The organism is Pseudomonas sp. GW821-FHT04D07 (genome assembly GCF_059420225.1).
On sequence record NZ_JBWKTH010000006.1, the window covers coordinates 1 to 57,671 of the forward strand.

Below are 57,671 nucleotides of genomic sequence, written 5' to 3' on the forward strand. Positions count from 1 at the left end.
GAGCTTGCCCGCGAAGAGGCCCTTAAGAGCGCTAAAAGCTTCGCGGGCAAGCTCCGCTCCCACACAAACAGTGCACCCACAAGAAATGCGGTCACCTTGAGCCCTTCGTCCGGCACGAAACAACAACAAGAGAGTGAAACGACAGAACGCAGTAGCTCTAACCCATAGATTGTTTAAAGGAGTAACACCATGATTCCAGTCATCCTCTCAGGTGGTAGCGGCTCACGTCTTTGGCCGCTTTCGCGCAAGCAGTTTCCCAAGCAATTCCTCGCCCTCACCGGCAAGGAAACGCTGTTCCAGCAAACCCTCGAACGCCTGGTGTTCGAGGGCATGGAAAGCCCGATCGTGGTCTGCAACCTGGACCACCGCTTTATCGTCAACGAGCAACTGAGCAACCGCCAGCTCAGCGCCCAGCGCATCCTGATGGAGCCCTTCGGCCGCAACACCGCCCCGGCCGTGGCCCTGACCGCGATGTTGCTGGTCAACGAAGGCCGCGACGAACTGATGCTGGTACTCCCCGCCGATCACGTGCTCGACGACCAGAAAGCCCTGCAACGCGCCCTGGCCCTGGCTACCGTGGCCGCCGAGCGCGGTGAAATGGTCCTGTTCGGCGTCCCGGCAAGTAAACCGGAAACCGGCTACGGCTACATCAAGTCGAGCAACGATGCGCTGCTACCGGAAGGCGTCAGCCGGGTCTCGCAGTTCGTCGAGAAACCCGATGAAAAACGCGCCATCGAGTTCGTCGAAGCCGGCGGTTACTTCTGGAACAGCGGCATGTTCCTGTTCCGCGCCAGCCGCTTCCTCGAAGAGCTGAAAAAACACGACCCGGATATCTACGACACCTGCCTGCTGACCCTGGAACGCAGCACCCGGGACGGCGACAGCGTGATCCTCGACGAAGCCACCTTCGCCCAGTGCCCGGACAACTCCATCGACTACGCGGTGATGGAAAAAACCCAGCTCGCCTGCGTGGTGCCACTGAGCGCCGGCTGGAGCGACGTCGGTTGCTGGTCATCGTTGTGGGACGTGCATGAAAAGGACGAAAACGGCAATGTCAGCAAAGGCGACGTAGTGATCCAGGACAGCCACAACTGCATGATCCACGGCAACGGCAAGCTGGTCTCGGTGATCGGCCTGGATGACATCGTCGTGGTCGAAACCAAGGACGCCATGATGATCGCCCACAAGGACAAGGTTCAGGGCGTGAAACAGATGGTCAACACCCTTAACGCCCAGGGCCGCAGCGAAACCCAGAACCACTGCGAGGTCTACCGGCCCTGGGGTTCCTACGACTCGGTGGACATGGGCGGACGCTTCCAGGTCAAGCACATCTCGGTCAAGCCGGGGGCTTGCCTGTCATTGCAGATGCACCACCACCGCGCCGAACACTGGATCGTGGTCAGTGGCACCGCCGAAGTGACCTGCGACGACAACGTGTTCCTGCTCTGCGAGAACCAGTCCACCTACATCCCGATTGCCTCGGTACACCGCCTGCGCAACCCGGGCAAGATCCCGTTGGAGATTATCGAAGTGCAGTCCGGCAGCTACCTGGGCGAAGACGATATCGAGCGCTTTGAAGATGTCTACGGGCGCTCGACCGCGCCTGAACAGGAGGTGAAAACCATCGCCCAGTAAACTACAGTGTTCCACTCACCCCCGCCCCGCTGGCTGCGTACCCCCTATCCGCAGTCGGTGGGAACGGGGGTGTTTTTTGCCGGGGATACCTTTCCTGAGCTCAGCTTTCGGACTAAGACCCCCCTTGAAACCAGCTTTTTAAGCGCCCTAAAAAAGTTGGCGGCGGAGCGTTCAAACGCTCATATTCATGGTTTAGCGTGTAAACAAGGTAGGCAATATTGTCGGCATTATCGGTCATGGCTAGCTGCCGCACTACGGGATCACTATTAAAGGTACTCACAAATGCCTGTTTGTTCAAAAAACCGAGCGGGTGATTTTTTACCTGATTCTCAGAGAGGCCATTTTGCATCATGCGATATCCTTGCATCTTGAGATTAAGAGCGGCCCAGTCACTTCCATGCTTATATAAATCCTCATTATCCATGTACCAATAATCCTTCGTTTTAAGATATTGATGTGACCACTCATGAATAAGAAGCACCGCCAATTCTTCGGAGTCCTTGAGCACATTGGACGACATCTTAATATACATTGATTTTTCTTTATCACTTCCATAAACATAGGCAGCTCTCGGAGTCCCGGCTTCCTCAAAACCGATTATTCGAGCAGGATTGACCGTGTACGCTTGATCTCTCAAGCGTTCAAGCCAGGCGTTACCAAAGCCGGCTACCGGCCGCTGCTCACTCCCCGTGAAGCTCCACAAAATTTCCCTGCCAGGGTATTCGTAAAACTCCTGATTTTCTGCCGAAAGCGCCGCGACTGCATTGTCCAGCATCGTATGGGCACGCATGATGGCTGTTGCAATTGTCTTGCCCGCCTGAGGATTGGACTTGTTGATAGAAAGCAGGCCCCGGTTCGTGATGGTCTGATTCTTAGAGAAAAAATAAGCGGTGGCGGGCTTATTTTTATCGAAAAAACTGAAGTTCGAGTCATGGGCAAGATTGAGCCGTGCCCCTTCCATGGCCTTGTTCCAGCGCTGCCCGACCAGCCCCGCAGCATCACTCAGGACAACAGGACTGTTTTGCACGAACTGGTAGCGGTTAAATCCATCGATATCGCCGGCTGGGTCAGGGTTGAGCCAACGTTGCTGCCACGGCAGGTAATATCTGAGCCCATAATAATACAGCCCCGTCGCATCCCGCTCCTTACCCGAGTAACGGACAGTTTTATAGCTGGCTTCGACTTCACTTCGCCCAGCAAACCAGGCTGTACCGCCGTAGGGATGATAGGTCTCCTGGCTGATCACCTCGGCGTCACCATCCAGCTCCAGACTGCTGGAGCCCAGATGGTCGGTCAGGTTGTAGCGGTATTGATCATTGGCGACTCCAGACGGCGGTGTCGTTTCCCAGTGCAGCACCTGCATGGCGCTGCGTCCAGCCTGCATGCCGATCACTTGCAACACTTCGCCGGTGCCTTGATGGGTGCGGATTTCCAGGCCAGGCAGGTAGCGGACTTCCGATATCAGCGAACGGGCGTTGGTTTGGATGGAGCGGACTTTGCGTCGCCGCAAGCCATCGCCGCCGTACACATACAACTCCAGATCATCGTCAACATCGTCACGTTCGACTGGTCGCACCTCACGCAATTGATTACGCACATCCCAGCTCATCGCCTGCCCCGGTTGCAGCTCCAGCAGGTTGCCGTTGCCGTCAAAAGCGGCAGCAATTTCCTCTTCGGTGGGGGGCCGATCATTTTGCTCAGGCAAACAGCGATTGCTGTAGCATGCCGCCGTCAGCTTGCGGCTATGGCTTTGCGGGCCGACATGGATCAACTCCAGCAAATTCCCACCCGCGTCGTAGTGGTAAGTTTGACGATAGTTGGCGACTGCACCCGGATCGTCGAAACGATTGAAGTCAGGCCCTCGACTGGCAGTGCCCGCCTCCCAGCCCGTTGCCTCGATCAACTGGTAGAGACTGTCGTAGCCATGATGTTTGATTGGCTCAACCCGCTGATTGGCGAAATAACGAGTCGGCAAGGCCGCGTCTTCAATGCTCAGCACATTGCCCACTGGATCGTAGTCGTAATGCAGGTCTTGCAACGCCGCTTCAGTTCCATGTCGAGCCTGAAGTCGAATCAGGCGGCCGTCTTCAGGGCGGTAGGTCAGCGTACTGACCACACCGTTACCGGCGGTTTCCTGTTCGACCTGACCAAAGGCACTGTAGGCAATGCCATTGACCAGCGTTTGTGGGGCTGTCTGACCGCTGAGTTGCAGATGGCTGGCAAACAATTGACCGTCAACGGTGTAATCGAACAGTTGTCGATTGCCCTTGGCATCGGTCTGTTCCAGCACGTCGCCCAGCGGGTTGAAGCGTGACGAGGTGGACGCTGCTTGCGCCACGGGCTCCAGCAGCGCATCTCGCTCCGGCAACCCAGGCGGCCAATCGGGTATGTCCAGCGCGCTCAGGAATCGCTGGGTCTGCTCAAGTACTCCGCCCGTCAAGGCGTAGTTATCCACAGTCAACGTACCCGCCGGATCATCGTGTCGAATCAACTGTCCACATTGGTTGTGAGCGGCGAAATCCGCACTGGCATCGGCGTATTCAAAACGTTCGGGGTAGCGCGGAGTTTCACCTTCGCCCTGCTCGATAATCGCCAGCGGGCGCAGCAGATCGTCGTACTCGACCTGCCGCGCAGTGCCCCGGCTGTCCCAGCTTTGTACCAACTGATCCCCATCGCCAAACAAGCTGATCCGCTCACCGGCATCGACGCTGACTGAATTCAGCACCTTCCCTGACAGTGAATAGCGATTGACCAGGTTGGCAGGTGTTGCCGTATCTTCCGCGCTCAGCGCCCACAGCCGGGGATCCCACTGTTGAACCAAGCGCCCCATGGCGTCATAGGCGCTGCGGTTGACCCGCTCTTCGGCTTGCGCCGTCTCGACGGAACGGCAGTAAGCGACCGAGCGCACCGTGAGCCCGCGAGGATCAATAACCGTCAGCGTCGGTGTGTGAGTGTGAATCCCGCCCGTCAACCTCGACATGGCTCAGGCTCTGCGTAGGAGGCGTCAATCTAGTAATCACCCAATTCGCAGCGTTGACTACTGTCAGAAATGACAGGGCCGATAAATGGTATGTGAAAACACCACGCAACTTGTGGGAGCCGGCTTGCCGGCGATGGCGTACGGATAAATACCGCAAGGCTCAAGGGCCTCATCGCCAGCGAGCCGACGCCTACAGGAACCGTGTTCGGCCTTGGCTAACGGGCATTGTGCCCGGCGTCGGAACTTGCCGGTACACTCATCGCCTTTGATGGTCAGTTCCCACAGGCTGGCCGCGCCGAAATACGAGGTATTGGCCTGATCATCGATCAACTGGGCTGCAGCCTTGGGCAACTTGATGTTATCGGTGGCGGCCCAGATCAGGATATGAGTATCGAGCAATAACCTCATGCCTTACCCTCGAACAGGTCCGCGATCTCAGCATCCAGGGCATCCGAAGCCTCAGCGTTGAAGGTGACCCCCGTTAGCGTCCCACGCCGCTTGGGGGCTGTGATGGGGACCAGTTTGGCGACGGGTATACCGGCCTTGGCGATGATGATGGTTTCCCCGCCTGCGGCTGCATCGACAAGCTGCGAGAAATGCGTTTTGGTCGCATGGATATTGTGGGGCGACATGGTATTACCCCCCTGCATGGATCGAAGCCCAGGCTTAGTCCATTGCATGGACTAAAGATAGAGCTCCCCCATTATCCACCCTGATCGAAGATCGTCCGCAGGGCGCCTGCGAAGACTATTCCCTTTCACTTGAATGAAATTTCCTAGAAAATCCCAACCCGTTGCTTCTGCCCATTTCGATGACTAGTCTGCATCCTATCACCGCAAACTCGGTGATACGGACGTGCAAGTCCGGCCTGGTTAACGAAACAACGACGCCTGATCAAAATTTCAGAGGATGTGTCTCTGAGATTCAATGTCATGGTGGCTGTGCGTGGGAGATCTTCGGGATCTGCCGGGTTTTTGTTTCCTTAACCACCGGTCTTGCACACCTGCGTACAGCTGCCACCCTACTTCGCGTGCAAGCGAAGCGTGGTAGCTCCCAATGACGGTTAAGGAATCTCACCATGTTCAAGATCACCCCCAATCCGCCTGTCGCGGAAGACCTCACCTCCCCAGCATTCCGCCTCGCCGCCGAGCGCGCCTTCGCTCACTACGAGCTACCAGTGACCCACATGCGGCCTCGAAAAAATCAAACACGCAGCACCGAAGAAACCCTGCTCCATATCTACGAAATCCTCCAGAGTGCCTCGGCGACCGCCTATGAATCAGCGGACAATCTCCAGGGCTCGCAGCGCAAACTCGCCTTGGGCGCCGTGCATCTGATCGATATGGCTCAACAAGAAATGGATGGGCTGCTCGACGCCTGATGGACTGAGCGCGTGACCCGCTCCCGCACAACTGTGCGGGAGCGGTCCCCTCACCTACCTGCGTCAACAGTGCGGCGCCGGAATCAGCGTATTCACCCCCATCACCGTCCTCCAAGACGATTACGGATAAAATCAATCCGCCCCAGAAACGCCGACTTTATTTCCGATCTATTCTCTAACAACGCTGGCGATATATTTTCTTCAAAGAAACTGCCCCAGTCGCTATTAAGCAGACGTTCAGCGGTCAGAAGGTTGCCGAAAAACGCATCCAGGCTTTCTTGCGCTATGTCTTCTGGCCTGATATCGATATACCCCAGCTCCAAGATCGACTGGTGATCAATCGCAAACGCCTTACCCGCCTGGTCAAATATGACATTTCCTCCCGCATTCATTCGATCCCGAGTATTCAGCAAAAAGTCAAACACATACAGACTGGACTGCCGTCGATCAAATGCCGGGGTTTCTCCAACATTGACATAACGAGAGACGACCTCTCGCTCAGCACCGGGTCTCAAAGCTGTTGCCGGAACGATATTCAAGCTCAGACGCTGACTGAACTTATAAGCAAACACCTCGTTACCCGCGCCCACTTTCTGCCTGACCACTTCAGAAGTATCCAGGGCGAGCATACTTGAATAGTCCTTGATGACGATCCACTCGTTATCAGTGTAACCATAAACAATACTTTCATAGCTGGAAGAAACGTCTTTTATTTTCTTGCCGGGAATAAACCCAGCGTCCAGCACAAGTTCCATATGGGGTTCAGGTAATCCCGGTGGAACCTCTGTACCCGATTTATCTGCGAGACTTAGAGCCTCCAAAGCTGTAGCGGTTGCGGAAACACTCGGCGCTACGGGAGAGGGCCGAGGGGGAACAGCTGGGGCACGAAGCGTTGACGAGGGGCGGGAACCAACGACCGGCGGTGGCCGATCCATCAGCCCCTCAATATCCACGCGCGAGAGTGGATTGTTAGACACCATTCGATAGAGGTTCAGCCCCCCCATGCATCCGATCGGATCCGGGTTCACCCACCTCTGCAACCAGGGCGCGTAATACCTGAACCCATAATAATAAAGCCCCGTCGCATCCCGCTCCTTACCCGAGTAACGCACGGTCTTGTAACTGGCCTCCACTTCACTGCGCCCGGCAAACCAGGCCGTAGTGCCAAAGGGGTGATACGTTTCCTGGCTGATCACTTCGGCCTCACTATCCAACTCCAGGCTGCTGGAGCCCAGATGGTCGCTCAGGTTGTAGCGGTATTGATCGTTGCTGATGCCGGAAGGCGGTGCGGTTTCCCAGTGCAGCACCTGCATGGCACTGCGTCCGGCCTGCATGCCGATCACTTGCAAGACTTCGCCCGTGCCGGTATGGGTGCGGATTTCCAAGCCCGGCAAGTAGCGGACTTCCGATATCAGCGAACGGGTGTTGGGCTGGATGGAGCGGATCTTGCGTCGCCGCAAACCGTCGCCGCCGTACAGATACAGCTCGCGATCATCGTCGGCCCCTTCACGCACAACCGGTCGTACCTCGTGTAACTGATTGCGCAAATCCCAGCTCATCGCCTGCCCCGGTTGGAGGTCCAGCAGATTACCGTTGCCATCGAAAGCGGCGGCAATATCGTCTTCGGTAGGGGGCCGATCATTTTGTTCAGACAGGCAGCGATTGCTGTAGCGCGCTGCCGTCAGCTTGCGGCTATGGCTTTGCGGGCCGACATGCACCAGCTCCAGCAAGTTGCCACCGGCGTCATAACGATAGGTTTGCTGGTAGTTGGCGACGGCGCCCGGATTGTCGAAGCGATTGAATGCCGGTCCCCGACTGGCGCTGCCCGCCTCCCAGCCAGTTGCCTCGTTCAGTTGGTAGAGGCTGTCATAACCATAACGCTTGATCGGCTCAACCCGCTGGTTGGCGAAATAACGAATCGGCAAGGCGGAGTCTTCAATACTCAGCACATTGCCCACCGGGTCATAGTCGTAATGCAGGTCTTGTAGCGCCGCTTCAGTTCCACGCCGAGCCTGAAGCCGGATCAAACGGCCATCTTCAGGACGATATGTCAGCGTACTGAGCACACCGTTGCCGGCGGTTTCCTGTTCAACCTGAGCGTAGGCGCTGTAGGCAATGGCACTGACCAGAGCTTGAGGGTTTGGCTGGCCACTGAGTTGCAGATGGCTGGCGAGCAATTGACCGCCAACGGTGTAGTCGAACAACTGTCGATTGCCCTTGGCATCGGTCTGTTCCAGCACATCGCCCAACGGGTTGAAACGTGAAGAGCTGGTCGCCGCTTGCGCCACGGGCTCCAGGAGTGCATCTCGCTCCGGCAACCCTGACGGCCAATCGGGTATTTCCAGCGCACTCAGGAATCGCTGGGTCTGTTCAAGCACTCCGCCCGTCAAGGCGTAGTTATCCACAGTCAACGTACCCGCCGCATCATCGTGTCGAATCAACTGCCCGCACTGATTGTGAGCGGCGAAATCGATGCTGCCATCGGCGTATTCATAACGTTCGGTACAGCGCGAGGCCTCACCTTCGCCCTGTTCGAAGATCGCCAACGGTCGCAGCAGATCGTCGTACTCGATCTGCCGCTCACTGCCCCGACTGTCCCAGGCTTGGACCAATTGATCCCCATCGCCAAACAAGCTGATTCGCTCTCCGGCATCGACACTGATCGAACCCAACACCTTGCCCGACAGTGAATAACGATTGAGCAGGTTGGCAGGCGTGGCCGTATCTTCCGCACTCAACGCCCACAGCCGGGGATCCCACTGTTGAATCAAGCGTCCCATCGCGTCATAGGCACTGCGATCGACCCGCTCTTCTGCCTCCGTCAGCTCAACAGAACGGCAATAACCGACCGAACGCACCGTGAGCCCGCGTGGGTCAATCACCGTCAGCGTCGGTGTATGAGTGTGAATCCCTTGCGCAGCAGACATCGCCTAGTCCCTCGCTTGAAACCTACCCTGATGCGGATCTGCCGCGTTCAGACGCCAGCGTGCCACCCTCCAATTTTCAGGATGAGGTAGGCCAGTAAAAAGTAGCCTGAACGAGCCCCTCCATCAGCAAGGCTTCCTGCGCACCGCGAGCGCGCATGATCATATTGCACAGCTGGGGGAGCAGACTCTCCGCTGGCAGCCTGAGATCCCCCAGGATTCCAGTCACTTTGCTCCTCAAAGCCTCTTCAAAATCCTCTTCGGTTTCGCCCCGCAGATATTTGACCAGGCCCTTGGCCGCCGGTGAAGTTTCACCCGTCTCGATAAAATCGCGCAATTGCTCGAACCAATTGATGCCAACAGTGGAAAACACCTCCCGGTTGTTATCGTCGAGTTCAACCGACACACGGCTTTCAGGCGCGCCGGCTTCGACAAAACTGCTGTCACTGATCAGCGCCGCCGCCAGGCGCGAGTGCATCTGGTTCAGCAGATTGAGCTCGGCCTCGCTGGCCACCGGTTTGGTCAGGGCCGGCAGCACCAGCCGGCACACCTGGCCGACGGTCCATTTATGTTCGAGCATCCAGGCCCGGGCCTCGACCAGGGCATGGATCGTACTCAGGGTGTCGGTGTTACCGGAAGTCTGATAAGAGGCGATATGGGTCGGCCCGGCCAGCTTTGATACCAACTGGCTGCCACCGTTATCCAACAGTTCGAGCAGCGCCAGCGCCTCGATGGTGGTCAACCCCAGGTAATGGGGCAACCGAACCAGACGGTAGAACGCCGATACCACCCCGGCATTCCAGCGCAAGGGCTCACCGGCGTATGACAGCTCGATAACCTTCGCGGCAAAACGATACATCTCGAAGGTCATGCCCAACGCGGCGCATAGATGATCGATTTTCTGCCGCTCGGTCTCGTTCCGTGGCGTGATGCTGAACGCCTCCCCATCCAGGATCAAGGGGCTGGGAAACAGCGCCTGGCTGTTGAATATCTGGTCGAACTGAGTAGGCTGCTTGCCCCTGCCATGCACGGCCAGCCCCTGGAGCAAGGCGGCAAAATCGTCGACGCTGACCTTGTAGTGCGTGCGCAGGTTCTGGAACAACCCAAGGGCGCGCAGGGTGTCGGTGGTGATCCGGTAGTCCGGGCTTTTCCGCTCGGCGCGAATCGAGGCCACCAACAGACGGTCGACCTGGTCGAACGGCAGCTTGAGCCACTGCGCCAGGCGGATCATGCGGTTAAGCCGGTCAAAGCGGTCCAGGGACCCATTGACGATCTGATGGCTGGGACCGTTTTCATCGTCGCTCGTCGTTTCAATGGCCATGGCCGGGCTGGTACCGGCATTGACGTACACCGAACCGAACATCGCACCATCCACCTTGCCCGAGGCGATGAGATTGGCCGACGAATAAGGCGCGTAAGCCCCCACGGAGAGTAGCGATTCGAGCTCTTCGGTCTTCAACCCGGTGTGCAAGCAGAAGGTCTGGGTATCGAGCAACTTGAAAAAGTCGCCCTCGCCAAAGTTGTCCTTGAAAAAATTATCGGGATCAGTGTCGGTGGTTTCGAACAGATGAGTTCTGGGGTTGATACGCGCCAAGGTGAAGGCTGCCCCGGGTTCGGACTCTGGATCGACTTCGTCGACCTCCGGAAAAAATGGGGCCTCCAGCAAAATCCCCTGTTGCACCGGCCCCAAGCCGGTGTCCTGCACCAGCGCAATGTCCGAAAGCTGCGAATGCGCCCCGACTTCCTTGAAATAGGGATAGGCCGGATCGGTGCAGCGGATAACGTCTCCGGGCAGGCGCTCCTTGCGCTGCAAGCAATAGTTGATCTGCTGCTGATAACGCTCGTAGGGCAAGGTCATGGGGTAACGCACATCCAGCATGACATCATCCAGGGAGCGCTCGTCGCCAAAGCCGTCCAGATAACGGCGCGCCGAGGTTTCCAGGATTTCATTGACCAGCACCAGGGTCGGCTCGACCCGCTCAAGGGCGGTGTGATCAAGCAGCATTTCCGCCAGGTCCGGACGGCGATCGGCCAACAATATGCGATTGCCCTGCCCTTCCCCGGGGGGACCGCTCTGCTCGATTTTCTGCACTTCGCGGTACAGGTCCGCCAGGTAGGCTATGGGCGAGGTCGTGGCTTCGATGGCATCCGTTGGGCAATGGTTGGCCCAGTCCGGCCGGAAGAGGTCGTTATAGGTCGGCGCATCCACCAGCCCCCGGATTCCGGAACCGGGTTCGAAGGCCCGACGGATTGCCGTGGTCAGGCGCTGTTCGCGAAACTGCCGGACCGTAATGGCGCTGATGGCCCTGGCCTGTTCATGGATGGCCCGCGCTTCGCTGATATGCAAGGTTCGGTCGGTGTCCATCAACTGTTGCAGCGAACCGTTGGCGATCTCGAAGACCGAGTCGTAATGCTCCGCCAGTGTGTTGCTCCTGCGGAGTTCGGCCTGGCCCAACAACTGCAACAGTGAACTGGGTTTATCGTTCATTGCCCGTCTCCCGTCGAAGGCGACTGACCCGTTGAGGGTTGTTTGTTTGCCAAGGACTCTTCCAACGTATCGTTTTCATCCTCAGCAATCCCGTACCAGCCCAGGTAACGCTGGCGACGCCAATAGCCCATGGCGGTCACGGTCAGGGTCGGCCGGCCCAGGGGGTCGTAGAACTGCTGGTCGCAATAACCGAAGCGCCGAAACGATTCATCGTTGATATAGCGATAGCCATCGGCGAAGTACGGCCGGTAGACGCGCACCGCCAGGCCCTTGTTGTTGTATTCGACCCGTTCGCTGACCCGCCAGCGCTCGGCGGCCGGCGCGCTCACCGGTCGGTCGCCGTCGAGCACCAGGCTGCCGTCGTCGGCGATCTGGTAGGCCGGGCCCGGCTCGACCTTCTGCTTGCTCTGCAGGGCCCGGCCAAAGCCGTCCCAGCACTGCACGGCGATGCGGATCTTGCGTCCGGGATTGTCCGGCGGCCGCGGGTAGCGGTCGGCTTGCAGGACCGCCGCATGCACCGGCTCCCGGCGCTGCATCCAGCTGAACGCATCGCGAAAACAGGCGCTGGCCGCGCCCTGCAATGCCGCCTCCGGATCGGCGATAGCTTCGGCGGGCAAACGGGCAACCGGCTGGTACTCCTCTATCGGATCGAAACCGACCTCGCTGCCGCCTTCGCTGCCATGGAAGCTGCTGACCGACAGTTCGCCAAAACCATCAAAGCGGGCCTCCTGGATGTTCTGGTTCGGATCGACGATTCGACGCGGCAACAAGAACCGATAGTCCACCTCGGCCACGCGAGTACTGCATCCGTCGGCCGTGGTGACCCGGATCGGCAGGCAGTAATACGGATCGAACTCGATGCTCGTCGGCCCCTGGCTTTCAGTGGGCCGGGCACTGAGCAGCCGATAGAAACCCTCCAGCCCGGCATAGGTCATAAAGCCCTTGCGAGTCGAACACAGCACTCTTTCCGGTTCCGCCGGCAACAGGGCATCCATGGGCCGATAACCGAGCCCAGGCAGTTTCCTCCACAGTTCCTCGGGACTGAGCACCGACTCATACGCCCTCAGCGCCGCCTCATCCAGTTCGGCGGAGTCCAGGTAGTCAGCCAAGGCCTCAAAGCTCGCCTGCCCCGCCGGCAGGGTCTGGCCGTCATGCTGATAACGCTGCTCGGACAGCTGTGTCAGCATTCGCCTGTATTCAGCCGTGGGTCGCGCATTGAGACGGTCGAACATCACCTCATGGGAAATATCTTCCGGTCGTAATGCCACCTTCGACAGCACCAGCGCGTTGCTCCGCGACCGGTAGGGCAAGCCCAGACGGCAAGCCTGCGGGTCATCCAGGTGAATGAATTGCGCGCGGTGTTCGTTCAGGTAGTAAAAACGCTGCGCGTCATCGTGGGCGGCGCGCCACCAGGTCTGTTCATGGGCTTCGCTGAACGGCGGTTCATCGCCGATCTCCTTGCGCCGGGCATAGTCGACCGTCACCTCATGGGTCAGTCCACCATAACGGTCCCACCTCAGGCTGATGTGGTGTTGGCACAAAGGATCGTCCGGCTGGCGCTCGTAGGTGTAGGCGATGGACTCCAACTCCAGCGGCTGCATCCGGCAGTAAGGCTGGTACTCGTCGCGCACCTGCCACAGGCGCACGGCATAACGGTATTGCTGCACCGAGTAGGGCTTGGCATGCAGCGGGTCGGCGCCATCCAGACCGAAGACTTCGACCCGCAACGGCAAGCCGGCCATGGCGTAGGCCATGTCATGCCAGGTCGCGTCATCGGCGTGGCTGATGATCTCGTCGGGATCGTCGCCTTGCGGCGCCAGCAGCAACGCCGTCCCCAGGACCTGGGCCGCGCCGTCCGAATGGTCATAGTCCAGGCCCGGCAGGTCCGCCGCGCGCCCGCTGTGGAACCAACTCTTGCGCAGCACCGGTGCGGTAAAACCGGTGCGCCACTGTTCGTCGCCGGTGACTTCGCTGTCGCCTTGCAGCACCAGGCCAAAACCACGGAACTCACGCTCCTGGCCATCGTAAAAGCCCTGTCGATACTGAAAGCGCTGGGTCAGCCGATTGCCGGTGATTTCATCGAACTGGTGCTGCTCGACAGCCACCGGCAGCGGAAATGGCACGTAACTGGCGACCTCCAGGCCCGCCGCCAGCAACGCCTGTTTCTCATCCAGCCATTCCTGCGCCGAGCTGCGATAGATCACCTCGCCCGCCGCGCCCATATTGTTATGGGTGCTATGCAGCAGATAGGGTTTGGCCTGGACGAAATCGCAGCGCCAGTGCTGGGGTTGCATATGTGGGCGGGTGATCACCAGGCTGGAGCAGCCGAGCCCTTGCAGATCAGCCGTGCTGACCTGGCACAGCCGGTCATATCGCACGCCCGGCGGCCACGGCTGGATCCGCGGGGTGCTTTCAAAGCCCATGCCGGCGCGGTTCATAAAAATCTCGGCATGTTCGCTGGTGAGGTAGATCAGGTCCGCCGCGCCGGAGCCATCGAGGTCGGCCAGCAACACCCGCGAGGCGTCGAAGGACTCATAGGTATAGGGCAAACTGCCAAGGCGAAAGCCCGGGTCGAAACGGCCATGACCGCGGTTGGGCCAGCAGACGATTTCGTTATGGCGTATGCGCACCAGATGCTGCTGGCCGCTGCCCAATACATCGCTGAACGCCACCAGTTCGGTCTGTGCCTGACTCAACAACGGCAGACGATCGTCGGGAGCGGTTTCGACGAAATGCGCGACATCCTTGCCCGGGGCAAAACCTTCCTGTCGGCGGTTGGCATACAAGCGCACGCTGCGCGGGCCGATCAGGGCCAAGTCCGAAAGGCCGCCGCCCATCAGGTCGGCCAGTTGGCTTTGCGGGTGGAAGAACTCCAGGGGGAACGCGGCAAAGGTGACGAACCTCGACCAGCTGCGATCCGGGTTGAGGGTGAAAAATCCGCTCACCCCGGGTTGCGCCATCACCCAGTCCAGCCGGCCATCGCCGGTCAGGTCCATCAGCGCCTGGCGCACCGGCTTGCGGCTGTCCATCAGCGGGATGGCATCCAAGCGTTTCCACGAGTCGTAGCTCACCTCGTCGGGACTTTCCGCCGACTGCGCGCGCAGCGGCTCACGGTAGTACCAGGCCTTGTCACTGCGGTAGAGCACGCCCGGCAGGCCCTCGCCATACAGGTCAACCAGCTGGTATTGCTGGCCGTCGTTGAGGCCGGGCATGGCATCGAATGCTTGATAGTCACTGTGCTCGGGTTCAAACGCCGAGTAGCTGAACGCCACCGGCGGGCGCGACTCGATGCGCCCTTGCTCGTCGTAACCTTGCTGGTGTGCGGCGGACAGCAGGTTGTAGCCCAGTTCGGTGGTCCGGTATTCAAACAGCAAGCGTTGCACCAGCAGCGGTTCGCTACCCAGCTCGGCGAACTGGTGGAACATCAGCACCTGCCGGCACAGCCGCAGGTTGCCCAGCAGGAAGCCATAGCCGTAGGTCGCGAACGGGTCGCTGCGCACTGGCCACTCGCCTGTCGGCTCGTAGGCGGGGATATCCTCCACCCCGCTGTCGCGCTCGCCGTAATCGAAGACCAGATCGAAGTGCCAGCGCACTTGATCCAGCTGTTCCGGCATCCAGTGGTAGAGGTGCGCGCAGGCCTCGAAATTGCCGTAACGCACCCGGCTCAGATAACACTGGGCACGAAAATCGCGCGGCGTATCTTCGGGCATGCCGGCATGGTCTTCGCCGGCGTATTCATAAAGGATATGTTCGCCGAGGGCGTTCAGGCTTTCTTCCAGCAGCCACTCGCCGACACGCAGGTGATCCTCCAGATCGGTACTGCGTGACGAGCTGTTGAAACCGTACAGGTGCAAGGTGCCGTCGGCGCCGTGCACCAGCCAGAACCCCGGGTAGTCATCCGCCGAACGCCAATGTTCGATGCGCTCGAACGCGCCTTCGATACGCGGAAAATAACGCGCCACCTGGTAGTCGGTGCCCAGCTCCAGGCCCTGATAGCTGCGCACCGGGGTACGGATGATCACCCCGGCGGCGGTGCGCTCCGGCATCCAGACCATGCCGTCGGGCCCGAGCATGACATCGTCATCGGTGTAGTCCGGCACGCCCTTGCTGGTCCGCCGCGCGACGCAGCCCAGGGACAGCACCCAGCCGATCCCGAACAGGCTGTTGCCCACGCTGCTGCCATAACCCAGTGTCAGGGCTGGGGCAAAACCGCGTCCGGGAGAGATCGGTAACGGCAGGTCGAAGGAGGCCTTGCCACTGGCACCGACCTCGCCCCAGCCTTTGCCGATGCTCTGGATGGCACCGCCGCCCTTGGGCAGTGAAGGAGGCGTGATGCTGAAGCTTTCTTGTGGGTCCATCGCCGGGCTCCAAGCGGGTCTGCTGGGAGCTAATGTGGGCGCAATAGGGGGGAGCGATCTACTGTCAGAACTGACAGTTTTTTAGTGATTAACGAAATAAGAAACAGCCGAACCGGGCATATCCCCGCCACTACGAACGATAACGCGAAACAATAACGATCCTATTACCGACAAAGACCAAGAGAAAAACGACCAGTCCACGTCACCGTCGCCCCTCGAATCAAGAACACAATCCATTGATTTTATTGTAAAAAAGTCGAAATCTCGGCATTCAGGCCGGTCCTGACCTACAGTGATATCACTTTGACACCCGTCATTTCTGACAGGTTACATTGGATCACATTTGGCGTTGAATACCCCCCAACACCGAAACATAGGGCGGCAGGGTAACGAGCATGAAAGGGACGAGCACGGTCATCGAGATAAAAACTCGACAAGCGTTCAGAGCGGAGTTGGGCAGCCTCGAGGTTCCATTGATCCGCCCTCGACCGGCCGTGGTGCTGGTCTACAAACGCGACTGTCCACCGTGCGAACGACTCAAACCGTTGCTTGAAGCCCTGGCCGCGGGCCCATACCAGGAGCGGGTGGCGTTCTATCAGATCAGTTATCCGCTCTTCAAACTGTTCCAGCCGGAGATCAGGATCGAGTATGTCCCGGCCCTGTTTTTCCTCGATGCCCACGGCACCCAGAGCCTGACGTACGGCACGCAAAAGGATGAGATAAAGACCGGCCTCGATACACTCATTTTTGTTTCGAACGGGGTATTCTCGGAGGTCTTCGACTCCCAACCCCACTAAGGATGTGCCATGCCCGTTGCCCTGATCACCGGATGTTCCAGCGGCATAGGCCGCGCGTTGGCGGATGTGTTCCAGCAGGCGGGCTACGAGGTCTGGGCTTCGGCGCGGCGGGCCGAAGATGTGGCGGCGCTGGCCAGTGCCGGCTTCACCGCCGTAAAGCTGGACGTCAATGATGGCGAGGCCCTGCAGGCATTGGGCGAACGCATCAATCAGCAGTGCGGCGGCCTTGATGTGTTGATCAACAACGCCGGTTATGGCGCCATGGGGCCACTGCTCGACGGCGGGGTCGAGGCCATGCGCCGGCAATTCGAAACCAATGTGTTTTCCATTGTCGGGGTGACCCGGGCGATGCTCCCGGTATTGCGCCGCAGCCGGGGTTTGGTGGTGAATATCGGCAGTGTCTCCGGGGTGCTGGTGACGCCGTTCGCCGGGGCCTATTGCGCCTCCAAGGCGGCGGTGCATGCCTTGAGCGATGCCCTGCGCATGGAGCTGACGCCATTCGGGATCCGGGTGATGGAAGTGCAGCCCGGGGCCATCGACACAAGCTTTGCCAAGAACGCCGGGCATGAAGCCGAGCAGTTGATTGGTGAACAATCGCCGTGGTGGCCGCTGCGCGAAGGCATTCGGGCGCGGGCCAATGCTTCGCAGAACAATCCGACGCCAGCCGCCAGCGTGGCCGCCGATTTGCTCAAGGCCGTGCGGCAAACCCGGCCGCCGCGCCTGTTGCGCCTGGGCAATGGCAGTCGGGCGCTGCCATTGATGGCCGGGTTGCTGCCCAAGGGCTTGCTGGAAAAAGTGCTGATGAAGCGGTTTGGCTTGAACGCACACCTGTAATGCCCATTCAACACCGAATCCATCCAGCGCTGGGCCAACTCGATCAGGTGCACAACCCCCATCGCCACCTGGCGGTTGGAACCGGTCTGGTTGTCGGCGTGTTCATAGGCCGTGGCCGCTGCCGATTGCAGGACGGAGTAGGCGTTGACGAGGGCGTCTTCGCGGCTTCTGCTCTCGGGGAGACGGTAAGTCGATGAGTTGACGGCAGAAGATTTCGGACGCGGATACGGCCCCAGGTCGTAGTGCGCGAAAGCACGGTCGGCGGCTTGGGGGTCGATGGTTTCGGCGCTGGTTGAAAGCGGCGGGTTGGGGGTGATCTTGAACATAGCGAAAAGCTCCAAGTGCATGTTTGGGAGCCGTCACCATCGCTGCTAAACGAGAGGGTGGCAGCCGTACGCAGGTTAGCAGACCGGTGCACTAGGAACCCGGCGCGCCGCGAGGCGCCCTGCGCACGACCACCATAAAACAGGGCCGAAAAAAAGCGCCTTGCTGAAGGTGGCGCTGTGCGCCTAGTTACACGACGAGCTGCTAAACCCGGCCACTGAATTGGCAGTGACGAAATCAAGCCTAGTCGCGCAATCAGGCACAAACAAGCGCCCGGGATTTTCTAGGAAATTTCACTCAATGGAAAGCGAGTTGTCTTGCTGGCCGAAGTTAACCCCAAAGCTTTAGCGCTCTGGAGGGCCTCTTCGCGGGCAAGCACCGCTCCCACGGGTTCTCAGTCGTACGCAATATTCAGGTACGACTCAAGACTGTGGGAGCGGTGCTTGCCCGCGAAGCTTTTAGCGATTTTCAGGCCCCCACCGGCTTGACGATCACCGTACACGTAATCCCCGCCGCCAACAGCACCCCGTCTGGCACCTGATCGATATGAATCCGCACCGGTACCCGCTGCGCCAGGCGCACCCAGTTGAACGTCGGGTTCACATCGGCGATCAGCTCGCGGCTCTCGGGGTTGTCACGGTCGTAGATCCCCCGCGAGATACTCTCCACATGCCCCTTGAGCACCTCGCCGCTCATCAGTTGCATATCTGCCGGATCACCCACCTTCAAATGCGGCAACTTGGTCTCTTCAAAGAACCCATAAACCCAGAACGAATTCATATCGACCACCGCCAGCTTCGCCTCGCCGATCCGCGCATAGTCACCGCGATGCACATTGAGGTTGGTGACATAACCGTCCACCGCCGCCCGCACTTCGGTGCGCGCCAGGTTCAACTGCGCCGCCTCCAACTGCGCCTGGGCCTGCTGGTAATCAGCCAGCGCCGCATCGGCGGTGTTGCTGGCGTCGTCGCGGCTTTCCTTGGAGATCACCAGGTTGTCCAGGTCGGCGCGGCGATGGGCATTGAGCTTGCGCATCTCCCAAGTGGCCTTGCGCGAGTCCACCAGCGACTGCGCCTGCTTGACCGCAAGGCGGTAGTGCTCGGGGTCGATGCGCATCAGCAGGTCGCCCTTCTTCACCTCCTGGTTATCACGCACCGGCACGTCCACCACTTCACCGGTGACGTCGGCGGCGACGTTGATGATGTCGGCGCGCACCCGGCCGTCGCGGGTCCAGGGGGTTTCCATGTACTGCACCCAGAGGAATCGGCCGATACAGATCGCAAGGGCCAGGACCAGCAAGGTGGCGATCAGGCTGAAGAGCTTTTTCATCAGGTCGTTCTCAACGGTAGACAGTGAGCGCCAAAGCGCCGAACAAGCAACAGAACAGGCTCAGGCGCAGTAGCGCCGGGTGCCAGAAGAAGCGGTACAGGTCATGGCTGGCGATAAACCGGTCCAGCGCCCAGCCCAACCCCGCCGCGATCAGGAACATCAGGGTCATGGTCGGCATATAGACGCCGTGGAAGGCGATTTCACGGGGCATGGGGATTTCCTTGGGCACGGCCCAGCTCGGCCAGCGGGGATTGCGGGTCCAGCAACGAGGTGCGGATAAAGTGCAGGTAGCTCTGTACCCGACGCAGGGCCGAGGTGTCGAAGTGCCGGGCAAAGGGTTCGTCGGTGGCCTGAACCCGGCTGATGGCATGGTCCACCGCCACCAGCCCACGCTCCAGATTGCTCGCGTTAGGCTGGATAAACAGACGCACCAGCGCCCGGCCCATGACCCGGATCGACTGGCGCCACGGCTGCGATTCGGCATACGCCGGGTGCACCGGCAGGATCGCCTGTTCCTTGCGCAGCTCGATAATCGCGTGGCCGACTTCCAGCACCACGAACATCCAGCGCAACAACTGGCTCTGCACTTTCGGCTGCCCGGCGGCCAGGCCGTAGGCTTGGTGCAGCAGGTCGCGGGTGCCGCTTTCAAAGGTTGAACCGAGGCCCTTGAGCTTGCCGCTGATGGCGAACACCACCTGTTCGCGCAGGTCCTGCTCCAGCCGGCGCCACAACCAGCGGCTGTTGGGCGGCAGGATGATCGCCCCCGCCGCCGCGCAGACCAGCATGCCGATGACCATGGCGATGTAGTCATTGATAAAGCTGTAGGGGTTGTAGATCGTCAGGTTGTCCGGCACCGAGCCGGTGCTGAAGAAGATCAACAGGCCCAGGCCAACACCCGCGTACGCCGGGCGCGAGGCGAGAAAGGCGCCGAGCACGATCACCGGCGCGAGCATCAGGCACAGCAGCGGGAAACCGTCGATCCAGGGAAACACGAAGAACATCGCGACAAAGCCGATCACCGCGCCGAGCAACGTCCCGCAGGCCATCTGGAAAGCCATGCGTTTGGGGTTCGGCGTGGCCGCGGAAAGGCCCACGGTGGCGGCGGCGATCAGGGTCATGGTCGCCCCGCTCGGCCAGGCGGTCGCCACCCAGTAGCTGCCGAGCACGATCAGGATAAACGCGCCGCGAATGCCCGACGCCGAGGCGGCCAGCCAGTTGGTTTTCGGCACATAGGGCTCGTCCCACTGTTCGCGTTCGTGGTGGTGATCGGCCAGGGACGCATGGGTCAGGGCGTAGCTGTGCAGTTCCTCGACAAAGCGATAGAGCAGTTCGTAGGCGGTGTGGAAATCCAGCAGGTCGGCTTCGCTCGGCTCACTTTCCAGGAAACTCGCCCGCAGGCTGCGTACTTGCTCCGGCAGCCCCAGTTTGTAGTCGGCCAGGCGGCTGGCCAGGCGCTGGGCATCGGCGTCGGTCAGGGCGCGGCCAGCAAAGTCATCGAGCAATTCACCGAGGCTGGGAAAGCCCGGCTCGATGGCCGCCAACACCTCGACCCGAGCGCGACTGCGCAAGCGCTCAAGCAACTGGTGCAGGGCGTTGAAGCGGGTGGTTAGGGTCATGAACTCGCTGTTCAACCGGTTCAGCCGACCATTGCGCCGGCGCATGTGCGGGTCCTCGAACACGGTGACGCTGCGCAGCCCTTCCAGGCCCACCGCCTGGGCGATAAAGCCGACGTTGGCGGCTTCGAAGGCGGCCTGCGGGTGGCGGCCGCGCAAGCCGGCGCTGACAAACCCGGCGAACACTCCGAAGCGCTGGTAGAGGGCATTGCGCATGGCGGCGCTGGAGGTCTGCGGCAGGATCGCGGCGCTGACCAGGGTCGAGCAGAGAATCCCCAGGGAGATTTCCAGCACCCGCCACATTGCCGCCATAAAGGCCCCTTCCGGATGGGCCAGGGCCGGCAGGCCGACCATCGCGGCGGTGTAGCCGGCCAGGACAAAACCGTAGGCGCGGAAGTTGCGGTTGCGTTGCGCGCCAGCCGAGCAGAGGCCGATCCAGATCGCCAGCGCGCCGAGAAACAGCTCGGTGTACTGGGCGAACAGGGCGATCAGCGCCACCATCACCGCGGAACCGGCCAGGGTGCCGAGGAAGCGGTAGAAACTCTTGGCAAACACATGGCCACTCTGCGGCTGCATGACGATAAACACGGTGATCATCGCGGTGCGCGGCTGCGGCAATTCCAGGCGCATGGCCAGCCACAGAGTGAGGAAGGCGGCGGCCAGGACCTTGAAGATATAGATCCAGGTCACGCCGTCGCTACGGGCCCAATCGAAGAAACCGCGACGCCATTCCAGGGAGTACAGCCAACGCACGGGGGCGGGCAAGGGGGTCATGACGCGGTTCTCAGTGATCAAAGGCGGCCAGCACGGCCGCAGGTTTGTGCGCCACGGTGCGGCTCTCGGCCGGTACATCGTTGCCCGCGCCTAAGCCGCCCCCCAGTTCGGTGATGAGCTCGGCATGGGCACTCAGGCGCGCGGCCTCGACCTGCTGCTCGACCTGCTGCTGATGAAACAGCAGGGTCTGGGCATTGAGCACATTGAGGTAGTCGGTCAGGCCACGCTGGTAGGCGATCATGGCGATGTCGTAGGTTTTCTGCGCCGAGGCCACGGACTCGACGGCGAACACCTGCTGCTTGTCCAGGGACTCACGGCGGATCAACTGGTCGGAAATACCCTTGAGGGCATTGACCAGGGTCTGGTTGTATTTCGCCACGGCGAGGTCATAACCCGCCGCCGCTTCGCCCAATTCGGCGCGCAGGCGGCCGCCGTCGAAGATCGGCAAGGACAGCGCCGGGCCGACGCCGTAGTTGAATTTCTTGCCGCTGAGAAACGTCAGCAGGCCGCCGCCGGTGGCCATGTAGCCGAGGTTGCCGAGCAGGTCGACGTTGGGATAGAAGCCGGCGTGGGCGACATCGATACCACGCGCCTGGGCCGCCACTTGCCAGCGACTGGCGACCACGTCCGGGCGCTGGCCGAGCAGTTGCGCGGGCAGGGCCGAGGGCAATTTCAAAGTGGTGTGCAGGGACAGCGACGGCCGTTGCAGGCGCGCGCCCTCGCCCGGGCCGACGCCGGCCAGGGCCGCCAACTGGTTGCGGCTCAGGGCGATCTCTTCGTCCAGCGCGTCGAGCTGGCGATGGGTTTCCGGCAGCGGCGTCTCGGCCTGACTGACTTCGAAATGGGTGCCGAGGCCGCCGTTGAGGCGTTTTTGCGCCAGGTCGAGAATCTGCATCTGCTGCTTGCGGGTGGCTTCGACGATATCGCGCTGGGCGTACTGCAACGACAGCTGGATATAGGCGTGGACGATGCTGTTCTGCAATTCGAGCCGAGCCTGGCGCGCTTCGGCGACGCTCATATGGGCCAGGTCCACGGCCCGTTCACTGGCATTGCTTTCCCGACCCCAGAGGTCCAGGGAATAGCTCAGGCCCAGGGCGGCGTTGTTGTCCCAGGTGGTGGTGCTCGCCAGTTCGCCGGGGCCGTAGAACGGGTCGTTGGCCCAGTTATGCCGTTTGAGCGCGGCGTCGCCCTTGATCTGCACGGACTCGGCGGACTCGGCCAGCCCCGCCAGGGCCCGGGCCTGGCGCACGCGGGCGGCGGCCATGGCCAGGCTCGGGCTGCCTTGCACGGCGCGCTCGATCCATTGGTCGAGCTGGCGGTCGCCATAGGCTTGCCACCACTGCGCCACAGGCCAGTGCGCGTCGCGCTCGGCACTCTGGATCGCCTGGTCGGTAAGCAAGGTGTTGGCGGCGAGGGGCTGGCCCTGTGGGGCAATACCTCCGGTTCCGATGCAGCCGCTGATAGCCAAGGATAAAGCCCAAACACTGAGAGTCTTCAGCTCTCTGCTGATGCGACGCGGCACTGCTGCAAATTCCTGGGGTGGGGAGAAAAGCGGTTTCCCGTGGGCACAACACTGACCTGGGGGAGCAATTCTAGAGGGCGGCCTGTCAGACGATAAGATGGCCTTTCTGTGAAGCTTTGTTACCGTTAACGCGATAATCCCTTGGTCGAATGCCCATCCCCCTGTTACTTCGTGTCACAATTTGCCGTCACCCCAGAGAGCACCCCATGGACACTTTGCAAAATATGCGCGCCTTCAGTTGCGTGGCCGAAGCCGGTAGCTTTACCGCCGCCGCCGTGCAACTGGACACCACGACGGCCAACGTCTCGCGCGCGGTCTCGGCTCTTGAGGCCCACTTGCAAACCCGCCTGCTCAACCGCACCACCCGGCGCATCGCCCTGACCGAGGCCGGCAAGCGCTATTTGCTGCGCTGCGGGCAGATCCTGGCCTACGTTGAGGAAGCCGAAGCCGAGGCCAGCGACGCCCATGCGCGGCCGGCCGGGCAGTTGAAAGTGCATTCCATGACCGGGGTTGGCCAGCATTTCGTGATCGATGCAATTGCCCGTTACCGCAAGACCCACCCCGACGTGACCTTCGACCTGACCCTGGCCAACCGCGTGCCGGATCTGCTCGACGAGGGCTATGACGTGTCCATCGTGCTGGCCAGCGAGTTACCGGATTCGGGCTTTGTTTCGCAGCGTCTGGGGATCACCTACAGCATCGTCTGTGCCTCGCCGGCCTATGTGAAAGCCAACGGTTGCGCGCAACGGCCGAGTGATCTGCTCAACCATGCCTGCCTGCGCCTGGTGAGCCCGGTGATCGCCCTGGACCGCTGGGCTTTCGATGGGCCGGATGGGCAGGAAGCAGTGAACATTGCCACCTCGCCGTTTCTGGTCAACTCCGCCGATGCGATGAAGGCGGCGATCATCAGCGGCATGGGAGTCGGCGTGTTGCCGGTGTATGCGGCGATCGAGGGGCTGCGCAATGGCAGCCTGGTGCGGATGATGCCCAGCTATCGCTCGCAGGAGCTGAACCTGTATGCGATCTATCCGTCGCGGCAGTACCTGGATGCCAAGATCAAGACCTGGGTCGAGTACCTGCGAGGCTCCTTGCCGGAGATCCTCGCGGCCCATCAGGCCGAGTTGGCGGCGTATGAGCTGAAAAACGTACGTATCGCCAACTGAAATGTAGGTGCGAGCTTGCTCGCGATGGGCGTCAACGATAACGCGGGGCATCTGATACCCCACGGTGTCTGGACCACCATCGCGAGCAAGCTCGCTCCTACAAAGTCAGAATCCAGCGCACAAATCCGGCGAAAAATGATAGCGTGCTTTGCATTCCCGCCGTTCGATGAGCCCTGCGATGAAAAAAACCGTACTCGCCTTCAGCCGCATCAGCCCCGCCATGGTCGAGCACCTGCGCGAAGATTTCGAGGTGATTGTCCCGGATCCCAAGCGCGGTGATCTCAACGCTCAGTTCGACGCCGCCCTGCCCCACGCCCACGGCCTGATCGGCGTCGGCCGCAAACTCGGCCGCGCCCAGTTGGAAACCGCCGCCAAGCTCGAAGTGGTCTCCAGCGTCTCGGTCGGCTACGACAACTATGACCTGGCCTACTTCAACGAACGCGGGATCCTGCTCACCAACACCCCTGACGTGCTCACCGAAAGCACCGCCGACCTCGGCTTCGCCCTGTTGATGAGCAGCGCCCGCCGCGTTGCCGAGCTGGACGCCTGGACCAAGGCCGGGCAGTGGCAGGCCAGCGTCGGCCCGGCCCTGTTCGGCGGCGATGTGCACGGCAAGACCCTGGGTATCGTCGGCCTGGGCAATATCGGCGCGGCCGTGGCCCGCCGTGGTCATCTTGGCTTTAACATGCCGATTCTCTACAGCGGCAACAGCCGCAAGCCGGAACTCGAACAGCAACTCGGCGCGCAGTTGCGCAGCCTCGACGCCTTGCTCGCCGAGTCCGACTTCGTGGTGCTGGTGGTGCCCTTGAGCGACAAGACCCGCCACCTGATCAGCCATCGCGAACTGGGCCTGATGAAGTCGGATGCGATCCTGGTGAACATCTCCCGTGGCCCAGTGGTGGACGAGCCGGCGCTGGTCCAGGCACTGCAAAACGGCACTATCCGTGGCGCCGGGCTGGACGTCTACGAGAAAGAACCACTGGCCGAGTCGCCGTTGTTTCAACTGAAGAACGCCGTCACCCTGCCACATATCGGCTCGGCCACTCACGAAACCCGCGAAGCCATGGCCAACCGAGCGCTGGCCAACCTGCGCAGCGCCCTGCTCGGCGAGCGGCCACGCGATCTGGTCAATCCCCAAGTGTGGAAGGGCTGAGTCACCACGAGGCCGGGCTAATCCTGCCCGGTCTCGATATTGGCCGGTATCAGCCGGGACAAGGCCTCACGCGTCAATCCGCGTAACCATTCGTCACGCCGCCTCAGATACTCGCCCTGCAACGCCTCGCCACGCTCGCGATACTCCTGGGTGTTTTCTCCCTCCAGCGCGGAATAGTCGAAAAACTCACCGAAGCGCGCGTCATGCTCGGCAAGATGGCTGTCCTTCATAAACCCCTGCCACTGGCTGTTGCTCATCAGGATATTCTCCAACCCTTGCGTTTGCTCGGCGTGAAGAATGCGCTGGCGCATCGGATCCAGCACCCCGAGTTCAAGGTCCGTCACGACCACATCGGCCAGGAACAGCGGCGGCAGCTCAAGGTCCCCGAGGCGATAGGCATAGGCCCGAAAACGTGCCTCAGGGTCCGGCACGTTCTGCTGGCGCACCTCCTCGGCCAGGGTGAAAAAGCGGAATTTCCCCCGCACCAGGCCAAAGAGCACTTGCTCCGCCTCTTGAATATCGGCCTTGCCCCGGGCGAGCGCATAAAACGCCTCCAGTTCCAGTTCCCGGAAGACATCAAACGGCAGCGCATCCTGCAACCCGGTGTAGTGGACGATATCGAACTGCCGGTCGCGCAGTTCGGGGTCGCGTGAAGCCGAGGTGAGGACAAACTCCAGGTGCTCGATCAGGCCCTGGCGAACCGAATCCCAGGCCTCCAGATACAGATCGGGAAGCGTGGCCAGTTTGCTGAAGAAGCCCAGGAATTCCTCGCCGTTCTCGGCAGCCAGGCGCTGCCAGGCCTCGGTCAGTGCCTGGTTGCGGTTTTCGATACGACTCCATAACCACAGCTCGAGCCCCTCCAGGTCAGGCACATCGAAACCCAGACGCGCATGGGGATGGCTCAGTTTGAAATACTGCAGACGTAGCCGCGCATCGTTTGACAGCGGGTTGTCGGCCAGGGCAATCGCTGGCGGTTGCCGGCCTTCGTCAGGCGCGACCGCCAGGGACTCGAACACCCGCCCGGGAATGTCGCGGATAAGGTTATCGCCCAGGTTGGCCTGTACCAGGTGGCGCAACCGCTCGATGCCGTCCGGCAGGGTCTCTATCCGGGTCTGATGAAGGTCAAGTTTTTCCAGCAGGTGCAGCTCGCCGAGCGCGGGCGGATGGCCGAGGGGATTGTGGCTCAGGTCCAGGTGCACCAACTCGCTCATGCCGGACAGGCGTTGATGGCCGCCCACGGGAAAGACGATCCGGTTATCCCTCAGCGTCAGCCAACGCAGATCCCGCAGCGGCCCCTCCAATGCCGGGAGATCAGTCAGGCGGTTATGGGACAGATCCAACTCCTGTAGAAACGAAAACTTGCGCAGAAACTGGTCGAGAAACACCGGTGCTTCCAACGCCATGTCACGCATCAACAATTGTGTGACGTGAGAAAAATCCGCGCTCGCCGGCAACAGCGGAAAGCGCTTCACCTCCAGGTTATCCAGGTTCAGTTGGTAGCCGCTGTCCCCATTCAAATGCGGATAGGCGTACAGGACTTCCCGACGCCAACACTGCTTGAGCCGTTTCGCCAGCTGATACAGATGCGCCGGTCTCTCGGGATGGTAGGCCGTCTGGCGCCAGCGCTTGAGATGGCCCCTGAGGGTATTCAACTCGGCACCGCGCTGCTGGATCAGCCCCTCGCGGCTGGCCAGATCGCCAGCCAAGCGCTCCAATTGTTGCAGCGCTTCGTCATAGGAATAGCCCGAATACAAGGCGCGGAAACGCTTCAATTGCCGGCCCTGTCGACCTTCGCCACCACTCAATGAGTAGCCGATCCGGCCATCGGCCAGGCGTTGCGGCGGCACGAAGCCGGGGATCTCGGGGCGCATGCCCAGCAGCCGTTTGGCTCGCCCGCGCTCGCCGACCGCCGCCCGCGCCAGGTCACGCCGCAACTCGCTGGCAAAACCGCTGGGCACCAGCGCCGTGCGCGCCGTTTCCGGCAGCACGGCGACGATCGCCGGAAGCAGTTGGTGGCTCGCCGGTGGCAGGCGATTGCCCGGGCCGGTGGCCGCTGCGTAGCCCGCACGGGTCTTGACGATCAGCGCGCGCCGCGCCGCCGCGTCAGCGCCGACGCTGTCGAGCAACGGCCCGCTCGGCGAGTTTTCGCGCACCTCGATGCGCAGGTCGTCCGGCCAACCCGGCAGATATTCCAGCAGGTGCAAGGCCAGGCGCTCGGTGTCGGGGTTGATCAGGCTGTCGACCTGGAAACCTTCCAGCGCCCGCCCGAGCCGGACATCCTGAATCCACCAGCGCGCTTCTTCGGCCATGGCCAGGGGCAGCTTGCCGGTTTCGCGCAGGCCCCGGCGCTGTTCGCTGTCGGCGCGCTCGACGATATCCCGCGCCACCCGTTCCGGCAGGCTGGGGAACAGCCGGCGAAGCAGCGCGGTCGACGGCTCGCTGGCGCTGTCCCGCGCCCGATCCAGCGCATTGCCCAGCAGGGTCTTGAGTGACTGCGCGTCCTCGCTGGTTTTTTCACTCAGCACCCGCACGCGGCCCTGATCATCCATGTCCCCCGCGCCGAAAAGCGCCACCCGCTCCTGTTGGTTCAGTTGTTCCAGCGCCCGGCTCAAGACCTTGTCGAGGCGGCGACTGGTCCCCAGCCGATCCAGGCTATAGCCGACGCGGACATGGTTGTCGACCCGCTCCAGGGTGTCCATCAGCAGGCCCGGTGCCCGCGAGCGAGTCACGTGGACTTTGCGCAACTGGTCCTCGCTGACATCACAGATCGCCATCAACTGCCGCGCCAGCTCATCGGGTTGCGCCGCCGCCCGATGGCCCAGACGCCGAAACAGCTTCAGTCCTTGCCACTCCAGCGGCTGCTCCTGTTCATGCCACCAGGCACCGGCGCCGTTATGCTCAAGCTCCAGTCGGTAGGCGCCAGGCAAGCTCGGATGCTCGATGCCCCACTCGTCGAAGCGCGGGTCATGGTCGACCTCGAACACCGCGTCATCCAGCGCCAACCAGGTCTTATCCCGCCAGCGATACAGTCCCAGCGCGTCGGGCTCCAGCTCCGCGGGCAGGCTGAGGGATTGCCGGTAGCTGTCCGCCGAATCGTTCCAGGGGCGTATATCGCCGTCGTCGCTACGCCGCTCGGTCAAGGCATCACCCACGTCGCGCCGCAGGATCGCGACATTGTCGGCACTGGCATCCTGGATCCCCAGTTGCAGCTGCTCGCTACGGCTCAACGCCGTATTGAATGCCTTGTAGAAGCTGTCGGTGCCGGGCAGGACCGGACGTTCCACCTGCCGGACCGTATCGAATACCGCATAGCGCCCCTGGCCATGATGGCGCAGCAGTACCCGCTTGCTCGCCGACTCCTCGACAACCGCAGTGGTGTTCGCTCCCGGCTCGACCTCGCCGATCTCCAGGGTCACTCCCAGTTTGTCTTGCAGCAGCGCCGTCATGCCTTCGCGGGCCCAGGCATCCGTCGATGCATTCCAGGCCCGGCGCTGATAAATGCCATCGAGCGACTGTTCCAGGCGCAGGCTTCTGGCCGCTTGCGCCAGCGCACGGCGCGGGCCTTCCGGCAACTGGCCGGTTTTCAGGAACGCGCCACGTTCGGCCGGTGACAACGGATGGCTACGCAACCATTCGGCAACCCGCGCCGGGGACAGGTCCGGGTGCAGCAGCAGGGCCTGGTCCAGCACGGCCGGGCGCGGCGCCCGCGCCACCGGGAGAAAGCGGCGCAGACCCGGCGCCAACTCCGGCCGCTCGGAGCGGGTCCGCGCCGGATAGCGGCTCAGCACTTCGAACAGCGGCAGTTTCTCACTGATCGCCAGGTCACCGACACGGCGCCGGAGGATCGCGACCTGGCTCGAGAACGCCTGGCCAGGCGCGGCCGGCCGCCGCAACGCCGCCTCGGCCGGCAATAATCCGAGAATCAAGCCGAGCGGTCCCAGCTGGTGATCGGCGATCGCCTCCGGCGCCGCGTGATCGACGTAGCCGCCATCTTCCAGGCGGCGTAGCGAGAGGGTCTGGCGGTGTTCGGCCAAACGGTCTTGTTTGCCGTAGGCCTCCAGCAACCGACCCTGCCGATCATAAATGCCCAGGGCCAGGTCGTCCGGCCAGTCCGGCAATTGCGTCAGCGCCGAGAACAGCGCCCGGTCGCCTTCCTCGGGTAACGGTTGTCGCGATGCCAGCGGTGCGGTCACGGCTTGCAGGGCGCGGTCGGTGTTATGCCGTTTGACGGTATCGACCAGCGCGGCCGGTGCCGGCTCACCCGCCCAGACCTGCTGCAGGGTCTGCGAGGTGGTGCCACTGATCCGGCTCAGGCGGGTCACTTCGCCACGGCTCAGCGGCCCGCAGGGCAGCAGCCGCTCGCCCAGTTGCGTCATGCTCGGCGGCTCGATTTTCGCCAGGTCCAGCTGCCAACGCGCAAGGCCCGGGTCGAAGCTGACCACCGGACGGAACAGCGTCGCGTCCGGATGCACCAGCGTGTGTTGCCGGGCCAGCGGATCGTATGCCAGCTCGAACGCCCGTGACTCGCCCTCGACCGACAGTTCGGCGTATTGCTTGCCCTTATATTCGATCACCCCCGAGGCCCGGGGTTTGGCACCATGCAACAGGCCGATCTTCACACTGACATAACGGTCCAGCCGCGACGCCCAGAGGGCATGCCCGCCCGCCACCTCGACCCGGTGCACGGCGCCCAGGCAACGGCTCAGTTCCCGGTGCCGGCGTATCGACACTTTCACCGCGTGGCGATGCAGGCCCGCGCTGATCAACAGGTTGCCGATATCCACCACCGACTGGGCCAACTGCATCGGATGGCCCTTCGCCGCTTCCGTCAGGCCCTGGATGAAGTTGTAGCTCAGAGTGCCGAACAGGGCGATCTGCACCACCCGCCCCAGGCCACGCGCACCGCCCGGCACCGGCAGCAGCAACAGGCCGAGGACTTCGTCCATGACCGCGCTGACGCCCTCGATGAAGGCCTGCAGATCCTTCACCGAGCGCTCCACGGCCAACTCGTTGAGGTTCTGCCGGTCGCGTTCCAGGTAGTAGTCTTTCAGGGCCTGTGCCGGCGTCGTGGTCAGCGCCTGGTAACGCCACTTGAGGTCCTCGAGCAGCGGCGCCGGAAACACCCAGTGAAAGGCATCGTACAGCCCGCTGTACACCGCGTTCATTCCTTCCGGTCGTTCGTGGGGGCGGGCGATATCGCGCACGATCGCCTGGGCCTTGATGCTCAATGGTGCCAGGAACCAGTTGAGGCGCTGTTGCGCATTGTCCTCCTTGAGCTGGCGCTTGAAGTCAGCCTCGAACGTCGGCCGGTCGCGGTGATAGCGCAAGGCGCCGCCCAGCCGATTCGGGTAGTAGCTGAACAGCCCGTCGAACTGTTCGAGTTCAAAGGTCAACAACGGCAGTTCGAGAAAACTGGAAAACAGGTCGCTCTCGCCGAAAAGAACCGTACGCAACTGATGGCCGGGGTTGAGGCTTTTCAGGAGAGTGACGACGACACTGTCCTTGAGCTTGATCGACACGGCTTTGACCGTGACATTTTGCGGTGCATTCCACAAATCGTGGCGCAGGCGGCTGAACGGCGCGTTGCTCACTCCGGTCAGCGCGCCGTTGCGATACGCCTCATAGGGGCTGAAACGGATCTCGGCCCAGGCCACCTGCTCCAGGCCCCGGCTCAGTTCGCCGTCCTTGTCCAGGGCCTTGTCGACGCGCGCCTTGAGATCACGGCCCAGATCCAGTTCACGGGCAATTATCACGAAGCTGCGCACCGGCATCAGGGTCCCGGTGCTGATCTCCCCGGGTGGAAAACCGCGCTGGTAACCCGGCCCCGCTTCCTGGCTGATCCAACTGGCGCGCACCTGGGTCGAGGCGAACAGATCGCCGAAGCCATAGTTCAGGCAGGCCGCCTGCCACAGCGACAGGCTGTAGACATGGGCCAGGGGCGCATCGGGGTCGTAGGCGCGTCGGCCGCGTTGGCCCGGCACCCAACCCGCGCCGTCCTTGAACTCCATGTGCAGAGTATGGATATAGGTGTTTTTCGGGTCCAGGTCCTTGCCGGTGCGCTCCCGCAGTTTGTCCCGCAGGGCTTTCAAACCGTCCTGTTCAAAGGCGCGGGCGAGCTTGCCGTTGGCAAGCTCCACGGCCCGGTTCATCTGGGTGAGGTAACGGAACAGGCTGGCGTAGGTCAGCTTCTCGACCTCGTTCAGCGGTTGCATGGCCGCATCGGAAACAGCCAGCAGGTGCTTGCCGATATCGTCGAGCCGCCAACTCTCGCGGGAATGGAGAAAGTGCGCCTGCTCCTCGAGAAGATCTGAGGGGGCAGGCTCGACGCTGGGGTCGGCAAGGGGTGGGGAGTCGTCCATGGCTGCTCTTTTCATTGATGGAAAAAAGCAGCCTAACGTGCCCTCCCGAGGCCGCGGTTCTAACTAAATACGACAGCCGCCAATGGGCACTCAGGCACTGCCGAGCGGCGACACCCCCACTTTGCCCAGGGCCTTGACGGTCCAGTGCCGGAGCCAGGCGGCACGCCGGCGGGTGTACTGGAGCTGGTTCAGGCGGGTGCGCCAGAGGTGGCGGTACTCACTGTCTTCCAGGCGCTTGTCGAATTCCCACAGACGCCCGAAGACCCGCCGAAAATCACGCTCATGGGCGCGGATAAGAAAGTCGCTCCAGCTGTCATTGGCCACCAGATAGCCGATCAACGGCAGGCTCTCGGCATCGGCAGACTCCTCGTGCGGCTCGGGCGGCAATTCATCCGGCAACACCCCGGGCGGTTCTTGCGGTATCTCCTCGGGCAACGCTTCGCTCATGCCTTCAAGCAGCGTCTCAAGCCGAGCCTCGGGGGATTTGCCGGGTGATCCTTCAGGCAATGCCTGGGGCAGTTCCTCGCGCAGCACCTCAGCCTTGATGTCGCTGGCCTGCTGCTTGCCGACATGCACCGGATTGGCGGTAAACAGGCCGTTGAACTGGCTGGGCAAGGCCAGCTCAGCGGCCAGGGCATCGTAATAGGCGCGATACCAGAACAACGACCGCGCCGGATGCTTCCTGCCCACCGCGACGCTCAACACGCCCAGGCGGAACTGCCCCCTGAGCACGCTCAACAGACGCGACTCCACCGCCTCCTGATCCGTCAATCGCAAGGCTTCATGACAATCCACGCTCAACTCCAGTCGATTGAATATCTGGTAGCTGGTAAGGCCGACGACACGCCCTTGCGCCTCCAGGCGGAACACCTCTTCACACAAGGCGCGGTCTTCGGAGGCGGCCTTGATCAACCGCCAGACCCGCGCACTCAGGTCACTGCGTACCGGCTGATACTCATCATGGAAGAAATTGGGCGGAGAACTCATGCGATCGAGCAGCAGGAAAAACACATCGGCATTGGGCTGGTCCCTGACACTCTGCCACTGGGCGCTCCTTTGCGCGGTTTTCTCGGCGCCGTCGGCCCAGCGGTCAATCCCGAACAGAGACGACAGGCGCAGGCGACCCAGGCCGAATACCACATCATGGTTCTCGACGGTCTGTCGATAATGCCGAATCGACCTCAGCACCTGCGCTGACAACGGATTGCCCGACAGGTCCAGGCCGCGACAGAGTTGAGCGTGCCTGCTGAACAGCTCCACCGGTAGCTCACTGATCGCATTCTCGCGCAATTCGACCCGCACCAGGTCCCTCAAGGCCAGCAGCCCCAAGGGCCAGCGCTCGATACCGGTACGGCTGAGGCGCAGTACCTGCAATTGCTCCATCTCGCCGAAGTAGGGCAGTACGCCCAAGGGGTTGCCGTTGAGATTCAAGCGCTGCAGCCTGGTCAGTCCCGCCAGTTCCCGCGCCGTGCCCTGGGTCAGCTTCAACTGGTTGTTTTCCAGTGAAAGCTCTTCCAGCCTCTCCAGCGTCCCGATCGCATTGGGCAGGCTGCTCAAGCCGTTGCCGTCCATGCGTAACGTGGTCAGGCCGCTGAAGTATCTCAGGAAGCGGCTCAGATAGCGGGCATTGCCCAGCCGCATGTCATTCATCGACAGCAGGGCGACATGGCTGAAGTCGGCGCTCAGTTCGGGCAGGTCCTCGATCTCCAGGCCATCGAGGACCAGCTCATAACGCAGCGGCCCGAGGTCCTGGGCGATACTCTGGCGACGCCAGCAGTGCCTCAGGCGTCGGGCGATTTTACGGCGCCGTGGAATCCGGCTATCGCTGAACGGCAAGTCCATCTCCTCGAACTGCGGGGCGTACTGCCAACGCGCCAGGTCATCCTTCAACTGGCGGTATTCATCCTGCAGGTGTTCCACGGCCCTGACACGCGCCTCGAAGGTGGCACCGAGGTTGGCCAGAATCTCGGCGATTTGCGCATCGGAACAACCGCGATAGAGTTTTTTCAGCGGTTTGAACAGCTCCGACGGATACAGCCCCGAACGCCCGCGCCCGCTCAGCGGATAGCCCAGCACGCCGCTTTCCAGGCGCATCAGGCGTTGCGGCGGACGGCTCCAGGGCAGCACCGGCGGCTGTCCGAGCAGTTGCCGGATGCGGTTGCGATCACCGGCCACGCTCTGGAACATCAGCCGTTTCAAGTCCATCTCGACATCATCGCCGCCATGGAGCAGGTCCAGGGTCGTACGCTTCAACTGCGGCAACGCCTGCAACAGCGCCGCGAACGGATCGTCATCCAGCGCTGCCAAGCTGCGCGGCCCGCTGCTATCGGACTCGAATGGCTCATAGCCGCGCTCCGTCTTGACCAGGATCCGACGGACCGCGGCCGAGACCTCGCCGACACTGGCGATCAAGGGGCCGGTGGTTGTCTCGCGACGCAGCTCGATCCGCAGTGTCCGCGACCAGCCAGGCAAGCGCTCGAGCAACTGCAATAACAGGGTGTCACAGGCGTCGTTGCGCGTCGTGGACAGAAACAGGCTCTCGTACACCCGGCAGACTTCGATTTCGCGGCTCAGGTAGCGCGCTTCCTCGGCCAGGGCCAGGGGCACGCGCTTGTAGTCACGCATCAGTTGACGTTGGGACGAGTCCGCCTGCTCCGTCAGGTCCTGCGCCATGTCGACGCTCAATCGCGGGAACTGCTGACGCAGAAAGCTCACCTGGAGATCGCTGCCGGGATCACACTCGGCGACCTCCAGCAACGGGCTGTCCATCCGCGCCTGAAGGAAACGCCGAGCCACTTCACTCAACAGCGGTGCGCTGGGCTGGTTTTCGAACAACAACCGGCCCGGCAGCGCGTCGTCGACTGCGCTGATCGCCAGGATCTGGCGCGCCACGCTCGCGGAAAAAACCGCGGCGCCCGGTTCCAGGCGGCGAAACGCCGTGGGTCCGTCCCACGCCAGCGGGTTCTCGAACTCATGCCACCAACCGCCTCGGTCATTGTGTTCCAGCAGGGGGGCATAGGCGCCCTTGAGCCACGGATGGCCAATCCGCCATTCATCGAACCGCAGGTCCTGCTCGACCTGATAGAAGCGCTGGTCCAGGCAGACGAACCGCACACCGTCCTTGACGTACAGTCCCGGCGAGTCGGGTTCCCGATAACCCTCGGAGAGCGCCGGGCACTCATACAGCTCAAGCGCCAGGCCGACACTGCCATCGGGACGCCGCAAGGCGCCCAGACCGGCACCGAGGGCGTTGCGCAACGCTTGCACGTCAGCCGCCGAAACCATGCCCAGCAAGCCCAGCTCCCGGGTGGACAATGAAGCGGCGAAGGCCAGGTAAAAACTCTCGGCGGGCGACGACAGATCGAGGCTTGGTTGCCGGCGGCTATCGAGTGCCGTGTAGAGTCCTTGGCCATATCGGCGTAATGGCAGGTCCCCTGGGGCCGGGAGAAAGGCCCGGTCGCTGTCGACCCATTTCAGGGCCCGGCCCAGACGTTCGCTCACCACGCCGACGGCGATGGCCTGCAACCAGGCGTCGGTGTCTTCCTGGAACGCGCGGGCCTGGTAGATCCCATCCAAGGCCCGGCCCAGGGTGCTGAGCTGCTGCGTGTGCGCCAGGTTGTAACCCAGGCGGTAAGGCAGCCGATTATTGTCCAGCAGGATCTGGCATTGGCTCGACGACAAGGGGTTGTCGCGCAGGAATTGCGCCAGCCTGGCCAGCGACAGCTGTGGATAGAGCTGGCGGATTTTCCCCGGCAGCGCCGGCACGCCGGACGTGAGCACGGGCAGGTAGGCCCCCACTTCGGCCCCGAAGGCGTTGTCGCTGACATCGACCTTGATCCGCCCCGCATGGGTGCCGAGGGCCTCGAACAAGGGGCCCGAGCGCTCCCTGGCCAAGGCATTGACCAGCCGCCGAACCGTCTTGCTCCAGACTCGCCAGACCAGCGGATCGCTACCGCCGCGCAGCAGCGAGTCGCTGGGCAGCAGGCTGAGGATCAAGGCCAACACGCCGGGTTCATAACCACGCGCGGTGGCGACCGAGGAGTCACTCGGGACTTCGGTCTGCTCGATAAAACTGCCATCCTCCAAACGCCGGATACTCACCGAATGGGTGTACAGCTCCAGGCGCTGGCGCTGGCCATAGGCTTGCTGCAGTTCACCGTCCGCGGCGTGGACCTTCAGGCAGAGGTCGGCCGGCCAATCCCGCAACTCCGGCAGCAGGGAAAACAAGGCCCGCTGCGCGCACGGCGACAGCAGGGCCAGCTCCTGGTCGCCGGCCCTGAGTTCGGCAATGCCCCGATCGACCTCGAAGCGCTCCAACGCCTCGACCAGCGAGGCCTGCGGCACGCCGCCCGACCAAATCTGTTCCAGGTGCTCGCGGGACACCCCGCTGATATCGAGGATCTGCTGGGCCTGCTCCTGGTCGGCGCCCTTGAGCGCGATCATCCGTTGCAGTAGCCGGGCATCCGAGAGCTGATGACTGTCATCCAGGGACACCGACCAGCGCCGGGACGCCGGGTCGTAAAGCATTGGCGGATGAAACTGCCCCGCGTCGGGATGGGTCGCCCGATAGCCCTTGAGGGTCTTGTCGTACTCCAGCTCGACAGTCAGGTCCTGTCCCCGCTCCTTGACCTGGCCATAGAGTTTGCCGCCCAGGGGGCTCAGTCCCTGCTCATCGAATAGTGCGCTCAGCTCGACGCTCTTGCGCGCATAGGGCAGCAACGTCGGTTGCCACAGTTGGCTGGCGCCATCCGCCAATTGCACCCGGCGGTATTTGTCCAGGCGCTTGAACTCCTGGCCGATGTGCCGATAGGCCAAGCGCCCGGCGTAACCATGCAGCCCGGCCAGCAAGAGCATATTGGCGGTCTCCAATCCGGCTTGCAGCAAGGCCTGCGGATGCCCCTCGCCGGCGCCCTCGATCCCATCGAACAATTCCAGTGTCAGGTGCCCGGCCATCGCCGCCATCACCACCCGCCCGAGACTGCCCAGACCACCCGGCACCGGCGTCAGCAGCAGGTCGAGCAGTTGGTGCATCAGGCTGACAATGCCTTCCTTGACCGCGCGCAGATCCTGCTGGCCCTTGGGCACGGCAATCGCCTCGGTGTTGAGGCGAAAGCGCCAGCTGTAGAAGGTGCTCAGCGCCTGCTCCGGACTCGCCCCGGCGGGATGGTAGGCGAAGCCCAGGTCATCCACGGTGTGGTTCGGAAACACCCAATGGAAGGCGTCGTAGAGTTTATCCGCCAGCCAATTGAGCTGGGTCGGCTTGTGCTCGGGCTCAATCAGTTGCCAGAGCTTGCTCTGCTGTTCGAAGGCCAGCGAAGAGATCAGCCAACCTAGGGCCTCGCGGCTGTTGTCGGCCTTGAGCAGGGCCTTGAATTCCTCCTCGAAGGCCGCCAGCGATACGTGATGGCGCAACACGCCGTCAGGGCGCTCGGCGCAATAACTGTACAGGCCGGGCTCACCGGACACCCGCAGGATCAACGCCGGCAGATAAATGCCGCTGAGGTCGAACGACTTCAACGAGAACAGTCGCAGGAGCGCATCCGCGATACTCAGCTCGACGCGGGCCATCCGTCGAGCCAGGCTTTGCGGCAGTTGGATCGCCACCTGCTCGACCTTCAACCAGGGCGTTCCGCGCTCCAGGGCATCGCGCAGCGACTCAAACATGCCGCGGCTCATTCGGGTCTTGGCCACGTCCCTGGTGGCTTCGTACAGGTTGAAGCGAAACAGCTCGTGCACATAGCCGTGGATCAGCCGGGGCAGCAGCGCCAAGGGTTGCAGGGCCGTGTCGACGCGCTGCCGCAGGTCGGCGCCGAGGTTCAGCTCGCGGACAATGTGGATGAACGTGTCCACATCGATCAAGCTGCCCAGGTTGATATCCTCCTCGCCGGTGCCGTAGCTGATCCAGCGGCGCTTCATTTCGGGGAAGTCGAAAAAAGCGAAGTTCAGGCAGGCGGCCTGCCACAACGACAGGGTCGCCACGTCCACCGCGACGCCCGCGCTGGGGTCCAGTGCGCGCCGCTGCGGTGCCGCCCGACGTTTTTTGCCGGGATCCACGGCATAGGCGGTATGCAGGTAGGTGGTGCGTGGGTCCAGGTCCTGGCCGCAGTCCTGTTTGATGCGCGTGCGCAGGGCCTGCAGGCCGGCCTGTTCGAAGGCTTCGACAAAGCCCTTGCTCTCGGCATCCAGGGCGCCCTTGGCGGCGACCAGCGAGCGGAACAGCCCGAGGTAGCTGCGCTGCTCCATTTCCTCCAACGGGCGCATGGCGTCCTTGAACAGGTCGCTGAGATGATCGAGGACCTGTTGCCGCGCCCAGCTCTCCCGGGAATGCAGGAGAGTGGGTTGCCGCGCGAGGAATGCGCTGATCCGTGGGTCGATATCCGGCTCGGAAGCCGGCGCGGTCGATGGGCTGGATTGCGGTTGTTCCGCGGGTAGGTTCATGCTGCCTCCCTGGCAAGCGTTGAAACCACCAGCCTAAGCCGCCAGGTCGGACCCACGGCGCTAGTTAAGTATCGCCAACCGGACCCGGGCCTTGCGCGCCGCGCGGTCAGGCGGGGCTGCCCAAGGCAGCGCTGGTGAGCGCATCGATCCGCGACTCGCGCGCCGTGCCGAATAATGACTGCAGTTCCTCTTCGTAGGCCAGCTCCAGAAAGTTGCGCCAGACCGTGTGCGCTTTCAGGTAGCGGTGCAAGCCATTGACCGCGGTCGGCTGCGCTTCCATCTGCTGGATCTGCTCGACCATCGCCTCAAGCCGGCTGTCGTCCAGTTGCACCCGCTCCTTGTGGAAGGCCTCGTCGAACAGGTCGGGCAGTTCCAGGCGTCCGGCCAACAGCTCCCAGTAGGCCCGATAAGTCGCGGGGTCGGCGCTCTTGTCGCGGAGCACACTCAGCCGGAACTTGCCCTTGAACAGGCGCACCATGCGGGCCTCGGCGCAGGCCCTGTCGCCCTCGGCCAGCAAGACCTGATGGCAAAGTACCGCGAACTCGAGTTCATTGAAGATCTGCAACAGGCTGCCCCCGTCCGCCAGCGTTTCAAGTTGCAGGATGAACAGTTGTTCGCACAGGTCGACACTGTCGGCCGCCACCTTGATTACTCGCCAGAGGCGCTCTGTCAGATTGCGCCGCGTAGCGGAAAACAGCGGGTCATAGAAGGCCGGCAGCGCACTCAGGCGATCCAGGTATTCGAAAAACTCATCGGAGTCCAGGTCGTCCCTGACCCGTTGCCAACAGCTGTTCTGCTCTTGGGTTCGATCCACCGCCGCCCCCCAGGCTTCGATACCGACGGGCCCGGAAAGCTCGGCGCTGGTGAGTCCGAAGGTAACCCCCGCCATCTTGTTTTCCCGCGCATAGACCGACAGTTTGGCCACGGTCTCGGGGAGCAGCGGATTGCCTTGCAGATTCACCCCACGGTTGAGCGACACTGGCGCCAACAGCACCGCGCCAGGTAGCTGCTGGATGCGGTTGTGGCGCAGGTCGAGAAAGCTCAGTTGCTTGAGAAACAGCACACCCGAAGGCCAGCTATCCATGCCGGTCCGGCTCAGATTCAGCCACTGCAAATCCGTCAGGGCGGCGAAGTCGGGCAGCAACTTCAGCGGGTTGTCCTGCAGGTTCAGGTATCTCAATTGCCGCATCCCGGACACTTGCAAGGCACTCGCCGCCGCCAGGACAATCTGATTGCCCTGCAGATCGAGCTCTTCCAGCCCCCGCAGCTCGCCGACGTCATGGGGCAGACGCTTCAGGTTGGTGTTACATAGCCGTAGGTGCTTCAAGGCCGGAAAAGCCCGCAGGAAAGCGTTCACGTAGCTGACATCCAGGTTCGTATCGCGAATGTGCAGTTGCGTCACATGGCTGAACGCGACATTGAGCATCGGCATCTGCTCGACCACAAAACCATCGAGCAGCAACACACCGCCCAATACATTACGGCTTTCCCAGCGCCAGCAACGCCGGATCCGCGCCGCCATCGTCCTGCGCATCCTGAGCGCCAGGTAGCGGTCCAGGCCCTCTGCTTGCGGGATATCGAGCCAGGCCCCCAGATCGTTCTTCAAGGTGAGGTAGTCGCGTTCCAACGCCTCGACCGCCACCTGTTGCTCCTCTCTTGTGTGTCCCAGCACCTGCAGGACGTCGAACAACTCCTGGTAGGTCGCGCCGCGGTAGAGTCTTTTCAGCCGACCGAACAGCTCCACCGCCGGCAGACCCGGGCCGCGACCGCTCAGCGCAATCCCAATCCGGCCGTTGCGTTGGCGCACCAGACGTCGCGGCAAGGGTGCCCACGCCGGTAGCGGACGCAGGCCAAGCCGACGGCGCAGTTCACCACGCTGGCGAATCGCCTGCTGACAGATTTGGGTTTTCAACGGGGCTCCCGGCCCCTGCGCACCGCCCCAGGGCAGGCCGGCCGGCAGGTCCTGCATCAACCGTGACAGGGCCAGTAGCAGGTCGCTTTGTAGCGCGCCCCGACGGACCACCTGCTCGCCCTCAACCAGGAATGACTCGTAACCGTCCGCGGTCTTCACCACCACCCGCCGATCAGTCAGTTCAGCGCTGCCGCTGCTGTCCAACAGCGCCCCGTCGATGGCCGCTTCGCGCAGTTCAATCCGGACCTGGCCGGGCCAACCCGACAGCTCCTTGAGCACCGTCAGCAGGACCTGATCGCTGTGGGCGTTACTCGGCGCGTCGGGGCTCAGCCCCATGAGCGCCCGGCCGAGGAGCGCCTCCTCACTCCACCACCGGGCTTCTTCGGCCAGCGCCAGCGGAATACGGTGCTCCTGCTCGATCAGCCGACGTTGCCAGGATTGGCTGTGCTCCAGGATTTCCTCGGCGACACTGCCAGGCAGCAGGGGAAAGGCTTCTACCAGCGCGCTTGCCAAAGGTTCCACGGCTTTGTCCCGCTGCCGGGACAGACCGTCGACCAGCACCTGCCTGACCCGTCGCGGATCACTCTCCAGGCGCCGCAACAAAGCAGCGACATTCCGCTCCTCGGGCAATTGCGGAGCGACGGCCAGCCACAGGCTATCGGCTTCGCCGACCGCATCAAGAGCCGTCTTAAAGGGTTCTGGCAACGCCTTCGTGCGCCAGTTCAACGCGCCGAGGTGCTGCTCGATATCCAGGCAGTCCCTGAAACGCTGCATGACGGTGGTGAGGAAAGCCGGAGGCCGTCGATTGCAAAAAATCGTCTGCCGCAACAGGCTGTCGGGTGTCGCACTGATACTCAGTATCCGCCGGGCGACCGGCTCGGAAAATGACTCGGCTTGCCCACCCAGACGACGAAACGCGGTCAGGCCGTCCCAGCTCAACGGGTCCTCGAACTCATGCCACCAGGCACTGACCCCGTTATGTTCCAGGCGCGGTGGGTAGGCCCCCGGCAAATGGCTGGGGCTGATCCGCCAGTCCTCGCTCAAACCGGTGTTTTCAATACGGTAAAGGCTCCCCTCAAGCGACAGGTAGGTGTTGCCTTCCAGCCGATAGCGACCGGCTTCATCAGGCATCAGGGTCGACGGCAGGGCGCGGGTTTCCTGGCAACGTTCGATCGGCAGGCGGATACGCCCGTCCGCGCCCCGCCGCCTTTCCAGGACGCCGGCGAGCAACTTGCGCAAGGCCTTCACGTCAGTCGCGTCCGTCACGCCCAGCCGACTCAGTTCACTCGGTTTGAACAACGCCGCCAGCGCCAGGTAGAACCTGTCGTGGGTTTCACTGGTGCGCACCTGCGGACACAGGGTCAGCCCCAGTTGCTCTTGTACCAGCAACTCGCCGGCCAGTTGCAGCCAGGCATCCGTATCGCGATTGAACAGCCGGTTGTGATGAATCCCGTCCAGCACCCGACCGAGGCGGCTCAAGGCTTGCCCATCGGCCAGGGCGCGGGCCTGCGCGCCAGGCAACTGGGCACTGTCCAGGAAACGCTGACGCTCTGACACCGCCAGCGGCAGGCGCCGCAGGTGCTCGGCGATCCGCGCCAACGACAGCGCGGGGTAGCGCCGCTGGAGCTCGATCACCAGCGGCGGCAGGGACGGCGTGACCAGCGACAGGTAATGCGGAGCTGGCGCCCGCGACGTCGCGTGGTGCATGCCGTCATAGGCACTGAGCAGCTCGAACAGCGCAGGCCGCTCAAGCCGGGCCAGGGCCCTGATCTGTTGTCGTATAGTCTTGTGCCATTGGCGCCGGACAAAGGGCTCGAAGTCGCCCTTGAGCGGACAGTCGTCGGGCAACAGGCTGAGGATCAGCGCCTGAACGCCCTCTTCATGGGCGAGAACGTCGCTCACCTGTTGCGCATCGGCGGGTTGCGCGACATAGCCGCCCTCCTCCAGCCTGCGAATCGCCACCTTGTGCTCGAAGTCGGCCAGATGTTCGTGCCGACCATGCACCGCCAACAGTTCGCCGTCGGACCCATGGACAAACAACCCGGCGGTTTCCGGCCAATCGGCCAGCCGTGGCAGCAAGCAGAACAGCGCGCGCTCGGCTTCCACCGGCAAGCTCAGCCGCGCATCGTTGCCAGCAATCAGCGCGCTGAGACCGGCGTCGATCCGTCGACGTCGCTCCGCCTCGACCAGCGACACCGGTGGCAAGCCACCCGACCAGACCGTCTGGAGTTCCTGGCGGCTGACGCCGCTGATGCTCAGCATCGTCTCGGCCTCTTCGGTCGTGCCCCGGACCAGCATCCGTGCCAACCAACTGGCATTGCTCAGGCCCGGGCTGTCATCCAGGTCCGGCAGCCAGCAGCGCGCCTGCCGGTCGTAGCGCATCGGCGGTCGAAATCGCCCGGGGTCGGCGGCGCGCGCCACATAGCGCTTGAGCCCGGCATCGTATTCCAGGCGGACCTGAATCGAGCCGCCCTGCTCCAGCACCTCGCCGTACAGCACGCCGTCCTCTTCATAAAGCCCCCGTTCGTCCGCGCCAAAGCGCTCCTTCAGGCCTTTCACGGAGACGGCATAATTGCTCAGGTCCATCTTCCACAGCTGTTCCGGCCCCTGGCTCGGTGTCACCTTGCGCCAGCGCCCGATTTCCAGGGACAAGGCCTGGAAACGTCGCTCCATGACACGTCCCGCCAGCCCGAGCACGCTGGCGCTGAGGATCATCGAGCCGACGTCGGCCAGGGCCTTGCCCAACGCTCTCGGCCGACCCTGGAAAGTCGCCAGGATACCGTCGGCCAACTCCAGGCCCATCTGCGCGAACATGATCGTCGCCACCACCCGGCCCAGGACCCCGAAACCGCCGGGAACCGGCAGCATCAGCAGATTGAGCAGCAGGTGCATGGCGGCGAGAACGCCCTCCTTGACCGCTTGCAGATCGTGCTCGGTCTTGGCCACCGCGATCGCTTGGGTATTCAGGCGAAAACGCCAGGCGTAGAACTCGGCCAAGGCCCGACCGGGACGGAAGCCGGCCTCCCAGGCGCCATACTCGAAGGTCAGGTCGTCGATCACCTCCCCTGACCAGAGCCAGTTGTAGAGGTCAGAAACGGTCGACGTCCAGTGCAGGCTCTTGGACTTGCGGTGCGCCTTGATCCATTGCCAGAACTGATGCTGCTGCTTGAAGGCCAGCGACGGGATCAACCAACGCAGCCGCTGGCCGCCGCTGTCTTTTTGCAGTTGGGCCTTGAACTCGCGTTCGAACGCCGCCCTTGAATCGTGGTGGCGCAAGGCACCCCCCGGACGGTCGACACAGTAGCTGTAGAATCCCGTCCGCCCGACGATCTCGAAGAGCAGCAGCGGCAAGTAGATCGCCTCCAGAGGTTCGTGCTCAATATTGAACAGGTGCAGCAGCTCGCTCTCGATGGACTCCAGCACCCGGTCCAGGCCGGCCTTCAGACCGCCCGGCAAACGTAGCGCGGCATAGGCTCCCCTGAGCTGCGGCTGGGCCGCCGACAACTCGTCCCTGAGGGCGACAAAGGCCGCGTAGCTCAGCCCCGTCACGGCCGGCTGTCGGGCCGAGTCATACAGGCCGAAGTCGATCTCGGCCTTGGTGAAGGCTTGTATCGAGTGATCCAGTGGCCCGTCGGCGCGCATTGCCTGCGCGACATGGGGCTTGAGCATGGCGCCCAGATCGAGCTCACGGACGATCCCGACAAATTGCTCCGTGGTGAGCAGCCCGCGTCGATCGTTGATATCGACTTTCTTGTCAAAGGAGATCCAGCGCCGCTTGAGGTTGGCGTAGCTGGCATCGGAGAACGTGAAGTTCAGGCAGGCGGCCTGCCACAGGGTCATGGTCGAGACGGTGACCGTGCCGATACGCCGCTCGAAGCTCTCCACCTCGACCGGCGGGCCTTCGCCCTTGGGCTGCGGCGCCTGCTCCGGCGAATCGATCACGGTGTGCAGGTAGGTGGTGTGCGGGTCAAGGTCCAGCTTGGAGACTTGCTTCAGGCGTTCGCGCAGTTTTGCCACACCGGCGGTTTCAAAGGCATCGACAACTTTTCGGCTTTCAGCATCCAGCACCGACCTGGCCGCCATGAGTTGGCGATAGTGTCCCAGCCAGCTGCGCTGCTCGGCTTCATGCAGCGGCCCCATGGCCGCCTTGAACGAGCTCGCCAGTTGTTCGACGACCTGCTGTTGCGCCCAGCTCTTCTCGTTGTGCAGCAGGTCGGCGTCACGCCGCAGAAAAGCCGACAACCGCGGGTCGTCGGCTTCGCTGGGCGCTGGGGGTTCATTCACCGTATCGACATCGGTGCTTTCTTCATCAGTTCGATTCATGGCCTGGACTTCCTGATACGCCGTGGAAAGCGTCAGGTTATCCAGCCATTGATCCGGGACTGATCTACATAGATGTGGCGTGCCTTACATGGATATGGCGCGCCTAGGCCACCCTGGCCGACGTCGATCGCAGCACTCCCCTGGGTTTGCGGAACACCAGCACGTTGCCCGCCATCACCGCCACCAGCCCGAGCAGGGCCGGCGCGCTCCAGTGATAGCCCTCGGCATAGGCCGAGACATTCAACGCCACCAGCGGGAACAGCACCGTGCAATAGGCCGCGCGCTCCGGGCCCATGCGCCCGACCAGGGTCAGGTAGGCGGTGAAGCCGATCACCGAGCCCGGAATCACCAGGTACAGCAGCGAGCCGATATACCGCGTATTCCATTCCATCGCGAACGGGATGCCCTGGAACAGGCAGTAGACGGCCAGCATCGTCGCGCCGTAGAGCATGCCCCAGGCGTTGGTGGTCAGGGGCTTGAGCCCGGCCTTCTGTTGCAGGCTGGAGAGCAGGTTGCCGGCCGAGAAACACATCGTGCCGAGCAACGCCAGTCCCAGTCCCAGCAGCGTGTGCGGGCCCGCGGTGTGCCCGGAGAGTTCCGGCCAGAACAGCAGGCCCAGGCCGAGCAAGCCGAGGGCCCCGCCCATCAGCACATTGCGGGCGATCTTCTGCTTGAAGAACACCCGGGCGTTCAGGGCATTCCACAAGGTCGCGGTGGAAAACACCACCGCCACCAGGCCGCTGGGTACCCACTGGCTGGCGGTGAGGAAGCACATGAAGTTCAGGCAGAACAGGCACAGGCCCTGGGCCAGGCAGATCAGGTGGCCGCGACGGTTCATCGGTTGCAGGCGGCGGCTGAGCAGCAGCATGACGAACAACACCAGCGCCGCCAGGCCGAAGCGATAGACGATGGACACCGGGATCGCCACCACGCCCAGTTGCAGTTTCAGGGCGATCCAGGTGGTGCCCCAGATCAACACGGTAAGCAGATAGAGAAACAGGTTCATGCGGCGGACTCCCGAAGACAGGCCTCAGTGTGCTGAACGCCCGGCGCTGGCGCTTGCAAAAACTTGCGCTTTTGTCGGCCGGCGACTGCCAGGTTTTTGCATCACGGAGTAGGATGCAAGGCGTTGGAGAACAGACCATGCCCGCACTGGATACCCTGCAAGTCTTTCAAGCCCTGAACCGCTCGCCCAATTCGCGCCTGGAACACAGTGCCGATCTGGGTGACGGGTTGGCTGCGGCCTTGTGGAGCAATCATCATGACGCCCAGGACTACGAGGCGCCCAGCCATCACACCCTGTCCTGCTATATCGCCGGTGGCACCGGGACTTTTCGCCGGGACCGTCCCGACACCAAGGGCGGTCCGGACAAGCTGTGTATCCTGCCCGCCGAGCATCGGTCCGGTTGGGTGATCAACGGCAGCATCCGCCTGGCGCACCTGTACTTCAGCCCGGAACAGTTCGCGGTCGGCTGCGTCACACTGCTGGACCGTGAACCTCGTGAACTGCAATTGCAGGAACACACCTTTCTCGATGACCCGCAGCAGGCCCGACGTTTTCGTCAGCTGATCGGCCTGAACTGGGACGAGCCGGCGGAGCGCCTGCTCAGTAGCAGCCTGGCCCACGAGTTGCTCGGCCATACGTTGCTCAATCAGGTGGGGTTGCGCCAGGGTCTGCGCTTGAAAGGCGGCTTGGCCGCGCACCAGCGACGGCTGTTGGCGGAGTACATCAACAGTCGCCTGGACCAGCCGTTGAGCCTGGGTGAGTTGGCCGGGTTATGCGCGCTGTCGGAATATCACTTTGCGCGGATGTTCCGTGCCAGCTTCGGCCTGGCGCCCCATCAGTATGTGCTGGCGCGACGTCTGGAGCAGGCGCGGGTGTTGTTGCGCGGCACGCGGCAGCCGCTTGGTGAGATTGCCCTGGCGTGCGGATTTGCCAGCGCCAGTCATTTCGCCAATCGGTTTCGCCAGGTGTTGGGCGCAACGCCTGGCGAGTACCGGCAAGCCTTCGCACACTAAGGCCGAACACCGACCTTGTAGGAGCTGGCTTGCCAGCGATGAGGCCCTTGAGCCTTGCGGTGCCCATCCGGACACCATCGCCAGCAAGCCGGCTCCTACAGGTTTGTGTCTCTCCGCAAAATATCCTGTTGCCAGCTCCCACAGGTTATGCGGCGTTTTCAAGATCTCGTTTCTTCAGTCAGCTTTGTTGGCCAGCGCCGTGACCACCTGATCCTCCACCGCTTTGACTTGTCGCCCCCCTACCAGGTAGTTATTGCTCAGCATGGCGAACACCAGCAACCGCCCATCACGACTGGTGACATACCCGGCCAGCGACGACACGCCGCCCATGCTGCCGGTCTTGGCATGCAGGTTGTTCGCCGCCGCCGTGCCGCGCAGGCGTTTGCGCAGGGTGCCACCGATCATCCGCTCGGGATTGCCGGCAACCGGCAGCGCCGCGTACCAGGCCTGGAACCAGGGCTGGGTGCGCACCGCCAGCAGCATGTCGCTGAGGGTCCGCGCCGACACCTGGTTACGCCGTGACAAGCCGGAACCATCGAACTGCAGCAACTCCGCCGAGGACACCCCATGTCCCTGCAGGAACGCGTTGACCGCCGCCACGCCCGCTGTCGCCGTCCCCGCATGGGCGGTCTTGCGGCCCATGGACTTGAGCAGGATCTCCGCCATGTTGTTGTTCGACAGTTTAAGCAGCGGTGGCATCAGTTCCGCGAGGACCGGCGACTGGTGCTCGAGCAACGGCTGAGCCGAAACCGGTGTGGCGACGCCCAGCAGGCTGCCGCCTTCCACCGCGATGCCTTGTTGAACCAGGGCACTTTTGAACAGGTCGGCCACCAGCCCGGTCGGTTCCCAGACACTGACTTGGGCGATACGCTCCGCGCCCTTGGGCAACGCGCCGTCAATGCGCAACAGGTTGCCACCATGGCCGCGACTGACCACCAGCGGACCGCCACGGCCCGTCCTGGCCCGATTGAGCACGCTCATGTAGCGGTTGGCTGGCGTGAAACTGACCCGCACCGGCTGGCGCGCAGTAGCGCCGGCGCGTACGTTGACCAGAATCGAACCGACATCCAGGTCGGCGTTCGGCGACACGCTCAGCGCGGAAATCTGCGCCGAGAAATACTGTTGTTCATCGCTGCTCGACCAATCGGCCCCCAGCCGCTCGCGGTCGAAGGCGGTGTCGTCGAAGATCAGTCGTCCACGAATCCGCGTGATGCCTTTGCGCGCCAGCCCGGCCGCCAGGGCCTGGTAGTCTTCCTGGCGCATGCTCGGATCGCCGCTGCCGCGCAGGTAGAGATCGCCGGTCAGCACGTTGCCCTGCTGCACGCCGGTGCTCAACAGGGTTGTGGCAAACCGATAATCAGCACCCAGGACTTCCATCGCCGCCGCGCTGGTCACCAGCTTCAGGCTGGAGGCCGGAATCAGCCGGAACTGCGGATTGTATTCACACACCAGCTTGCCGGTGTTCGCCTCGCGCACCACCAGCGAGGTCATCGCACCTTGCAACGCTGGGGCGCGCAGGACGCTGTCGAGCCCGGCGCAAAAGGCCGAGCGTGGCAATGGCAGTGGCAACTGCGCCGCTTGCAGGACCACCGTCCGGACCGGCTCGGGAGCCTTCGGCACCTTGCTCGAACAGGCCGCCAACAGTACGCATAACGCCAGCGCGATGCCCTTGCCCATGAAACCCTGTACCGAATTCATCTTCCGCCTCGAACTCAACCAATCAATACACAATAGCCGCTGCCAACCGCAGCGGCTCATCACTCAGGAGGCACGTAAGAACAAGGTACTTATCGAGTCAACAGGCGGGGAATTATGCGGTAACACGGCCTCCGGAATCCATGCACGGCGATCCATTTTCCGGGGACAGGCTTTGTGGTTCAGGGCGCCAGAGTGGTGATGGAAAAGCTATTGGCGTGAAACAACGGATCGGCCTTGGGTTCGCTCTTGGCGGTCGCCGGCAGGGTGAAGTCCATGGCCGGCAGGTAGACCTTGCTGCTGGTCGGGTCGAACGCCATGTTGTAGGCCATTGGCAAGGTGCTGACGCTACCCAGCACGGCGTAGTGGTCGACGTCCGTCTGCGTCACCAGCGTCAGGTTGGCGTCCACCCCGCTGGGGATGATCAATCGCCGCTGTTTGGCATCCCAGGCCAGGGCATTGACATCCCGGGTGATCGGCAGGCTGGCCTTGACCGCGCCGCTTTCCAGGTCGGCGACGATCAACCGTGGTTGCTCGCCGCGACAGGCGACAAACAGCCGCTGGCCCTTCTCATCCTGGGCCAGGGCGCTGGGTTTGGCACAACCCTCGAAGCGCCAGCTGTCGAGTACCTCGAAGGTGCTGGCGGAAAACCGTGCCACCTTGCCTTCGTCGCGCATCGGCAGGAAGAAACTGCCGTCGCCCTTGACTAGCAGCGGGTCTATTTTTTTCACGTCCAGTTCGTGGGCGGCGGTGATCTTTTCCTGTTTCGGATCGAAGACAAACAACGTCGAACGATCCGCCCGCCGGCCGCTGACGACAATCACCTGGCCGCTGCGCGGCTCGTACGCCGCGCTGTTGAGGTTGCTCTGGGCCACCGGAATACGTTTGAGCAGCTTGAGGCTCGACAGCTCGACGACGCCGAGGCTACCGTCGCTGTTGAGCACGAACAGGCGATTGCGTTCGGGCACGAACACCACGGCATTGGCACCCGCCGAGTGGTCGAGGGTTTTCACCAGACGCTGTTTCGCCACGTCAAACACGCTCAGGCCGTTTTCCCGCCGGGCCAGAAACAGGTAGGGCCGGGTCGGGTCGAGGGCGGCGAAGCCCCAGCTGTCGCCGGAGCCGGGCAAGGTCACCTGATATTCACGCTGGTACAGGCGCTCTTCCCCGGGTGCCGCCGCCAGGACGGTACCACTCAGGGTCAGGGCCAACAGGGCTGCACTGAGGTTTTTCATCAGAACTCCAGGGTGCTGGAAACCGACACCTGGCGGGCATCCCCCATGGACACGAAGAGCTGGCTGACCGCCGAGGTGTAGTAGACCTTGTTGAACAGATTCTTCACGTTGAGCTGGAACTTGACCTTCTGCCCTTCCACCTGGGTGTCGTAGGTGGCGAAGGCATCGGCCACGGTGTAGCCCGGCAGATCGAAGGTGTTGGCCGCATCCCCGGTCCGATGGCCGACATAACGCGCCCCGGCACCGGCCCGCAGCTTGTCGCCACCGCCCATGATCGAACCGAAGTCGTAGACCGCCGACAGCGAGCCGGCGTTCTTCGCCACATTTTGCAGGCGGTTGCCCTGGTAGTTGGCGTCCTGAGTGACCTGGGCATCGGTGTAGGCATAGCTGCCAATCAGGCTCCAGCGCTCGCTCAACTGACCGCTGGCATCCAGTTCCAGCCCCCGCGAGCGGACCTGGCCGGCAATGCTGTACTGGGTCGTCAGGCCGTCGGCGACGGACACCAGCACGTTGCGCTTGTGGATATCGAAGATCGCCGCCGTGGCGGTGATGCGCCCGGGAATATCCAGCTTGGTGCCGATCTCCCAGGCCTTGGACTGTTCCGGCTCCAGCGAGCCGTCCAGCACCAGCCGGGTGCTGCTGGTCAGCGCCAGCGGGGCGATGGTGGAGTTGGGCTTGAAGGATTCGGTGTAGCTGCCATAGAACGACAGCTCGTCGGTGTAGCGGTACACCAGACCCGCGCGCGGCACGAATTTCTCGCCGTTGCCGTTGGTGTTGACCTGGAATGGCCGGCCCTTGCCCGCGTACTGGTCGTACATCTGGAAGCGCCCGCCGGCAACCAGGATCCACTGGTCGTTGAGGTGGATCGAGTCCTGAGCGAACAGTGAGTCGCTGCGTAGCAGGTCGGTCTGGTCGCTGTCCTTGGCGCTGACGGTAGAGCCCGGGACTTCGCGGCCATAGACCGGGTCCAGGTAACTGAAGGTATTCAGCGGGCTCTGACGGATCAGATCGGAGCGGTAGATCTTGCGATATTCGTCGTCGACACCGAACACCAGGTCATGCTGCATGCCGGCCACATCGACCTTGCCGTCGAGGCTGGCGGTGGTGAAGCGGTCGCTGGTCAGCGCGCCCTTGGTACCGTCCATGCTGCGCACCAGGGTGCCACTGGCCGGGTTGATCGAGACCACCCGGACCTGGCTGGCATCGTAGGTTTCGCGGTTCCAGCTGTAGCCGAAGTGGGCCTTCCAGTTGTCGTTGAGGTCATGGTCGGCTTCGACATGGACCAGGTCGGAACGGCCTTCCATGTTGTTGAACGGCTCGTCGAGACGGCGATCCTTGGGAATCGCCAACGGATGGTTGGTCCGCGGATCGATGGCCGTGCCACGGTCGAACGGCGTGAGGAACTCGCGGTGCTCGTAGGACAGCAGCAGCTTGGTGCTGTCGCCGAACCAGGCCAGGGACGGGGCGATCAGAGTCTCGCGGTGGGACCCGAAGTTGCGCCAGTAATCTTCGTCTTCACGGTCGAGGACCATGCGGTAGGCCAGCCCGGAATCGCCGAGGGCACCGGTGCTGTCAAGGCTGCCGCCGCTGCCGTTCTTGCCGGAACCGTAGGTCGAGCCACGCAGGGTCACGGCGTTGTACTGTTCCAGCTGGGGTTTCTTGCTCACCAGATTGACCACGCCGCCCGGGTCCTGGATGCCGTAGAGCAGGGACGCCGGGCCCTTGAGCACTTCGACCCGATCGGTACTGGCGTTTAGCGCACGGCCCTGCACCAGCGGCATGCCGTCTTGCATGATCGAACCGTTGCGGTTGTCGCCGAAGCCGCGAATCATCACCGCATCCTGGGTGCTGCCGAGGGTGTTGGCCTGGGTGATGCCGCTGATGTTGTTCAGCGCGTCGTCGAGATTGCGCGGGGTCTGGTCACGCAGGACCTGGGCCGCGACCACGTTGATGGTCTGCGGGATTTCCTGCAGCGAGGCGCTGGAACGGGCCACCGAGGTGACTTGCGGCGGCTGGTAGCTGGTGGCGGAAGCCTGCTGGTTGCCATTGATGGTGGTGGCGCCGAGGTTCAGGGCGCCCTGGGTCGGCAGGGGTTCGAGGGCCAGGGTGTGGTCATCGGTGCGGCGGAAGGTGAAGCCGGAATTGCTCAGCAGCCGTTGCATGGCCTGCTCGGCGCTCATCTGCCCGCTGAGCGCCGGGGCCTGATGAGCGTAGGCCGCTTCGTCGGTGTAGACCACGCTCAGGCCGGTGACCCGGCTGAAGTCGCTCAGGGCCTGGGGCAACGGTTTGGCGGCGATGGCGAAGTTGAATTGCGCACTGTGCTGCGCCACGGGCTCGGCCGCCAGGGCCACGCTCAGGGGCAGCAAGGCCAACCCCGTCAGCGCCAGCGCCGATGCGCCGAACCATCGCTTGCCCGAACTGCCTGCCATCGCTTTTGCCCTGGACTTCATGTGTGCCTGACCCGTGTGTAGAGAATTCATTAATGCGAATGAATCGCACTTTCAACCACTACACGAATGGGCTTCGGGTTTACCTCACCTTTATTTTGAAAATATTTTCTCGGGGGGCATCGCGACACCGACCGCTGGCCTGGCACGGCCCTGTAGGCGCTGGCTTGCCGGCGGCCCATCCGGACGCCATCGCTGGCAAGCCAGCTCCTACAACGGTCGGCGTTATCGGGTAGCTCAGCGCAATACGATGACCCGGCCCAACAGGCGGTGCTGTTCGAACCCCAGCACGCCTTGCAACGAGTCGAGCACCGCCCGCGGATCCTTGCTCGGAAAGCTGCCGCTGATCCGCCGTGCCGCCAGGCGGTCGTTGAACAGCAGAATCCGTCCCGGGTAATAGCGGCCCAGGTCCCGCACCACCTCGGCCACGCTGACTTTTGAATAATTCAACCAGCCCTGGCGCCAGGCCAACAGTTGGTCGCTGTCCACCGGATGCAGCGGCTGCGCCGAACCGTCGGCATAAGCCACCTGCTGATTGGCGCCGAGAATCTGCGGCGGCGCGCCCGGGCCCGCGCGGACCCCGACCCGCCCGGACAACACCGTCACCCGCGCGCCCCCCGGTTGCAGACGCACTTCGAACTGCGTCCCGAGCACCCGCGCCTCGCCGCCCTCGGCCTCCACCACAAAAGGTTCGCCGGTATGGGTTACCTGGAAAAACGCCGAACCGCGCCGCAGCCGGACATGCCGTTCGCCGCCACTGAAGTCCACGGCAATCGCACTGTCAGTATCCAGCGTGACTTCGGATTGGTCGGCCAGGATCACCGTGCGCACCTGCCCCGGCACCGACACATAGTCGGCGCCGAGGTCGTCGAGCCAACGCCGGGGCTCAAAGCCCAGACCCATGGACACCGTCAGCAGCAGGCAGGCGGCCATGGCCAGGCCCGCCGACCAGCGCCAGCGCGACACCAGCTGTGGCCGGTCCATGGCCGCGAGCCAACCTTGCAAGGCCGCGGCCTCTTCCCGGGCCAGGGTAGTCGCCGGCACCTCGCTCAGTTCCCAGAGCACCTGGGCCTGGGCATAGGCCTCGACATGGGCCGGGTCGGCTTGCAGCCAGAGACTGAAGCACGCCTGGTCGCCTCGGCTCGGCTGATCGTGCAACAGACTGAGCCAGGCCAGCGCGGCCTGTTCCTGGGCGGGTGTCACGGCGACGCTGGACGAATGGATCACGATGCTTTCCCTGGCAGACGTGTGGCTGACGACTCTCGATATATAGCTGAAGGCTCTCGCAGACTGGCCTTGCACGCTTCAAGGGCGCGCATCATGTGTTTTTCCACGGCACTTTGCGAGAGGCCCATGGCCTTGGCGATCTCGGCATACTTGCGACCATGGATGCGGTTGAGCAGGAAAATCTGTCGGGTGCGCTCCGGCAGGCTGCGCAGCGCCGCCTCGACATAACGCAGATCGTTACCGGCCTCCAGAGCTGCCTCGGGTTCGAGGCTCTGGTTAGCCTGCTGCTCGGGCAGCCAGCCTTCATTGACACGTACGCGGGCCCCCTCGCTGCGCAAATGGTCAATGGCAATGTTGCCGGCACAACGCAGCAGGTAGGTGCTCAACTCCTCCACCTGCACCAGGGGCCGACGCCAGAAACGCAGGAACAGGTCCTGGACCAGGTCCGCCGCCGTTGCACGACAACCGACCCGGCGGCTGACCAGCGCTTCCATCTGCGAACGCTGGGACAGGAACACTTGCAGGAAGTGCGTACGACCGGCGTGCGGCTCGGTCCTCTCGGCCTCGGAGTTCTCGGGGGGGCGCAGGGCCAGGTTCATCGCGACACTCCCAGCAACAGCCAACCGCCGGGCGGCGGCAAGTCTGGCTGAAAAGACGCCAATATTAATGATAAAAATTCTCATACGCAAAGACATCCGATGTGCCGCAATGGCACAAGGACATCTCATCTTGACTATCCGAACGGCTAGTCATGCTGGAAAACACTGGAGAAGGGGGCGAATGCTGGGCTAATTTCGGCGTGTCGACGGTTGCCGTCTCAGCACGGGTCGCCGATCCGGCCCGGGTTCTTGTACGCGGATGGAGTCCCGGGCCGGCCTAGTCTGATCGTCCAACATACGGCCTCTTCAGCCAGGGAGTCGAGGGGGAATGCCGTCCTCTGACCTAGCAGGGAGCTTCCATGAACACACCGTTCAATCTCAACAAACACATTGCCGAGTATCACTACGACTATGTCACGGTCCTCGCTGACATCGTCCCAGCCTCGTTGTGCGACACCTTGAAAGAACGGGTCGAGCGCACCATCGAGCAGGATCGGGTCAAGCTGGTCAACCACCAGGGACTCGGCACCCACGAGGTATCCGATGCCGGCGGGCAATACCTGCACTACATCTTCCAGGGCCAGGATGTCCGCAATCACTTGCCGGAGCTGACGGCAATCTATCACTCGCTGCTGCCGCTGATCGGCCTGGTCACCAGCCAGGATGCGGTGGTCTCGCCCCACAGCCGCTCCGATATCAATATCAAGGTCTACCCCGAAGGCGGCGGGACCTTGGGCGAGCACTACGACACCAACGCGATCACCGTGCTGCTGTTCCTCACCAGCAACCGCGAAGCGCCCCTGCGCATGCAGATTCCCCGGGCCCATCCGAGCAAGCCGGAGCCGTGGATCGAACACCGGCACATCTACGCCAAAGCCGGCTCGGTGCTGATCATGAAAGGCCGGGAAATCCTCCATGACTGCGAGCCGACGGTGACGGAAAAGAAGATCACCGTGGTCCTGAACTACTACACCCGGGATGACACATGGCGCCCGGAGAAATTCGACGCCTTCGTCTATGACGGCGTCGATCCGGAGATCGCCGCCTGAACCTCGTCCACGTCCTTGTCGTCGCCATTGCGGCGGCAAGAACGCCCTCTCAGCCGCCGCCAACAGGATCTCGAATCCCCATGAAATTTCAACCGCTGGACCTCGCCCTCGGGCTGTTGGTCACCATCATCTGGGGCAGCAACTTCTCGGTGATCGAACTGGGTCTTGAGCAGTTGGACCCGTTTCTGCTCACCGCCCTGCGCTTTACCTGCTGCGCCTTGCCCCTGGTGTTTTTCATGAAACGGCCGGCGGGCGTCAGCCTGGCCGCCATCGCCGGTTACGGCCTGCTGTTCGGGGTCGGACTCTGGTGGGTGGTGAACTACGCCATGCACCTGGGACTGACCCCGGGCCTGGCCTCGCTGATCCTGCAATTCAGCGCCTTCTTCACGATCTTCCTCAGTGCCTGGCTGCTCAAGGAAAAAATCGCCGGCCCGCAGATCGCCGGGGTACTGGTGGCCAGCCTCGGGCTGCTGTCGATCATTCACTTCAGCGAAGGCCAGGCGGTGCTCGCCGGCACCGTGCTGGTGCTGCTGGCCGCCTTGAGCTGGAGTGCCTGCAACCTGATCGTCAAGCAGACCCGACCCAGCGATATGGTCGCCTTTATCGTCTGGTCCAGCCTGTTCGCGGCACCGCCGCTGTTTTTCATGACCTGGCTGGCCAAGGGCAGCGCAGCGTTTTATCAACTGGGTAGCAACCTCACGCCTTCGGCGATCTTCTCGGTGCTGTTCCAGGCCTATGTCACCACCCTGTTCGGCTATCGGGTGTGGAACAACCTGATGAAGAAATACCCCTCGGCGATGGTCGCGCCGCTGTCGTTGATGGTGCCGATTTCCGGTGTGATCACCTCGTGGCTGATGTTCGACGAAAGCATCGGCCCCTACAAACTGGCCTCGATCCTGGTGATCCTGCTGGGCATCGCGCTGTTCATCAACGCCGCGTTGATTGCCAGCTGGTTGCAGGCCAGGGCTGAACGCCAGGCCAGCGAGCCGCAGGGCTGAGCTGTGAACAGCACCTGAAACGAAAACGGGCCTGCAATGCAGGCCCGTCGGGGTCAGTGTCGAGGATCAGCCGTTAGCGGCCAGTCGTACACGTTCTTTCTCTTCGAACTCCTCTTCCAGCAGTGCGTCTCCCAGGTCGCGGCGCTCGCCCTTGATGGCGGTCGCGCGTTTGGCTTGCAGTTTGCCGAACAGATGCTCCAGTGCATGTTCCAGTTTGATCGCCGCGCCGTCGATCGCCTGTTCCAGCGTATCGGCCTTGTGGGTGACCGAAATCGGTTGATGGCCTTTTGGCCGCGCTTCCATCTGGCAGCGCATATCGTGGGGACCGGGCTTGTCGCCGTTCTCGTCCGCCAGGTGAACTTCGACCCGTGTCAGGTCTTCTTCATAACGTTCGAGCGCGTTCTCGACGCTCGTCCGGACCCACTCCTCCAGTCGAATGCTGCTTTGAATATGGTTATCACTATTGACTTGGATTTGCATAGTTATTCCCTTATTTCAGCTAGCTTGCAAAAGGCTCGCCGGCAACGCCTGAAGGCGTGCTGAACATGACCTCTTGATGACAGAGTTGGGCAGTTGGAAAAACAATTCAAGCCCTTTGAAAAGATAAATAATTATCCGACGAAATAGCCGGACAAGCCCGCAAGGCGCTGTTAATGTCGGGAGTTGGGTCGAATCGCTTTCCTGTTATTTCTTGCCACAACCTCCCGGAACAAGCCCCATCGCGAGTTCGGCAAAAATGCCTTGCGACACCGGACCTCCCTGCCCGGCGTTCGAGAGCATCAAGCCTCGCGCAACCCCGGCAGCACCTTGCGCTCGCGGGTGTAGCTCAGCACGAAATGCGCCACCAGGCCGAAGATCAATCCCCAGAACGCCGCCGCCAAACCCAGATAGCTCATGCCCGAAGCGGTCACCAGAAAGGTGATCAGCGCCGCTTCCCGTTGTTTCTCCTCGGCCATGGCCCCCGTGAGCCCGGCACTGATCGCGCCGAACAACGCCAACCCGGCCAGGGACGCAATCAGCTCCTTGGGCAAGGCGCCGAACACCGAAGCCAGGGTCGCGCCGAAGGTGCCCATCAGGATGTAGAAAACCCCGCAGGCGATGCCGGCGATGTAACGTTTGTCGCGGTTTTCGTGGGCCTCGCGACCGGTGCAGATCGCCGCCGTGATCGCCGCCAAGTTGAGACCATGGGCACCGAACGGCGCCAGCAACACCGCGCCCACGGCCGTCAGCGAAATCATCGGCCGGGCCGGCTGGGTATAACCGGCGGTGCGTAACACGGCCATGCCCGGCACGTGCTGGCCGGTCAGGGTCACCAGGGCCAGCGGCAGGCCGATGTTGATGATCGCGTGCCAGCTCCACTCGGGCGCGGTGAAGATCGGGTGCGCCAACGCCACGCTGATCGCTCCCTGGTTCAACTCACCCATCAGCGCGGCGAAGGCACAGCCGACGATCAGCACCGAGAGAATCGCGTAGCGCGGCGAGAAACGCTTGCACACCAGGTAGACGGCGATCATCGACAACACCAGCGCCGGTTGCAGGCGGATCGAAGTGAACAGCTCGGCACCGAAGCGAAACAGGATCCCCGCCAGCATCGCCGCGGCAATCGCCTTGGGCAAGCGGCTCATCAACTTGTCGAAGGCCCCGGATAACCCCACCACCAGGATGATCACCGACGCCACCACATAGGCGCCGATCGCCTCGGCGAACGACACCGTCGGCAACATCGACACCAGCAGAGCCGCGCCCGGCGTCGACCAGGCGGTAATCACCGGGATCCGCAGGCGCCAGCTCAACAGCAGGCCGGTGACACCGCTGCCAATGGAAATCGCCCAAATCCACGATGACACCTGGTCGCTGGACAGATGGGCCTGAGACGCCGCCTGGAACACAATAATCAGCGGGCCGGCATAGGAAATGACCACGGCGATAAAGCCGGCGATCACCGCGGATAACGAAAAGTCCTGTCTGAGGCTATTCATAAGCGTCGATACCTGGGAGTGGAGAAGCATTGATTCGATTGAATCGATTTATGCGCATATAACCGCAAAAATTGATTCGATTCAATAGAAGCAATTTGATTTGCAGACCCTGTGAT

General features: G+C 62.5%; 30 protein-coding genes and 1 pseudogene. 9 read left to right on the forward strand and 22 right to left on the reverse strand.

Annotated features, from left to right (window positions below):
- The first annotated feature begins 189 nt into the window (after positions 1 to 189).
- Positions 190 to 1,635: a mannose-1-phosphate guanylyltransferase/mannose-6-phosphate isomerase gene (locus tag AC07T0_RS10030; protein WP_495001029.1), complete on the forward strand. Its 1,446-nt coding sequence runs from the start codon at positions 190 to 192 to the stop codon at positions 1,633 to 1,635.
- Between the two features lie 112 nt (positions 1,636 to 1,747).
- Here the strand turns inward: AC07T0_RS10030 and AC07T0_RS10035 are convergent, their stop codons facing one another.
- From AC07T0_RS10035 to AC07T0_RS10045, 3 genes are all read right to left on the reverse strand, one after another.
- Positions 1,748 to 4,615 carry an RHS repeat domain-containing protein gene (locus AC07T0_RS10035; protein WP_495001030.1) on the reverse strand — a complete coding sequence of 956 codons (2,868 nt, stop codon included), beginning with the start codon at positions 4,613 to 4,615 and terminating at the stop codon, positions 1,748 to 1,750.
- Between the two features lie 63 nt (positions 4,616 to 4,678).
- Positions 4,679 to 5,023 (reverse strand): type II toxin-antitoxin system VapC family toxin, encoded by a 345-nt coding sequence (locus AC07T0_RS10040; protein ID WP_495001031.1) that lies wholly within the window; start codon positions 5,021 to 5,023, stop codon positions 4,679 to 4,681.
- Positions 5,020 to 5,247, reverse strand: a complete 228-nt coding sequence (locus AC07T0_RS10045) for a type II toxin-antitoxin system Phd/YefM family antitoxin (RefSeq protein WP_495001032.1) — start codon at positions 5,245 to 5,247, stop codon at positions 5,020 to 5,022. The genes AC07T0_RS10040 and AC07T0_RS10045 overlap by 4 nt, the downstream gene beginning before the upstream one ends.
- A 446-nt stretch (positions 5,248 to 5,693) precedes the next feature.
- On the opposite strand from AC07T0_RS10045, the gene AC07T0_RS10050 reads away from it, so the two are divergent.
- Positions 5,694 to 5,996, forward strand: coding sequence for a DUF6124 family protein (locus AC07T0_RS10050; RefSeq protein WP_495001033.1), 303 nt, complete (start codon positions 5,694 to 5,696; stop codon positions 5,994 to 5,996).
- A 101-nt stretch (positions 5,997 to 6,097) separates the two neighbouring features.
- Here AC07T0_RS10050 and AC07T0_RS10055 read toward each other — a convergent pair whose 3' ends face one another.
- The 3 genes from AC07T0_RS10055 to AC07T0_RS10065 all read right to left on the reverse strand — a co-directional run bounded on the left by AC07T0_RS10055 (position 6,098) and on the right by AC07T0_RS10065 (position 15,766).
- Positions 6,098 to 8,923: an RHS repeat domain-containing protein gene (locus AC07T0_RS10055; protein WP_495001034.1), complete on the reverse strand. Its 2,826-nt coding sequence runs from the start codon at positions 8,921 to 8,923 to the stop codon at positions 6,098 to 6,100.
- Positions 8,924 to 8,999: 76 nt separating this feature from the next.
- The gene (locus tag AC07T0_RS10060; RefSeq protein ID WP_495001035.1) at positions 9,000 to 11,408 is read right to left on the reverse strand and encodes a Tc toxin subunit A; all 2,409 of its coding nucleotides are present in this window, start codon (positions 11,406 to 11,408) and stop codon (positions 9,000 to 9,002) included.
- Positions 11,405 to 15,766, reverse strand: coding sequence for a SpvB/TcaC N-terminal domain-containing protein (locus tag AC07T0_RS10065; RefSeq protein ID WP_495001036.1), 4,362 nt, complete (start codon positions 15,764 to 15,766; stop codon positions 11,405 to 11,407). The genes AC07T0_RS10060 and AC07T0_RS10065 overlap by 4 nt, the downstream gene beginning before the upstream one ends.
- A 395-nt stretch (positions 15,767 to 16,161) precedes the next feature.
- Between AC07T0_RS10065 and AC07T0_RS10070 the strand changes: the two genes are divergently transcribed.
- The gene (locus AC07T0_RS10070; protein WP_495001037.1) at positions 16,162 to 16,563 is read left to right on the forward strand and encodes a thioredoxin domain-containing protein; all 402 of its coding nucleotides are present in this window, start codon (positions 16,162 to 16,164) and stop codon (positions 16,561 to 16,563) included.
- A gap of 9 nt (positions 16,564 to 16,572) precedes the next feature.
- Positions 16,573 to 17,397, forward strand: coding sequence for an SDR family oxidoreductase (locus AC07T0_RS10075; protein ID WP_495001038.1), 825 nt, complete (start codon positions 16,573 to 16,575; stop codon positions 17,395 to 17,397).
- A gap of 20 nt (positions 17,398 to 17,417) precedes the next feature.
- Here AC07T0_RS10075 and AC07T0_RS10080 read toward each other — a convergent pair.
- The 5 genes and pseudogenes from AC07T0_RS10080 to AC07T0_RS10100 form a co-directional block, all read right to left on the reverse strand.
- Positions 17,418 to 17,744, reverse strand: a pseudogene (locus AC07T0_RS10080) (DUF6124 family protein); the annotation flags it as partial.
- Between the two features lie 445 nt (positions 17,745 to 18,189).
- Positions 18,190 to 19,050 (reverse strand): efflux RND transporter periplasmic adaptor subunit, encoded by an 861-nt coding sequence (locus tag AC07T0_RS10085; protein ID WP_495001039.1) that lies wholly within the window; start codon positions 19,048 to 19,050, stop codon positions 18,190 to 18,192.
- A 10-nt stretch (positions 19,051 to 19,060) separates the two neighbouring features.
- Complete coding sequence (locus AC07T0_RS10090; RefSeq protein WP_040064387.1) at positions 19,061 to 19,261, reverse strand: DUF1656 domain-containing protein; 201 nt, start codon at positions 19,259 to 19,261, stop codon at positions 19,061 to 19,063.
- Positions 19,251 to 21,437 carry an FUSC family protein gene (locus tag AC07T0_RS10095; protein ID WP_495001040.1) on the reverse strand — a complete coding sequence of 729 codons (2,187 nt, stop codon included), beginning with the start codon at positions 21,435 to 21,437 and terminating at the stop codon, positions 19,251 to 19,253. Before AC07T0_RS10095 ends, AC07T0_RS10090 begins: the two co-directional genes overlap by 11 nt.
- A 10-nt stretch (positions 21,438 to 21,447) precedes the next feature.
- Positions 21,448 to 22,959, reverse strand: a complete 1,512-nt coding sequence (locus tag AC07T0_RS10100; RefSeq protein ID WP_495001041.1) for an efflux transporter outer membrane subunit — start codon at positions 22,957 to 22,959, stop codon at positions 21,448 to 21,450.
- A gap of 206 nt (positions 22,960 to 23,165) precedes the next feature.
- On the opposite strand from AC07T0_RS10100, the gene AC07T0_RS10105 reads away from it, so the two are divergent.
- Positions 23,166 to 24,122: a LysR family transcriptional regulator gene (locus tag AC07T0_RS10105; protein ID WP_495001042.1), complete on the forward strand. Its 957-nt coding sequence runs from the start codon at positions 23,166 to 23,168 to the stop codon at positions 24,120 to 24,122.
- 178 nt (positions 24,123 to 24,300) lie between these two features.
- The gene (locus AC07T0_RS10110) at positions 24,301 to 25,275 is read left to right on the forward strand and encodes a 2-hydroxyacid dehydrogenase (protein ID WP_495001043.1); all 975 of its coding nucleotides are present in this window, start codon (positions 24,301 to 24,303) and stop codon (positions 25,273 to 25,275) included.
- Between the two features lie 17 nt (positions 25,276 to 25,292).
- Here the strand turns inward: AC07T0_RS10110 and AC07T0_RS10115 are convergent, their stop codons facing one another.
- The 4 genes from AC07T0_RS10115 to AC07T0_RS10130 all read right to left on the reverse strand — a co-directional run bounded on the left by AC07T0_RS10115 (position 25,293) and on the right by AC07T0_RS10130 (position 45,313).
- Positions 25,293 to 31,634: a hypothetical protein gene (locus tag AC07T0_RS10115; protein WP_495001044.1), complete on the reverse strand. Its 6,342-nt coding sequence runs from the start codon at positions 31,632 to 31,634 to the stop codon at positions 25,293 to 25,295.
- 90 nt (positions 31,635 to 31,724) lie between these two features.
- The gene (locus AC07T0_RS10120; RefSeq protein WP_495001045.1) at positions 31,725 to 38,072 is read right to left on the reverse strand and encodes an NEL-type E3 ubiquitin ligase domain-containing protein; all 6,348 of its coding nucleotides are present in this window, start codon (positions 38,070 to 38,072) and stop codon (positions 31,725 to 31,727) included.
- A 106-nt stretch (positions 38,073 to 38,178) separates the two neighbouring features.
- On the reverse strand, positions 38,179 to 44,307 hold the full coding sequence (locus AC07T0_RS10125) for an NEL-type E3 ubiquitin ligase domain-containing protein (RefSeq protein ID WP_495001046.1): 6,129 nt from the start codon (positions 44,305 to 44,307) through the stop codon (positions 38,179 to 38,181).
- A 103-nt stretch (positions 44,308 to 44,410) separates the two neighbouring features.
- Positions 44,411 to 45,313, reverse strand: coding sequence for a DMT family transporter (locus AC07T0_RS10130; protein ID WP_495001047.1), 903 nt, complete (start codon positions 45,311 to 45,313; stop codon positions 44,411 to 44,413).
- Positions 45,314 to 45,450: 137 nt separating this feature from the next.
- On the opposite strand from AC07T0_RS10130, the gene AC07T0_RS10135 reads away from it, so the two are divergent.
- Positions 45,451 to 46,326 (forward strand): helix-turn-helix domain-containing protein, encoded by an 876-nt coding sequence (locus AC07T0_RS10135; RefSeq protein ID WP_495001048.1) that lies wholly within the window; start codon positions 45,451 to 45,453, stop codon positions 46,324 to 46,326.
- 174 nt (positions 46,327 to 46,500) lie between these two features.
- On the opposite strand, the gene dacB is transcribed toward AC07T0_RS10135, so the two are convergent.
- The 5 genes from dacB to AC07T0_RS10160 all read right to left on the reverse strand — a co-directional run bounded on the left by dacB (position 46,501) and on the right by AC07T0_RS10160 (position 53,529).
- On the reverse strand, positions 46,501 to 48,024 hold the full coding sequence (gene dacB / locus AC07T0_RS10140) for a D-alanyl-D-alanine carboxypeptidase/D-alanyl-D-alanine endopeptidase (RefSeq protein ID WP_495001049.1): 1,524 nt from the start codon (positions 48,022 to 48,024) through the stop codon (positions 46,501 to 46,503).
- 179 nt (positions 48,025 to 48,203) lie between these two features.
- A complete protein-coding gene (locus AC07T0_RS10145) occupies positions 48,204 to 49,256 on the reverse strand; it encodes a YncE family protein (protein ID WP_495001050.1) in 1,053 nt (350 codons plus the stop codon).
- Entirely contained in the window at positions 49,256 to 51,706 is a 2,451-nt protein-coding gene (locus AC07T0_RS10150) for a TonB-dependent siderophore receptor (RefSeq protein WP_495001051.1), read from the reverse strand. Before AC07T0_RS10150 ends, AC07T0_RS10145 begins: the two co-directional genes overlap by 1 nt.
- A 234-nt stretch (positions 51,707 to 51,940) precedes the next feature.
- Positions 51,941 to 52,927, reverse strand: a complete 987-nt coding sequence (locus AC07T0_RS10155) for a FecR family protein (protein WP_495001238.1) — start codon at positions 52,925 to 52,927, stop codon at positions 51,941 to 51,943.
- Positions 52,927 to 53,529, reverse strand: coding sequence for an RNA polymerase sigma factor (locus tag AC07T0_RS10160; protein WP_495001052.1), 603 nt, complete (start codon positions 53,527 to 53,529; stop codon positions 52,927 to 52,929). The genes AC07T0_RS10155 and AC07T0_RS10160 overlap by 1 nt, the downstream gene beginning before the upstream one ends.
- A 359-nt stretch (positions 53,530 to 53,888) precedes the next feature.
- On the opposite strand from AC07T0_RS10160, the gene AC07T0_RS10165 reads away from it, so the two are divergent.
- Positions 53,889 to 54,578: a hypothetical protein gene (locus AC07T0_RS10165; RefSeq protein WP_495001053.1), complete on the forward strand. Its 690-nt coding sequence runs from the start codon at positions 53,889 to 53,891 to the stop codon at positions 54,576 to 54,578.
- Between the two features lie 80 nt (positions 54,579 to 54,658).
- Positions 54,659 to 55,576 (forward strand): EamA family transporter, encoded by a 918-nt coding sequence (locus AC07T0_RS10170; protein WP_495001054.1) that lies wholly within the window; start codon positions 54,659 to 54,661, stop codon positions 55,574 to 55,576.
- A gap of 66 nt (positions 55,577 to 55,642) precedes the next feature.
- Here AC07T0_RS10170 and AC07T0_RS10175 read toward each other — a convergent pair whose 3' ends face one another.
- Entirely contained in the window at positions 55,643 to 56,056 is a 414-nt protein-coding gene (locus AC07T0_RS10175; protein WP_495001055.1) for an HPF/RaiA family ribosome-associated protein, read from the reverse strand.
- A 299-nt stretch (positions 56,057 to 56,355) separates the two neighbouring features.
- Positions 56,356 to 57,555: a benzoate/H(+) symporter BenE family transporter gene (locus AC07T0_RS10180; protein WP_495001056.1), complete on the reverse strand. Its 1,200-nt coding sequence runs from the start codon at positions 57,553 to 57,555 to the stop codon at positions 56,356 to 56,358.
- Positions 57,556 to 57,671 lie beyond the last annotated feature (116 nt).

Excerpts from the sequence above, each read along its gene's own strand:
- AC07T0_RS10030 (WP_495001029.1), top strand. The coding sequence starts at position 190 with ATGATTCCAGTCATCCTCTCAGGTGGTAGCGGCTCACGTCTTTGGCCG.
- AC07T0_RS10035 (WP_495001030.1), bottom strand. The coding sequence starts at position 4,615 with ATGTCGAGGTTGACGGGCGGGATTCACACTCACACACCGACGCTGACG.
- AC07T0_RS10040 (WP_495001031.1), bottom strand. The coding sequence starts at position 5,023 with ATGAGGTTATTGCTCGATACTCATATCCTGATCTGGGCCGCCACCGAT.
- AC07T0_RS10045 (WP_495001032.1), bottom strand. The coding sequence starts at position 5,247 with ATGTCGCCCCACAATATCCATGCGACCAAAACGCATTTCTCGCAGCTT.
- AC07T0_RS10050 (WP_495001033.1), top strand. The coding sequence starts at position 5,694 with ATGTTCAAGATCACCCCCAATCCGCCTGTCGCGGAAGACCTCACCTCC.
- AC07T0_RS10055 (WP_495001034.1), bottom strand. The coding sequence starts at position 8,923 with ATGTCTGCTGCGCAAGGGATTCACACTCATACACCGACGCTGACGGTG.
- AC07T0_RS10060 (WP_495001035.1), bottom strand. The coding sequence starts at position 11,408 with ATGAACGATAAACCCAGTTCACTGTTGCAGTTGTTGGGCCAGGCCGAA.
- AC07T0_RS10065 (WP_495001036.1), bottom strand. The coding sequence starts at position 15,766 with ATGGACCCACAAGAAAGCTTCAGCATCACGCCTCCTTCACTGCCCAAG.
- AC07T0_RS10070 (WP_495001037.1), top strand. The coding sequence starts at position 16,162 with ATGAAAGGGACGAGCACGGTCATCGAGATAAAAACTCGACAAGCGTTC.
- AC07T0_RS10075 (WP_495001038.1), top strand. The coding sequence starts at position 16,573 with ATGCCCGTTGCCCTGATCACCGGATGTTCCAGCGGCATAGGCCGCGCG.
- AC07T0_RS10085 (WP_495001039.1), bottom strand. The coding sequence starts at position 19,050 with ATGAAAAAGCTCTTCAGCCTGATCGCCACCTTGCTGGTCCTGGCCCTT.
- AC07T0_RS10090 (WP_040064387.1), bottom strand. The coding sequence starts at position 19,261 with ATGCCCCGTGAAATCGCCTTCCACGGCGTCTATATGCCGACCATGACC.
- AC07T0_RS10095 (WP_495001040.1), bottom strand. The coding sequence starts at position 21,437 with ATGACCCCCTTGCCCGCCCCCGTGCGTTGGCTGTACTCCCTGGAATGG.
- AC07T0_RS10105 (WP_495001042.1), top strand. The coding sequence starts at position 23,166 with ATGGACACTTTGCAAAATATGCGCGCCTTCAGTTGCGTGGCCGAAGCC.
- AC07T0_RS10110 (WP_495001043.1), top strand. The coding sequence starts at position 24,301 with ATGAAAAAAACCGTACTCGCCTTCAGCCGCATCAGCCCCGCCATGGTC.
- AC07T0_RS10115 (WP_495001044.1), bottom strand. The coding sequence starts at position 31,634 with ATGGACGACTCCCCACCCCTTGCCGACCCCAGCGTCGAGCCTGCCCCC.
- AC07T0_RS10120 (WP_495001045.1), bottom strand. The coding sequence starts at position 38,072 with ATGAACCTACCCGCGGAACAACCGCAATCCAGCCCATCGACCGCGCCG.
- AC07T0_RS10125 (WP_495001046.1), bottom strand. The coding sequence starts at position 44,307 with ATGAATCGAACTGATGAAGAAAGCACCGATGTCGATACGGTGAATGAA.
- AC07T0_RS10130 (WP_495001047.1), bottom strand. The coding sequence starts at position 45,313 with ATGAACCTGTTTCTCTATCTGCTTACCGTGTTGATCTGGGGCACCACC.
- AC07T0_RS10135 (WP_495001048.1), top strand. The coding sequence starts at position 45,451 with ATGCCCGCACTGGATACCCTGCAAGTCTTTCAAGCCCTGAACCGCTCG.
- dacB (WP_495001049.1), bottom strand. The coding sequence starts at position 48,024 with ATGAATTCGGTACAGGGTTTCATGGGCAAGGGCATCGCGCTGGCGTTA.
- AC07T0_RS10145 (WP_495001050.1), bottom strand. The coding sequence starts at position 49,256 with ATGAAAAACCTCAGTGCAGCCCTGTTGGCCCTGACCCTGAGTGGTACC.
- AC07T0_RS10150 (WP_495001051.1), bottom strand. The coding sequence starts at position 51,706 with ATGAAGTCCAGGGCAAAAGCGATGGCAGGCAGTTCGGGCAAGCGATGG.
- AC07T0_RS10160 (WP_495001052.1), bottom strand. The coding sequence starts at position 53,529 with ATGAACCTGGCCCTGCGCCCCCCCGAGAACTCCGAGGCCGAGAGGACC.
- AC07T0_RS10165 (WP_495001053.1), top strand. The coding sequence starts at position 53,889 with ATGAACACACCGTTCAATCTCAACAAACACATTGCCGAGTATCACTAC.
- AC07T0_RS10170 (WP_495001054.1), top strand. The coding sequence starts at position 54,659 with ATGAAATTTCAACCGCTGGACCTCGCCCTCGGGCTGTTGGTCACCATC.
- AC07T0_RS10175 (WP_495001055.1), bottom strand. The coding sequence starts at position 56,056 with ATGCAAATCCAAGTCAATAGTGATAACCATATTCAAAGCAGCATTCGA.
- AC07T0_RS10180 (WP_495001056.1), bottom strand. The coding sequence starts at position 57,555 with ATGAATAGCCTCAGACAGGACTTTTCGTTATCCGCGGTGATCGCCGGC.